71 protein-coding genes and 1 riboswitch (1 of these 72 running past the window's edge) are annotated in these 57,671 nt (G+C 29.6%); of the genes, 8 read left to right on the top strand and 63 right to left on the bottom strand.

From position 1 onward, the window contains the following. Positions 1-418, bottom strand: the 5' portion of a protein-coding gene (locus HLB29_RS07795) for a MarR family winged helix-turn-helix transcriptional regulator (protein WP_185624614.1). 23 nt of this gene lie to the left of the window's left edge; the window shows 418 of its 441 coding nt (coding positions 1-418); its start codon is at positions 416-418; its stop codon lies beyond the left edge, outside the window. Between the two features lie 812 nt (positions 419-1,230). On the opposite strand from HLB29_RS07795, the gene HLB29_RS07790 reads away from it, so the two are divergent. Continuing rightward, positions 1,231-2,136, top strand: a complete 906-nt coding sequence (locus tag HLB29_RS07790) for a DUF2971 domain-containing protein (RefSeq protein WP_185624613.1) — start codon at positions 1,231-1,233, stop codon at positions 2,134-2,136. Between the two features lie 78 nt (positions 2,137-2,214). Here HLB29_RS07790 and HLB29_RS07785 read toward each other — a convergent pair whose 3' ends face one another. The 41 genes from HLB29_RS07785 to HLB29_RS07585 all read right to left on the bottom strand — a co-directional run bounded on the left by HLB29_RS07785 (position 2,215) and on the right by HLB29_RS07585 (position 29,730). After that, positions 2,215-3,006, bottom strand: a complete 792-nt coding sequence (locus HLB29_RS07785) for an N-acetylmuramoyl-L-alanine amidase (RefSeq protein ID WP_185624612.1) — start codon at positions 3,004-3,006, stop codon at positions 2,215-2,217. A gap of 31 nt (positions 3,007-3,037) precedes the next feature. After that, complete coding sequence (locus tag HLB29_RS07780; protein ID WP_185624611.1) at positions 3,038-3,289, bottom strand: phage holin family protein; 252 nt, start codon at positions 3,287-3,289, stop codon at positions 3,038-3,040. A gap of 6 nt (positions 3,290-3,295) precedes the next feature. Further along, on the bottom strand, positions 3,296-3,520 hold the full coding sequence (locus HLB29_RS07775) for a hypothetical protein (protein WP_185624610.1): 225 nt from the start codon (positions 3,518-3,520) through the stop codon (positions 3,296-3,298). Positions 3,521-3,536: 16 nt separating this feature from the next. Beyond that, the gene (locus HLB29_RS07770) at positions 3,537-4,988 is read right to left on the bottom strand and encodes a hypothetical protein (protein WP_185624609.1); all 1,452 of its coding nucleotides are present in this window, start codon (positions 4,986-4,988) and stop codon (positions 3,537-3,539) included. Then, complete coding sequence (locus tag HLB29_RS07765; RefSeq protein ID WP_185624608.1) at positions 4,988-5,542, bottom strand: putative phage tail protein; 555 nt, start codon at positions 5,540-5,542, stop codon at positions 4,988-4,990. Before HLB29_RS07765 ends, HLB29_RS07770 begins: the two co-directional genes overlap by 1 nt. Position 5,543: 1 nt before the next feature. Further along, positions 5,544-6,563 (bottom strand): baseplate J/gp47 family protein, encoded by a 1,020-nt coding sequence (locus HLB29_RS07760; protein ID WP_185624607.1) that lies wholly within the window; start codon positions 6,561-6,563, stop codon positions 5,544-5,546. Then, a complete protein-coding gene (locus HLB29_RS07755) occupies positions 6,553-6,987 on the bottom strand; it encodes a DUF2634 domain-containing protein (RefSeq protein WP_185624606.1) in 435 nt (144 codons plus the stop codon). The genes HLB29_RS07760 and HLB29_RS07755 overlap by 11 nt, the downstream gene beginning before the upstream one ends. After that, complete coding sequence (locus HLB29_RS07750; RefSeq protein WP_185624605.1) at positions 6,984-7,307, bottom strand: DUF2577 family protein; 324 nt, start codon at positions 7,305-7,307, stop codon at positions 6,984-6,986. The genes HLB29_RS07755 and HLB29_RS07750 overlap by 4 nt, the downstream gene beginning before the upstream one ends. Continuing rightward, entirely contained in the window at positions 7,307-8,203 is an 897-nt protein-coding gene (locus tag HLB29_RS07745) for a C40 family peptidase (RefSeq protein ID WP_185624604.1), read from the bottom strand. Before HLB29_RS07745 ends, HLB29_RS07750 begins: the two co-directional genes overlap by 1 nt. Next, positions 8,185-9,261, bottom strand: a complete 1,077-nt coding sequence (locus HLB29_RS07740) for an XkdQ/YqbQ family protein (RefSeq protein WP_185624603.1) — start codon at positions 9,259-9,261, stop codon at positions 8,185-8,187. Before HLB29_RS07740 ends, HLB29_RS07745 begins: the two co-directional genes overlap by 19 nt. Beyond that, complete coding sequence (locus HLB29_RS07735) at positions 9,262-9,951, bottom strand: LysM peptidoglycan-binding domain-containing protein (protein WP_185624602.1); 690 nt, start codon at positions 9,949-9,951, stop codon at positions 9,262-9,264. It abuts the gene before it with no gap. A gap of 13 nt (positions 9,952-9,964) precedes the next feature. After that, on the bottom strand, positions 9,965-12,277 hold the full coding sequence (locus HLB29_RS07730) for a phage tail tape measure protein (protein WP_185624601.1): 2,313 nt from the start codon (positions 12,275-12,277) through the stop codon (positions 9,965-9,967). A 49-nt stretch (positions 12,278-12,326) separates the two neighbouring features. Continuing rightward, the gene (locus tag HLB29_RS07725; RefSeq protein ID WP_185624618.1) at positions 12,327-12,485 is read right to left on the bottom strand and encodes a hypothetical protein; all 159 of its coding nucleotides are present in this window, start codon (positions 12,483-12,485) and stop codon (positions 12,327-12,329) included. Between the two features lie 17 nt (positions 12,486-12,502). Further along, complete coding sequence (locus HLB29_RS07720; protein ID WP_185624600.1) at positions 12,503-12,904, bottom strand: phage tail assembly chaperone; 402 nt, start codon at positions 12,902-12,904, stop codon at positions 12,503-12,505. Positions 12,905-12,992: 88 nt separating this feature from the next. After that, positions 12,993-13,415 carry a phage tail tube protein gene (locus HLB29_RS07715; RefSeq protein ID WP_185624599.1) on the bottom strand — a complete coding sequence of 141 codons (423 nt, stop codon included), beginning with the start codon at positions 13,413-13,415 and terminating at the stop codon, positions 12,993-12,995. An 11-nt stretch (positions 13,416-13,426) separates the two neighbouring features. After that, positions 13,427-14,527, bottom strand: a complete 1,101-nt coding sequence (locus HLB29_RS07710; protein WP_185624598.1) for a phage tail sheath subtilisin-like domain-containing protein — start codon at positions 14,525-14,527, stop codon at positions 13,427-13,429. Positions 14,528-14,549: 22 nt separating this feature from the next. Then, positions 14,550-14,975, bottom strand: coding sequence for a phage tail terminator family protein (locus HLB29_RS07705; RefSeq protein WP_185624597.1), 426 nt, complete (start codon positions 14,973-14,975; stop codon positions 14,550-14,552). 11 nt (positions 14,976-14,986) lie between these two features. Continuing rightward, complete coding sequence (locus HLB29_RS07700) at positions 14,987-15,415, bottom strand: HK97 gp10 family phage protein (RefSeq protein WP_330604444.1); 429 nt, start codon at positions 15,413-15,415, stop codon at positions 14,987-14,989. A 19-nt stretch (positions 15,416-15,434) separates the two neighbouring features. Beyond that, positions 15,435-15,809 (bottom strand): phage head closure protein, encoded by a 375-nt coding sequence (locus HLB29_RS07695; RefSeq protein WP_185624595.1) that lies wholly within the window; start codon positions 15,807-15,809, stop codon positions 15,435-15,437. Positions 15,810-15,821: 12 nt separating this feature from the next. Beyond that, positions 15,822-16,112 (bottom strand): head-tail connector protein, encoded by a 291-nt coding sequence (locus HLB29_RS07690; RefSeq protein WP_185624594.1) that lies wholly within the window; start codon positions 16,110-16,112, stop codon positions 15,822-15,824. Positions 16,113-16,128: 16 nt separating this feature from the next. Further along, a complete protein-coding gene (locus HLB29_RS07685; RefSeq protein WP_185624593.1) occupies positions 16,129-17,280 on the bottom strand; it encodes a phage major capsid protein in 1,152 nt (383 codons plus the stop codon). A 42-nt stretch (positions 17,281-17,322) separates the two neighbouring features. Further along, positions 17,323-18,018, bottom strand: coding sequence for a head maturation protease, ClpP-related (locus tag HLB29_RS07680; protein ID WP_185624592.1), 696 nt, complete (start codon positions 18,016-18,018; stop codon positions 17,323-17,325). Further along, positions 17,999-19,234 carry a phage portal protein gene (locus HLB29_RS07675; RefSeq protein WP_185624591.1) on the bottom strand — a complete coding sequence of 412 codons (1,236 nt, stop codon included), beginning with the start codon at positions 19,232-19,234 and terminating at the stop codon, positions 17,999-18,001. The genes HLB29_RS07680 and HLB29_RS07675 overlap by 20 nt, the downstream gene beginning before the upstream one ends. Before the next feature lie 18 nt (positions 19,235-19,252). Further along, complete coding sequence (locus HLB29_RS07670; RefSeq protein WP_185624590.1) at positions 19,253-21,016, bottom strand: terminase large subunit; 1,764 nt, start codon at positions 21,014-21,016, stop codon at positions 19,253-19,255. 1 nt (position 21,017) lies between these two features. Continuing rightward, complete coding sequence (locus HLB29_RS07665) at positions 21,018-21,497, bottom strand: phage terminase small subunit P27 family (RefSeq protein ID WP_185624589.1); 480 nt, start codon at positions 21,495-21,497, stop codon at positions 21,018-21,020. A 121-nt stretch (positions 21,498-21,618) separates the two neighbouring features. Beyond that, positions 21,619-22,518, bottom strand: coding sequence for a hypothetical protein (locus HLB29_RS07660; protein ID WP_185624588.1), 900 nt, complete (start codon positions 22,516-22,518; stop codon positions 21,619-21,621). Between the two features lie 102 nt (positions 22,519-22,620). Continuing rightward, positions 22,621-23,046 (bottom strand): HNH endonuclease, encoded by a 426-nt coding sequence (locus tag HLB29_RS07655; RefSeq protein WP_185624587.1) that lies wholly within the window; start codon positions 23,044-23,046, stop codon positions 22,621-22,623. Between the two features lie 190 nt (positions 23,047-23,236). Beyond that, positions 23,237-23,785 (bottom strand): site-specific integrase, encoded by a 549-nt coding sequence (locus HLB29_RS07650; protein WP_185624586.1) that lies wholly within the window; start codon positions 23,783-23,785, stop codon positions 23,237-23,239. A 69-nt stretch (positions 23,786-23,854) separates the two neighbouring features. Then, the gene (locus HLB29_RS07645; protein ID WP_185624585.1) at positions 23,855-24,385 is read right to left on the bottom strand and encodes a hypothetical protein; all 531 of its coding nucleotides are present in this window, start codon (positions 24,383-24,385) and stop codon (positions 23,855-23,857) included. Between the two features lie 209 nt (positions 24,386-24,594). Beyond that, entirely contained in the window at positions 24,595-25,020 is a 426-nt protein-coding gene (locus HLB29_RS07640; protein WP_185624584.1) for a hypothetical protein, read from the bottom strand. Then, a complete protein-coding gene (locus HLB29_RS07635; protein WP_185624583.1) occupies positions 25,020-25,274 on the bottom strand; it encodes a hypothetical protein in 255 nt (84 codons plus the stop codon). The genes HLB29_RS07640 and HLB29_RS07635 overlap by 1 nt, the downstream gene beginning before the upstream one ends. A 17-nt stretch (positions 25,275-25,291) precedes the next feature. Further along, positions 25,292-25,600: a DNA cytosine methyltransferase gene (locus tag HLB29_RS09815; RefSeq protein WP_334298243.1), complete on the bottom strand. Its 309-nt coding sequence runs from the start codon at positions 25,598-25,600 to the stop codon at positions 25,292-25,294. 149 nt (positions 25,601-25,749) lie between these two features. Next, positions 25,750-26,415 (bottom strand): DNA cytosine methyltransferase, encoded by a 666-nt coding sequence (locus HLB29_RS09725; protein WP_185624582.1) that lies wholly within the window; start codon positions 26,413-26,415, stop codon positions 25,750-25,752. 11 nt (positions 26,416-26,426) lie between these two features. Continuing rightward, positions 26,427-26,681 (bottom strand): hypothetical protein, encoded by a 255-nt coding sequence (locus tag HLB29_RS07620; RefSeq protein ID WP_185624581.1) that lies wholly within the window; start codon positions 26,679-26,681, stop codon positions 26,427-26,429. Positions 26,682-26,685: 4 nt separating this feature from the next. Continuing rightward, positions 26,686-26,913 carry a hypothetical protein gene (locus HLB29_RS07615; RefSeq protein ID WP_185624580.1) on the bottom strand — a complete coding sequence of 76 codons (228 nt, stop codon included), beginning with the start codon at positions 26,911-26,913 and terminating at the stop codon, positions 26,686-26,688. Positions 26,914-27,036: 123 nt separating this feature from the next. Then, complete coding sequence (locus HLB29_RS07610) at positions 27,037-27,228, bottom strand: hypothetical protein (protein ID WP_185624579.1); 192 nt, start codon at positions 27,226-27,228, stop codon at positions 27,037-27,039. Then, positions 27,221-27,433, bottom strand: a complete 213-nt coding sequence (locus HLB29_RS07605) for a hypothetical protein (RefSeq protein WP_185624578.1) — start codon at positions 27,431-27,433, stop codon at positions 27,221-27,223. The genes HLB29_RS07610 and HLB29_RS07605 overlap by 8 nt, the downstream gene beginning before the upstream one ends. 3 nt (positions 27,434-27,436) lie before the next feature. After that, positions 27,437-27,844 carry a hypothetical protein gene (locus HLB29_RS07600; RefSeq protein ID WP_185624577.1) on the bottom strand — a complete coding sequence of 136 codons (408 nt, stop codon included), beginning with the start codon at positions 27,842-27,844 and terminating at the stop codon, positions 27,437-27,439. A gap of 20 nt (positions 27,845-27,864) precedes the next feature. Next, positions 27,865-28,647 carry a phage replisome organizer N-terminal domain-containing protein gene (locus tag HLB29_RS07595; RefSeq protein WP_185624576.1) on the bottom strand — a complete coding sequence of 261 codons (783 nt, stop codon included), beginning with the start codon at positions 28,645-28,647 and terminating at the stop codon, positions 27,865-27,867. Positions 28,648-28,847: 200 nt separating this feature from the next. After that, entirely contained in the window at positions 28,848-29,546 is a 699-nt protein-coding gene (locus HLB29_RS07590; protein ID WP_185624575.1) for an ORF6C domain-containing protein, read from the bottom strand. Then, on the bottom strand, positions 29,539-29,730 hold the full coding sequence (locus HLB29_RS07585) for a DNA-binding protein (RefSeq protein ID WP_185624574.1): 192 nt from the start codon (positions 29,728-29,730) through the stop codon (positions 29,539-29,541). The genes HLB29_RS07590 and HLB29_RS07585 overlap by 8 nt, the downstream gene beginning before the upstream one ends. A 135-nt stretch (positions 29,731-29,865) precedes the next feature. On the opposite strand from HLB29_RS07585, the gene HLB29_RS07580 reads away from it, so the two are divergent. Then, on the top strand, positions 29,866-30,129 hold the full coding sequence (locus HLB29_RS07580; RefSeq protein ID WP_185624573.1) for a hypothetical protein: 264 nt from the start codon (positions 29,866-29,868) through the stop codon (positions 30,127-30,129). Here HLB29_RS07580 and HLB29_RS07575 read toward each other — a convergent pair. Then, complete coding sequence (locus tag HLB29_RS07575; RefSeq protein ID WP_185624572.1) at positions 30,126-30,272, bottom strand: hypothetical protein; 147 nt, start codon at positions 30,270-30,272, stop codon at positions 30,126-30,128. The two genes, HLB29_RS07580 and HLB29_RS07575, sit on opposite strands and share 4 nt — an antisense overlap. A gap of 39 nt (positions 30,273-30,311) precedes the next feature. Then, positions 30,312-30,527: a helix-turn-helix domain-containing protein gene (locus HLB29_RS07570; RefSeq protein WP_185624571.1), complete on the bottom strand. Its 216-nt coding sequence runs from the start codon at positions 30,525-30,527 to the stop codon at positions 30,312-30,314. Positions 30,528-30,696: 169 nt separating this feature from the next. On the opposite strand from HLB29_RS07570, the gene HLB29_RS07565 reads away from it, so the two are divergent. The 4 genes from HLB29_RS07565 to HLB29_RS07550 all read left to right on the top strand — a co-directional run bounded on the left by HLB29_RS07565 (position 30,697) and on the right by HLB29_RS07550 (position 33,883). Next, positions 30,697-31,122 carry a helix-turn-helix domain-containing protein gene (locus HLB29_RS07565; protein WP_185624570.1) on the top strand — a complete coding sequence of 142 codons (426 nt, stop codon included), beginning with the start codon at positions 30,697-30,699 and terminating at the stop codon, positions 31,120-31,122. Between the two features lie 3 nt (positions 31,123-31,125). Next, positions 31,126-31,608 (top strand): ImmA/IrrE family metallo-endopeptidase, encoded by a 483-nt coding sequence (locus tag HLB29_RS07560; RefSeq protein ID WP_185624569.1) that lies wholly within the window; start codon positions 31,126-31,128, stop codon positions 31,606-31,608. A 36-nt stretch (positions 31,609-31,644) separates the two neighbouring features. After that, positions 31,645-32,724 carry a cell wall-binding repeat-containing protein gene (locus tag HLB29_RS07555; RefSeq protein WP_185624568.1) on the top strand — a complete coding sequence of 360 codons (1,080 nt, stop codon included), beginning with the start codon at positions 31,645-31,647 and terminating at the stop codon, positions 32,722-32,724. A gap of 133 nt (positions 32,725-32,857) precedes the next feature. Next, entirely contained in the window at positions 32,858-33,883 is a 1,026-nt protein-coding gene (locus HLB29_RS07550; RefSeq protein ID WP_185624567.1) for a site-specific integrase, read from the top strand. Between the two features lie 65 nt (positions 33,884-33,948). Here the strand turns inward: HLB29_RS07550 and nox are convergent, their stop codons facing one another. The 13 genes from nox to lepA form a co-directional block, all read right to left on the bottom strand. Next, positions 33,949-35,286, bottom strand: coding sequence for a H2O-forming NADH oxidase (nox, locus tag HLB29_RS07545; RefSeq protein WP_185624566.1), 1,338 nt, complete (start codon positions 35,284-35,286; stop codon positions 33,949-33,951). Between the two features lie 291 nt (positions 35,287-35,577). Then, positions 35,578-36,720, bottom strand: a complete 1,143-nt coding sequence (grdD, locus tag HLB29_RS07540; protein ID WP_185624565.1) for a glycine/sarcosine/betaine reductase complex component C subunit alpha — start codon at positions 36,718-36,720, stop codon at positions 35,578-35,580. Positions 36,721-36,732: 12 nt separating this feature from the next. Then, positions 36,733-38,265, bottom strand: coding sequence for a glycine/sarcosine/betaine reductase complex component C subunit beta (grdC, locus tag HLB29_RS07535; RefSeq protein ID WP_185624564.1), 1,533 nt, complete (start codon positions 38,263-38,265; stop codon positions 36,733-36,735). A 94-nt stretch (positions 38,266-38,359) separates the two neighbouring features. Then, entirely contained in the window at positions 38,360-39,670 is a 1,311-nt protein-coding gene (gene grdB, locus HLB29_RS07530) for a glycine reductase complex selenoprotein B (RefSeq protein WP_185624563.1), read from the bottom strand. Positions 39,671-39,691: 21 nt separating this feature from the next. After that, on the bottom strand, positions 39,692-40,168 hold the full coding sequence (gene grdA, locus HLB29_RS07525) for a glycine/sarcosine/betaine reductase complex selenoprotein A (protein WP_185624562.1): 477 nt from the start codon (positions 40,166-40,168) through the stop codon (positions 39,692-39,694). A gap of 162 nt (positions 40,169-40,330) precedes the next feature. Further along, complete coding sequence (locus HLB29_RS07520) at positions 40,331-41,617, bottom strand: glycine/sarcosine/betaine reductase component B subunit (RefSeq protein WP_185624561.1); 1,287 nt, start codon at positions 41,615-41,617, stop codon at positions 40,331-40,333. Between the two features lie 170 nt (positions 41,618-41,787). After that, a complete protein-coding gene (gene trxA, locus HLB29_RS07515; protein ID WP_185624560.1) occupies positions 41,788-42,105 on the bottom strand; it encodes a thioredoxin TrxA in 318 nt (105 codons plus the stop codon). 36 nt (positions 42,106-42,141) lie between these two features. Further along, positions 42,142-43,086 (bottom strand): thioredoxin-disulfide reductase, encoded by a 945-nt coding sequence (gene trxB, locus HLB29_RS07510; RefSeq protein ID WP_185624559.1) that lies wholly within the window; start codon positions 43,084-43,086, stop codon positions 42,142-42,144. 321 nt (positions 43,087-43,407) lie between these two features. After that, positions 43,408-43,791 carry a GrdX family protein gene (locus HLB29_RS07505; RefSeq protein WP_185624558.1) on the bottom strand — a complete coding sequence of 128 codons (384 nt, stop codon included), beginning with the start codon at positions 43,789-43,791 and terminating at the stop codon, positions 43,408-43,410. Between the two features lie 102 nt (positions 43,792-43,893). Continuing rightward, positions 43,894-43,995, bottom strand: a riboswitch (glycine riboswitch). Between the two features lie 151 nt (positions 43,996-44,146). Beyond that, positions 44,147-45,292, bottom strand: coding sequence for a radical SAM family heme chaperone HemW (gene hemW, locus HLB29_RS07500; RefSeq protein ID WP_185624557.1), 1,146 nt, complete (start codon positions 45,290-45,292; stop codon positions 44,147-44,149). 127 nt (positions 45,293-45,419) lie between these two features. Then, positions 45,420-46,280, bottom strand: coding sequence for a nitroreductase family protein (locus HLB29_RS07495; RefSeq protein WP_185624556.1), 861 nt, complete (start codon positions 46,278-46,280; stop codon positions 45,420-45,422). 26 nt (positions 46,281-46,306) lie between these two features. Further along, positions 46,307-47,614 carry a CCA tRNA nucleotidyltransferase gene (locus HLB29_RS07490; RefSeq protein WP_185624555.1) on the bottom strand — a complete coding sequence of 436 codons (1,308 nt, stop codon included), beginning with the start codon at positions 47,612-47,614 and terminating at the stop codon, positions 46,307-46,309. Between the two features lie 27 nt (positions 47,615-47,641). After that, positions 47,642-49,447: a translation elongation factor 4 gene (gene lepA / locus HLB29_RS07485; protein WP_185624554.1), complete on the bottom strand. Its 1,806-nt coding sequence runs from the start codon at positions 49,445-49,447 to the stop codon at positions 47,642-47,644. A 200-nt stretch (positions 49,448-49,647) separates the two neighbouring features. On the opposite strand from lepA, the gene rpsT reads away from it, so the two are divergent. Next, a complete protein-coding gene (gene rpsT / locus HLB29_RS07480) occupies positions 49,648-49,914 on the top strand; it encodes a 30S ribosomal protein S20 (RefSeq protein WP_185624553.1) in 267 nt (88 codons plus the stop codon). Between the two features lie 212 nt (positions 49,915-50,126). Here rpsT and holA read toward each other — a convergent pair whose 3' ends face one another. The 4 genes from holA to HLB29_RS07460 form a co-directional block, all read right to left on the bottom strand. Next, the gene (holA, locus tag HLB29_RS07475) at positions 50,127-51,158 is read right to left on the bottom strand and encodes a DNA polymerase III subunit delta (protein WP_185624552.1); all 1,032 of its coding nucleotides are present in this window, start codon (positions 51,156-51,158) and stop codon (positions 50,127-50,129) included. Positions 51,159-51,220: 62 nt separating this feature from the next. After that, positions 51,221-52,501: a ComEC/Rec2 family competence protein gene (locus tag HLB29_RS07470; protein ID WP_185624551.1), complete on the bottom strand. Its 1,281-nt coding sequence runs from the start codon at positions 52,499-52,501 to the stop codon at positions 51,221-51,223. Between the two features lie 177 nt (positions 52,502-52,678). Further along, positions 52,679-53,842: a GNAT family N-acetyltransferase gene (locus HLB29_RS07465; RefSeq protein ID WP_185624550.1), complete on the bottom strand. Its 1,164-nt coding sequence runs from the start codon at positions 53,840-53,842 to the stop codon at positions 52,679-52,681. A gap of 16 nt (positions 53,843-53,858) precedes the next feature. Then, positions 53,859-54,764, bottom strand: coding sequence for a DUF2156 domain-containing protein (locus HLB29_RS07460; protein WP_185624549.1), 906 nt, complete (start codon positions 54,762-54,764; stop codon positions 53,859-53,861). 331 nt (positions 54,765-55,095) lie between these two features. On the opposite strand from HLB29_RS07460, the gene HLB29_RS07455 reads away from it, so the two are divergent. Continuing rightward, positions 55,096-56,034, top strand: coding sequence for a ComEC/Rec2 family competence protein (locus tag HLB29_RS07455; RefSeq protein WP_185624548.1), 939 nt, complete (start codon positions 55,096-55,098; stop codon positions 56,032-56,034). An 83-nt stretch (positions 56,035-56,117) separates the two neighbouring features. Here HLB29_RS07455 and HLB29_RS07450 read toward each other — a convergent pair whose 3' ends face one another. After that, positions 56,118-56,825 (bottom strand): tRNA threonylcarbamoyladenosine dehydratase, encoded by a 708-nt coding sequence (locus HLB29_RS07450; protein WP_185624547.1) that lies wholly within the window; start codon positions 56,823-56,825, stop codon positions 56,118-56,120. A 374-nt stretch (positions 56,826-57,199) separates the two neighbouring features. Continuing rightward, positions 57,200-57,671, bottom strand: a 472-nt coding sequence (locus HLB29_RS07445) for an AP2/ERF family transcription factor (RefSeq protein WP_185624546.1), incomplete at its 5' end; no start/stop codon positions are given.

Below are 57,671 nucleotides of genomic sequence, written 5' to 3'. Positions count from 1 at the left end.
TTAATTTTCCTCCCACTTTCTTCAAAAGATATACTAGCTTTTCTTTTTCTTCTTGATCTAAAACTTCCATACTTTCTATTACCATCGCTTCATTTTTAGGTGCAATTTTACTAATTACATCATAACCTTCTTTCGTCAGATGTAGTATACATACACGCCTGTCTTTCTCATCAGATAGTCTCTCTACATAGTTCATTTTTACTAAGTTATTCACTATAAGAGGTATTGTTCCTACGCTACTGAGTATTCTTTCTCTTACCTCTCCTACACTCATATCTCCCTTACTGTAAAGAGCTTCTAAAACCATAAATTGACTAAAGGTTAAATTATATTCTGCTGCTATTTTAGATGTTTTTTTATCCAAAGCATTTACATTTCTGTGAAGTCCGATTAAAATTTTTATCTCTGTACTTCGCAAAAGTAATTCACCTCCTTCAATAGCTTTTATATCTAATTAGATATAATCTATATAGATATATATTACACCAAACTTTTCTTTTTGTAAATAGTAACTTTCATTTAGATAGTATCAAATTTTATATTTTTTTATTTACGTCAACTCGAAAATATATTTTTTACTGTACCAATTCCATTTATAAGAATTTAAACTGCACTAATTACATCAAATATCTAGTTATTTCGTTCTTTTTCAATCTAAACTCTAATTTATTTGAATTTTACTTAATATTTATTATATCATTCCCCCTAAACCTTTATATTTCAAAATATATCAAAATAATATATTTTTTTCATTAAATTTGCTACTTTATATGAATATACTCACTATAAAAAAGAAGTATTAAATAATAGAAAAATTAAAGCGTTATATGGATAAACTTCATTTGTACTAATTTATTGTGAAGATACTATGAAATCCAAAAAAAATAGAAGTCTCTGACGTTTTATTGGAAAAAAATCTTGGTACCAATATGCTACAAGCCGAGAGAATCTCTCGGCTGAACACATTGATATATCTATTACTTAGCTGATATTGCCGCCATTGTAATATGGTTAGAACATACGTTCTGCTTATTTTTATTATTTTAAAAGCATTGCAATTACAAGATTTTATTTTTTCTGTTTTATTTAATTTGTATGTTTTTTGCGCTTTTTATTGCCAAAACATTGCCAAAATTTATTTGTAGTAAAAAACAATGTCAATAGTGTTAATAATTTTTAAGATAATATATAATATATAATATTTAAGTAAAAAAGTTAGGAGAAATTAGTATGACCACTGAAGAAAAAATACCTGATTATTTATATCATTATACAACTATAGATAATTTGGCTCTGATATTAAAAAACAAAACTATACGATTTAATTCATTAGATAAAATGGATGATTTACAAGAACAAGAAAGTCAAGATTTTAAAACCGCATGTAAATTGGTTTTTGTAAGTTCTTGGACTGATGATGAAACTGAAAGTATTCCTATGTGGAATATGTATGCTTCTTTATATAATGGTGTTAGAATAAAATTAAAGTCTAATCCTTTTCAGGTGTATGCTAACAAAATTATAAATACGAGTGATAACTTTATTATAAAAAGCGAAAAAATAAATAGTTTTAACAATGAAGATATAGTTCAAGTAAACGGTAAATTAAAAAGAAATCTATCTAACAAATCTGTTTATCCTCATTCTATTTTTAGCTATGTTTGCATTGAAGAATTTTTCAATAACAATTATCTTATCCCTAACTTCCTTTGTTGTAAAAATCTTTTATACAAGATAAATTATACCGATGATCAAAGTAAATTAAGACCAACATTAAAAAAAGTAAACGGTAATTCATTAGAATTTAATATTAATGAACTTGGCTTCTCTAAAAATAATCATTGGGGCTTTCAAAAAGAATGGAGATATATTTTCAATGTAATAAGTACTGATGTTAAAGCCTTTTTTGAAAAAAACGAATTAAGCAGTAACTATTATGATAATATTGAAAATGACAATTTTATTTCTCCATTTGAATATTATGATTTGAAAATTAGTGATAAGGAATTTGAAAATATGGAAATAACCTTAAGTCCATGTTTAACCGAAAGCAAAAGAGAATTGTTGAACGCTTTATTGGAAAAATACAAGGTAAGTAATATACATGAAAGTGTGCTTAAAAATAAGATAAGATGATTTCTTCAAAATCAGAAAAGTAATGGGGGTAACTTAATCGCTACCCCTGCTTCACATTACTTGATATATATTATCTGTTTATATATTCCATCCTAGGAATCTCTTACAAGCTTCCTTTGCAGTATCCTGCCTAGTCTTTCCTAGATCGCCTATATATTTAATATCATACTTGGAGTGTTCATTATTAGGTAAATCTTTGCCATTATCTTTATAGCACTTACAATTTAACTGCTGGGCTATAAATTCAGCAGTAGTTTTGTTGCCATCCCTAAAATACATTACACAAACTGGTTTATTCACTTTAGTTTCACTCCCTTTATTTAAATTTGGATACTGACCGACTAGACCATAGCATATGGCACCAGCTATCTTGTCAAATCCTAATTTCTTAGCTAAGTCTGTATCATGCTTATTATCACAGAAAAAAGATTCAAATAGAACTGCTGTAGGTTTTGTAGCAGATATAATATATAAATCTCCTCTAGCTTTAGCACCTCTATTTTTAAAACCTAAATCTTGAAATGCCTTACAAGCTCTATTTGCTATTGCTAAACCTCTTTGGTCTCCTGGGTAATATAAACATTCCATTCCATGTCCAACCCCGTTTGAAGCATTAAGATGCAATTCACCAACTATATCATATCTGCCACTATTGGCAATTGGTAGTTTATACCCTCTTTCCTGTTTCCAGTTAGTAAATTTCCCCTCTGGGCAAACCACTACATCACAAGTGTGTCCTAGTGATTCTAAAGCTCTTTTTACATATGGAGCAAGTTCCTTATTGTATTTATACTCGTTAACGTAACCACTTGCAGATGTGCATCCACCACCTCTAAGTATTGAATGTCCTACTGATAAAAATATTCTCATTTCTTTACCTCACTTTCTTTACTTTTTATATCTATCTCTTAAATGTCTGAATATATAATTGATTTCCTAAAACTGTTGTACCTGCAATTAATACTCCTTGTATCACTGACTGTACACTTATTCCTGATAGTGCTAAACAAAAGATTATACTTGTGAACATCAATACCCATGGTATCAACTCATCTTTAAACCTTGACCCTTTCAACATCATTCCAATTACATAAAGAACTGGTACAAGAACTATCATACTTTCATTAATATAATGTAATAAATTAAATTCCATATATTTTTACCTCTCTTTCTCTTCTAAAACTGATATTCTTACTTCATGATTATCTAATTGCTCCCCATGAGCATTTAGTCGTGTATCTTGAACACCGTTATGTTCTCTCAGATTTTCAAGATTTACATTAAGTTTAACTATATTAGCATTTAATCTCAGAATCGGCGTTGCTATTGCTGTTATGGGAATTGCAACTTTAATTAAATACCATAAAAATTCTTGTTCTGTCATTTTTTCCCCTTTCCTTTTAGCTTAGATTATCAAAGCAATCCCTGTAGTCAATATTATCATCTGTGAATTTATATACTTCGATAGCTACTTGTCCATTAGTTAATGAAAAAACTGAATTAGTAAAACCAACTTGATATATTGTGCCACTTTCAACTTTTTGGGGATTAGATAGATCGTAGCTGCTTAAAAGTGTACGTTTATTACCATTATTCCAAGTTGCATACATCGAACTTGAACCGCTAGTTCCATTTTTTTTACCCAAACATGCAAATACCACAATATCTTTATCTTTACAGCAATTATTTAACTCTGATTCAACTGTTGAGTATTTTTGATGTATTAATTTGAACCTAGAATCATTTTTTACCATATGATGTATGCCCGCAGAAAATGAAGTTAATGCATATAAACTCCATGGTTGCTTTACTACTTTTGGCAAAAAACCAGTTAAATAAAATTTTAAATCATTATTTCTCATTAAAGCACTTAAAAAACGCTTATCAAATTTGGGAATAAATTCTCTATATTCGTCGATTAATTTATAAATATCAATCCACGATAAATCATTGATTTGACCTGTATTTTTTTTAGGTACTGTTGATAGCATATCTATTATCATTGAAGTCATCACCGGATCATCATGTACCTTCCAATTTCCAGTATATTTATTCAACTTTTGATCCAATGTTACAATATCATTAGCGGAATAGCACCAAGCAGTTGCAGTCTCACCTTTTTCAATCTTTAACTCTTTCACTTTGAATGTTCCAATTAATACGTTATCTATTCTCATACTGAAATTAAATACGTTATTAGTTAATTGTTTTGAATTTAATTTAAATTTATTAGTATGTATAAATTCTCCTGTTCCGGTTTTTTCGACAGATGAAGATATCATATGTTCATTATTAGTAACATCCCCTTTTGCTTGAATACTTATTTTTGCTTTTTTACCATAAACAGGTTCTTGAATTTGATACTCTATCTTTGCAGATAAAGTAAAGGTATCATCTGTTGAATAGTCTTGTTTAATGAGAAAATCACCTATATTTTTCTTTATTCCAGACTCACTTGTAACACCCGCATAAATATTCAATGATTTCCATTCAGCGGATGAATTATCAACTAAATTAGGCTTTGTGATTTCATCAAGTTTTTTAATATCTTCTTTATTATCTTTGATTTTAATAAATAATTCATTTATTGAATCTACTAAATTTGTTTTACTTAGAGTTTTTAAATTTGAAAGCATACCAATTTTTTTCCAAATAAATTTTATTAAATTAGTTATTGATTTTTTTGAATTAAATTCATTATCTTCTTTAAATCCATCTAACTCAATTGAATCGATACTACCTAAATTTTCCTCATGCATTATAAAATTTTCATTTATAACGTCTATATCGGCTACATTTTCCCCGGTTATTATATTCAATCTATTCTCTTGTGTCTTTTTGTAACCTTCCATTAAAGTATTCCTCCTTTCAAATCATTCCATGTCTTGCCTGATTTTTTCCAATCTTCCCATGTTTTGCCAGTATTTTTGATATCATCCCATGTATGAAATTTAAATTCAAAATTATATGCTAGATGTGCAGGTTTTACTTTATCAATAATCTTTTTTATTTCATCAATTCTCTTAGGCACTCCTATAATATCTATAAATTTAATAGTAAAACTATAATCAGAATAGTTTTCTATAACTTCACAAGTACCATTTGAATAGGATTCTACAATCTTTTTTATAACATCTACAGTAGTTATTCCATTACTTTTCATTCTTGCTAAAATATTACTTCTTGTTATCTCAATATCTAAGCTATTATCATAATCAATACCAACAAAATCACACCACCATGCAAGCGAATAAGTGGCAGTTGATACTTGATATTCTTTTTCGGAATTAATCAGATCATCAAAAAATTTTTCGATTTCGATTTGGCAACATTTTAGTATCTCATCAATATACTTATTTCTGTATATAAAAGGCAAATAAGAATATAAATCTCTAATTCTATACATCTTAATCCACCACCTCTATTTTTAGAATTCCTACTTTAGCCTTCTGTTCGGTAGTAATTTTAATATTATTTTTACTGTCATTTACTAAAAAATCCAATACATCTATTACATTACTCATATTAGCTAAAATAGAATAAAGCTTACTATATACTATATTTTCTTTACAAGTATTTAAATAATTATTTGCTAAATATGTAAACTCTGATTTAATATCTGAATTGGTTTTGATTCTAGCAGTTATATTAATGCTATAATCACTCATTGACTTGATAGTTGTTTTACAACCGATTGGTCTTGTAATATCTATGTGCTCTTTTACTTTATTAATAATTAACTCATCTACAACATTATTTTTGCCTGCTATTACAATTTCTACAGTTCCATTTCCATTTTTAAGACCTGTCGCTTTTGCATCAGTTACTCCATCTACTTCTTTTGCCCACTCTTCGTAATGCTCTTCATTTCCTGATGTTCCTTTATGCCTTTGAGTATGAAAAAATCTAGTATTAAAATCTTCATCACTTTCAATGTCGATTCCACCTACTAGATCATTAGCATTATATATTTTATTGAAATCCATATCATCACATATAAATTCAGTACCTGCTTTTATATTTCCCTTATTTCCTAATTGTGTACATATTACATATGCATTTCCTTCACCTTCATCATTAATTTGACCTGATTCAGATACTTCAAAGTCTATACCATTACATTTTAATTTTAAACCTATTGGTATTACAATTCCTTGTGTTCCCTCAAAAGTCAACTCTCCTGATGCAAATTCACCATTTTTTCTATCATAACCAAATTCCCATGCTCTTTTATCTAAAAATTCATTTCTACTATCAATTAAAAATATTTGTTTTTCTTCTTCATCCTTAATAGAATATTCTCTTGCGATTGCATTAGCAACTGTACTAAAAATAGCATGAGTTATTGTTCCTTCATATACTGGATAAGGAAGTGAAAAATTATCAATCATTGAATTTAAAATTTCATCTTTGCTTCTAACTTTCAATATTCATCACCTCATTTCCAAAGCTCGTAAAAATTTCAATATTAATTTCTAGTTTATTACCTTTTTTAAATACCCCTAAATTTTTGACTTTTTCTATATATGGATTGGCTAATAAACATTCTTCTATATATCTATAAGCTTCCGATTCTGTCAATTCTTTTGTATATTCAGATCCTATAAGATTTGTATGTTCGCAACCATAATCAGAACTAAAAATTTGATGTTTGTATCGTTGCGTTAGGATTGCCAGATACACCCATACTTTAATAGCTTCAAGGTTTTTTACTATTTTTATATCATCATTTTCTCTTAAAATTTCACCATTTTCAAAATTTATTGCTATTTCATAAGGTACAGGTAAATCTTTATCTTGATTAATAATGTAGTCTCTTTCCTCTCCAACAAATGGAAAATTATTTGTCATACATTCACCACCTTGTCTATGATAATAAACTTTTGTTCAACCTCTTGTTGATATAAAAGTAATAAAACTATATCACCAACTTTTAGTTTTTTTGCTTGTATACTGTGATTGTGCTTGTCAGTTATCTCAGTTTTATAGCCATCAATATTTGTTTTTGTATTTTCTAGAATTGATAATTGTTCTTCTCCAACCTTGCCTATAAAATCAGAATTCAAAATTAGAGGATTTACTTTTTCAACTTTAGCAAGAAATATATATTTATGCGATTCATCAATTATCAGTTTTTGTATTGCCTTTTTAAAATCTTTATATCCATTCATTATTCCCAGCACCTCCTTACATAATACTTTCCGTAAGTGTATAGCTTTTGTTTTTTAATTGGTGCTCCTTTTCCTCCCGAATTATGTACTATTTGACCATTTCCAACATACAAAACCACATGCCTTCCAGAAGGTGAATATTTACTATCCATTACAATGAAATCTCCGGGAAGTATTGATTTTAATGATACTCCCTTCCCGTTGTATTTTTGACTTTTTGTAGTAGTTCCAATACGTATTCCCGCTTTTTTATGTAAAATATATATAAATCCACTACAATCAGTTCCATAAATATTGTTACGATTACCACCGTACACATAATGCCCTTTACCGACTACTTTTAAAGCTTCTTCAACTATTATCTTTTGTTTTTGATTTACAAAATTAATACCGTTAATTCCTTGTATATTACCTCTTGTTATCTTTCCATGCACTATATTCCTTTCAGCTTCTGAATCTGAAGATACTCCTGAACCTAACTTCGAATTATTCCATTCAGTTCCGGTATATTTTTTATATAATTTTTTTACACCGGCTATATATTCAGCTACATTATTTCCATCTGATTTCGGAGCCCATTTGGCTATTATTTGTTCGAATGTTCTTTTTTTAGTATAAACATGTGATATCCCTATAAAATGAAATCCCCTTTTTATTCCTTCTTCTACAGATGAATATTTTCCATATCCTCCTTTTGTTTTTGGTATGCTAGGATCTGGATCTTTTATACCAAAGAAATTATTATTATTTTTTGCCAAGTTGGAATCCATATCTGCACCGGTCTCCGTTCTAGCAATAAGAACGAGAAGCATTGGATTAACTTTATACATATTACCGTACTTATAAAATAACTCTCCTTTGCCTGCTAGAGTTCCTTTCAATACTTTATTAAGCATTTCAATAGTAATCCCATGCCCCCGCTTGTACCTACTGTTGATGTTTCATTATTATCATCATTCTGTTCAAGAGTTTCACTGCCACTTTCTTTTTCGTCCATTATATTTTTAAAGTTTAAGCTTAAATTACATATATAACCTCCTGAATTCCATTCATGAGAATCTTCATCTATATAAAATTCGCCTATTAAACCGGTTTGCGGTTCCTTAATATGAACTTTATATCCAGATCTACAATTGTAATTACCATACCCTGTCAAACTACAAGTCTTATCTGCACCATAAAATTCATTATTAATTATGTCTTTATTAACTTTTGATTTATCATCTACTTCCAAGATTTTATTTTTCAATAAATGAAAAACTTTTGTCAGTTCTTTATTTACATGTTGAGATATTTTATTGCCATTTTTATCTACTACTGATACCGTATTTACTAGCTCTTCTATATTAATACCATATTCAGCATTAGTTATATTGCTATCGCTATCAAAACCAATTGTAAGCGCCTTACCTCTTTCTATAATATTGATACTTCTTAAATTTATATCCATCATATATTTTTTCTTATTTTGACGAGATGCTAACGTATAAAAAGTCATTATAATATCATAAGCACTTGTATCTCTAAAATATCTAGTAAGTTTTATATTTGTTTTTGCAATAGAATTTATATTTAATCTGCATTCTTTAATAATTTCTTTCGCCACTTGTTCAGGTGTTTTATTCACAAAATTTTTATTAAATTTTGCAGTTCCTAATATAAAGCCTACATCTTTAGCAATGATTTTAAATACTCCATTCTCCTCCTTGCTAATGTCGACTATATTACCTCTATATATTTCTTTTCCACCATCAACGTAAAAACATACACTAGATCCTTCTTTTATTCCTATTTGTTCTATCTGACTATCTACAACGCTTTGAAATAATTCTGTTTCAAGTGTCCTTGAAACAGAATCTACATTTCCTGTTATTCTAACATAAGGCACTAGATTAGTTATATCCCAATACTTGCCACCTTGTATATAAACTCTTAATATAACATTATTTTGCACTTACGGAATCACCAACTTCCAATTTGTATAAATAACATTAGATTTCTTTAAACTAGGATAATTTTTCTGATTTTCAACATTATTTTTGATTATCTTATATTTCGCCCCATTTTTATAATATTTATGTGCTATATCCCAAAGACAATCATTTTTTTTAACAATATGTATTTTTCTATTATTTTCCAGTGGAAAATCAGGCCTTTTCTTGAGATTATAAGGTTTATTTCTATGATGAACTTTATCACCCGCTCCGTGATTAACCTTTGGATCAGGAGGTGTCCAGCTTACCGGCTTAGGTGGATTATATTCAATAATTCCCAGTGTAAAATATATATCTCCTGTTGCATCTTCTGTTCCACGCTTAAATTCAGTTATTTTAATACTCATATTGATTTCTGATTCAGTTACTATATATCTAATTTCTGATTGTGATTTTGCTATTTCTTCGATAATTCTTACACATTCAATAGGTTCTGGAAAATCATAGAAATCAAGATATGTTCGTTCCTTATCAGCCGGAAAATGAGAAGATAAAGATGTTCTTTTTAAGTCAGAACCTGCATACATAGATATCTCTTCTCCATTAACCAATCTTTCTGTTATAATATTATAGCTTTTATTAACTTCAATATCTTCAGGTACAAGAGGAAATCTAAAAGTTATATTTTTAGTTTTCAACCATGCTTCCATTTTTATCTCCTTTTTAAACTGCAAATATTATTTTTTTTGCTATTTCTTTTGCCACTTCTTCTGAATCTGCTTTTTCTTTAATTTTTAATACATCCGCTATTTTTGCTATTTTAACATTCACAATTTTATTAGTTTTGGAATAGTTTCCTTTTCGATATTCATCTGCCTGTCTTTTTGTTAAAACCATCTCATCTTTATGAAGCACTGCCTTATAATTATCAAAAGGTATTCTATTTCTTCCGGTTCTATGCTCACCATCTACATTTCCATGTCTCACTAAATTAACAGTTCCTTTTATCGGATTTCTTAAGAATCGTTTAAGTCTACTCCATGATTTTTTTACTCCTTCTACTACTTTATTGAATTTACTTGCTGTCGCAGTAATTTTACCTTGTATAGCCCTGCCTACAGAAGCTTTTAAGCTATTCCAACTCTTCTTAGCACGATTAACCGCATTGTGAAATGGTTTAGATAGTAATTTAATTGTTACTTTAACTGGAATCTTCATAAAAGCTGTAAAAGCTCTCCAGATACCTTTTATAACTTTTATTCCTCCGGATACAATTTTCTTAAGTCCATCAAATGCTTTTTTCCAATCTCCTGTAAACACACCCACAATAAATTGTATAACACCTGATAAAAATTCAATAAGCCCACTAAAAATATTAATTATACCTAGTATCTTTTCTCCTGCGACTGCAAAAAGATATTTAAAAGCAAATAATAAAACTTCACCAAGTAGCTTTGCAATTGGAACTACTATAGCTTTTATAACCCCAAATAGCTCCATAAATAGCTCACCTAAAAAAATTAAAACGGGTTGTGCTTGTTTTAATAAATCTATTATTTTCTCTTTAAGTTCATTAATGGTCTTTTTTATATTATTAATACCTATAGTCGAATCGATAAACTCTAAAAATTTATCTTTAACTTTTCCAATAATTTCTTTAACCTTATCCCAGTTTTTATAGAGTAGATATCCAGCCGCTACAATTGCTATAATACCTGCTATTACTCCTACACTAACTAAAGATAATCCCATAAAAAACCTTATTAGTCTTGCACCTGTAAGCAACATATCGCCTATGGTTTTTAAAAACATTCCAATACCAATATTTAATAAACCAAATACACTCATGAATATTACTATTCTAGCAACTATTCTTATTATCGTAGGATTTATTTTTTGTAAAGATTTTACTAGATCTGTAATGTTTTTTATACCATTTCTTGCCATTGGTTTTAATGCATCTGAAATATGAATTAATGATGCTTCCCAAGTACTTTTAAGAGCATCTATATCTCCCGATAAATTGTTTGCCATAGTCTTTGCCATTTTGTCTAATGCACCATTTGATTTATTAATTTTGCCGGTTAGCGAATCAAATGTACCTCCCATTCCATCAAGTAATATTTTCAGATCATTGGAATATTGTTTTCCACCAATCATTTGTATATAGCGATTCTTTTCTGCTTCACTCAATTTATCTGTTTTTAATTTCAATTCTTTCAATACATCAATTTTTGATCGCATTTTTCCATTTGAATCAGCCACGTTTATTCCTAAAGCTTTCATAGCTTTACCGGCTTCCGCTCCTGTCGAATTTAGATTCATAAATATTCTTGATAAAGATGTTCCAGCTTCACTACCTTTAATACCTGCATTTGCTAGTATAGCAAGTAAACCATTTGTTTGTTCCATTGACATATTTGCGGTTCTTAAAGAACCCCCTGCATTAGTCCATGCCTCCATCAATTGACCGATATCTGTATTTGCTAAATTCGCAGTTTTAGCCACCTGATTTAAATATTTATTAGAATGTGATATATGGATATTTGCAGAATGCATAGAATCTGCAAGCAAACTCGAAGTTCTGGCCATATCCATATTGCCTGCTATTGCAGTCTTAACAAGTGGTTTCGCTAATTTTAATATTTCCGTATTTTTGTAACCTGCTTGTGCCAAATAAATCATACCATTAGCGGCATCCGATGCACTTTTAGATGTTGTAGCTCCGATACTTTTTGCTTTATCTCTTAAAGAAATAAATTCTTTTCCAGTTGCACCACTTACAGCCTTTATTTGAGACATGCTCTTGTCAAATTGCATACCTGTTTTAAGTGCCATACCTCCAACTGCTAAAAGAGGAGCATTTAGAGCTAATACGTTTCTTCCTAGTGATTCCATATTAGCGCCCGTTCTCTTTAACGTTCTGCCAGCTGTCATCATCTTTCCAGTATAACTATTTACTGCCCTTTCTGCTCCTTTTAGTTTCTTAGTTACATCATCTCGGAGCTTTAATACTGTTTCAATTACTCTTGCCATATAGCTCCTTTCTACATAATAAAAGAGCTATCGAATGATAGCCCTTTCATCAATTATATGCTTTTTCAATTTCTTCAGCTGCTTTTTTTCTTTCTTCTATTTCTTCTCTTAGAAAAGCAGTTGCTATTATTCTTTCACCTTTTTTCATCTGAAATGTAGAAGATGGCATAATTCCCTTTTCTCTAAACATTAGATACATAAAGTTCACTCTGCCATCTTCCCATATTAGTTTTTTACTTCTTCAACCATTTCATCAATATCTTCTGCTAATCCTCCTAAATCTGCTATAAAGTCTGATAACTTTTCTATCTCATCTTTAGTCAATAATTTTTTAATTAAATCCTTTGAAGTAGTACAACCAAAATGTTCTTGTAATTCTTTACTTCTAAAGTCTTCACAACCCAACAGTATCAATTTGATTTTTGTATCGAATGTTGATATATCAATTCCTCCATTAAAAGACATATTTAAAGTTGCTTCATCTAGTTCTGTAGCTTTTTCTGAATCAACTTCAATACAATTAAACTCTAGTTCAATTCCAACCCTTTTTAATTTCATTTTTAAAGTACCTTGATTTTTCTTGACTACACCTGCATCTATTTTCATTAATTTATCTACTATACTCATTATTTTTCTCCTTCTCTTTATGTCACTAATTGCACTCTTTCTATACTCTTTTCTCTTCCGATTTAAATAACTACCTCCATGCATAATACTATATTGATTCTAATATTTCCCACTCTGTAGCAGTAAATGGAATTTTCTCTTCTTGAATTTGTTTGCTTTGCCAATCCGCTAAAGTTGCTTTTTCTAGTATTGCATCATATAAAACAATTCTTTCATTTCCCAGTGCATCCGGATCATCTATATTCGAAATAATCTTTACTCTTGTAGCTTTGCCTTTTTTTAAATTTTTTGCGACTTTCATCATCAAAAAAGATAAAACTTTATTTAAAGTTACCTCTCCCTTTAATTCATATCCAATGAGTTTTTTATGTTTTGCCATTGATTTAGCTTTATTAACATCTCCAAATTCTGGTGTTAATTCAGCTTTAAAGGCAGTAACTTCTTGGTATTCTATATCATCTATCCATAATTCACCATGTGTACCACATAAAACATTATCTGTATTAAACATTTTTTATCTCCTTAACAACTTACTGTAACTTGAATATCTTCCATTGCATCAGTGAATTCAAGATTTGCTTTAATAAAAACATAACTTCCCGTTTTCGCATCCCTAATTTCTTTTTCAGTCCAATTTGAAGTATCTATATTTTTATCAACTTTCAAATACTTTTCTTGGGCTGTAATATCTATATCTACATCATTTTCATTTGTAGAACCTAGTATTACTCCTTTTTTAACAAGTTCAGCATTATACTGCTTTATACTTGTTATCAACAGCATTTTCTCATTTATTCCATTTTGAACTGCTCCCAAATATTTATTATTTATTAATTCTTTTACTTCTCTTTTCCACATATGCATTTTTGATATTATTAATATTTTTTTTCTTTCCTCTGACTTACCATTCATTGTAGTAATAGATGTTACACCACGCCCAAATCTGACCTTATCCCAATCATTATAGAGAACTAATTCACCTGCATTGATTTTTGTATCATATTCATTATTAGTTAATCTTTCAACACTTGCGACATCATCTAACTGTAAATTAGTTATTGCTCTTGTAAGTGGAGTACCGGCAAGTGCACTTGCTACTCTTGAAGTAAATAATGCCGGTGTAACTTCTACATTATTTTTACCACCCAAATTATTTAATATAATCTTTTTAGATGTAAAATTAACTACAAATTCTGAATCAGCTTTAGTATTTGATATTACTGCCTTAACCTCCATATTTCTTTCTTCATTAAGTATCTTAATCCAATTTACTATTTCAGTATTTTTCGCTTCAAATTCTGGAGCACAAAACCAATCAAATTTTATTCCTTCAAAGATTTGTAATGATGAATTAATAGTTTCTATATCATTACAAAATGCAATATTAATTTTATATGGTCTATTTATAGCTCCTCTAAAAACCATCTCTAATGCCTTATCACCTTCAGCAGATAACTTTATGGAATCTTCTTTTAGTTTTGCTTTTGCTTCTGATAAATTCTTAAAACTATATACATTTTGAGAATTTGCTTTTAGAAGTATTGCTACTGTACCTCTTTGAAGTAACCTTACTGTTTCCTCAGCTCTAGCTACAAAATCAATCTTAGTAGATTGTAGTCCCATCTTATACCTCTCTTTCTAATCTTTATAAATTTAATTTTAAATCTTCCATGAGATCATATTCTTCATTTCTTTCATACTTTGTAATGTATTGAGTTTTGAAAGTAAAATATAAAAAACCTTTTTCTTCATCTATATCAAATGAAATATCTTGTACATTCAAAACTCTATCTAAAACTTTAAAGTTCAATCTAAAACTTTTTTCAAGTTCATTTAGTGTTTTGAAAATATCTATCTTATCAAATTTTTTTTCCGGGTAATACAAAATTCTTAATCTCAAACTATTTTCATGTAGAAATTTATTGATAGCACTTGATTTTATTATTTGTATTTCAGTAAAAAAAATAGGCCCTCTAAAATTTTCATCAATTTTTTTAGAACCTACATTGACACCGGTCGCTTCCTTTAATTTTTTATTTAGTGCTTTTTTTACATCCATAATAGTAATCATTAAATCACCTCCTACCAATTTATCTCTCTATCAAGAAGATTATATACCCATTCTTCTATATCATCTAAATAATCCTCATTTAGCTTATCTATTGCGTTTTCTATAGGAAAGTATCCTTTAACTCTTCCAAGATGATGAGCTTTCCCACCATCTTTCTTTTTAGGACTATATAATACTAATTCATGCCCTTCTTCAATCAAATGTGCATACGGAACCTTTGAATCGACTTTTGTTTCATATCCATTTGCTTTTTTTTCTGGAATATTATGATTAAAAGAATCTTTAAGTTTCCCAGTTTTAACTATACCTTGATTTTCAAAATCCTCTGCGATATTTTTTTCTAATTCTGTAGCTTTTTGATCCAGCTTTTTTATAACTTCCTCCGGAAATTTCATTTGAATTTTCTTTAAAGCTTTTTCAAACTCATCTGCTCCCCGAATTTCAATTTTTACATCAATTTTAATTCACCTCTAAATTTTCTTCACGCTCACACATTAGCTCTAAATATTTTCTTTTGCCTAGTTCACATACAGAAGTTATTTCATATTCAAAACCATTAAAAATAATAATACATTTCCTATTTACATCTTTTCTAAATCTTATTACAATTTTTAAATATTCAGTAGAATTGATAATTCCTGTACTTTCCAATTTTTCATTAGCTCTAAGCTGTTTGACTTCTGCCCACACTTTGATTGATTTCAAATGACCTTGTTCTAATTCACCTAATTCATTAAGTTCATCAAGTTCATTTACTCCATTACCTTTTTTATTTACAGTTTTTTTATGAATTATCTCAATTCTTTTATCTAATTTACCTATTTGAACTATCATTTTTTCCCTTTATTAATCTGATGCATACTGCAATTGATAAATTAATGATTTAATCATTGTGCTTACTTTGTCATACCTGTCATTTTTGACATATCCCCTACTGTCATACCATTCAGATACCATAGTAAGCACAACTAAATCAGCCATGGATTTGAATTGTTCCTTTTTCATCTTTTCCTCGTAGTTATCAATTGCTTCAGAAAGATAAGAGTTTGCTGAATTAATTAAATTTAAAATCAGCAAATCATCTTCAACTATATCAGCATCTACTCTTAAATAGTTTTTTACATATTCTAAATCCACAATATCATCTCTTCCCCTAAGCTGTAGGTTTCTTCATTTCACAAAGCACTAGTGCTTTATCATCATATATGCCTAAGTCAAATCTCTCAATCACTCTTAACCAAGTTGTATTTTGCTTAAATCCGGCTTCTTCTGATTTTGCAACTTCAATTCCTTCTTTTTCATAAAAAGTCAAATATTCTTCTAAATCTCCTACATAGAAAGTTAAATTTCCAGTAGTCTTTGGTTCTAATTCTTCATCTGAGAATACTTCTATAATCTTACCTTTTAAATTTTTCTTTGTAGGCTCACTCAAAGATGGTTGTAATAATGGCAATCCTTGTGAGTCCTTTTGTCTGTCTAACCAGTCGAAAGACGTCTGATTTGTGATTATTCTTGCATTTTCTGCAATGGCAGGATCTATCGCTGTGTTTAATGCAGATACTAAATCATCTATTCCCTTTATTGTTATAGCAGACAGTTTTTTCATTTCAGTGATTATCTTCTTATTTTCAGTTCTTACAGCTGCTTTGACAAATTCTTTTCCTATATAATCAATAATATTTATATCAGTGTCCTGTAAAAATTGATTTGCTACCGGTATTAACAGTCCATAATCTTTTACATCCCATGATTTTTGTCCGAATTTTAGATCTTTTTCTGTTAGATCATTTAATTCTTCAAAATTAACGAGTTCTAATTTCGAATTATCACCTTCTGTGCTGTATTTCCCTGTTCTTGTAGTTACGTTTTTTACATTTACTAAATCCTTTAATGCTCTTCTTTTTCTTCTCAATTCTTTGATTTGAGTTTCATGTGTTTCCGGTAGTAAATATCCGCCTCTTACATCTTCTGCACCTACTATACCCGTAGCTCCTACAGAATTTTCAATCAAATTATTTTTAACATATTCGATTTCTTTTTCAGATAATTTCTTTCCATTTAAAGCCTTGTTAAATGCCTTATTTTTGTTTAATACCTCACCTTGTGGCTCATGTGCCTTGCCAGAATTAATAACATGATTCTTGTCATCTTCTTCAAGCTTTAACTGTATTTCTAATTTTTTATTTAAATTTTCAATTTCAGCAATTATATTATGTGCATTTTCAATATCGCCTTTATCTCTAAGCTCTTTCATTTCTGCTTTCTTACTTTCAATTTTCTTTTTTAATTCTACACTTAGTAACATATTTTTCTCCTTTTTTATAATATTTTTTTGATATTTAATTTTTTATAGATATAGTGCAATATCAATTTCTTTATTTTTTAGTTCTATATCTTCAATGTCATTATTATTTTCTATAGATTTTTTTATACTATCAGGAATTTTTGTATAATTTAAAATGTAGTTACCAACTTTATTGTCAATAACTACATCTTTTTTCACTGTATCTACTTTAAAATATTCTTTTGCTTTTTTCCCTGTCAACCATGTTTCAGCATTAATCATTTCATTTACTATATTAGCTTCTATTCCTTCATTAGCCTTTGTCATATACGTATTTAATATTCCTTCTTGCAAGGTATCTAATGCATCAGCCATTTTTTTGAAATCTTCCGCATCACCGACACAAAAGCATGATGGTTTATGTATCATAAGATAGGCATTTTCTGGTATTTCAATACTATCGCAACCAAATGCAATGATAGAAGCAGAAGAACCCGCCAATCCATCAACTATAGCTTTAGTGGATGCATTATGTCTTTTTAACATATTACTTATAGCAATACCCGCAAATAAATCACCACCTCCAGAATTAATGTATACATTTACATTTTTCCCATTAGCACTATCAAGTAAGGATCTTATATCAGATGGATATGTATCCAAATCTTCTCCCCATGTCCAACCTTTCCATCTATCATCAACTATATCACCTACTACATATATATCAGTAGATTCAGTATTATTCACTACTCTTATCATTTTTTTTACCTCCTTTACTTCTATTTTCATATGCCTTACCTATATTATGTAAATCAACATAGGATCCATTAACCATTATTACATCACCATTTTCAATTTTAGGCATTCCTAGATAATTTCTAGCTTCATTAATAGTGTAAATTGAACCTGATGTTAATCTATTTAGTGATTCAGCCTGTGTCTTTAGATCACCTCTTAATATAGTTGCAATATTAAATTCAAAATGATATCCCTTACTTCTTTCTTCATCAGTTAGAAGTTTATAATTAAATTCTTCTTCATAGTGAGTAAGAATATATAAAAGAGTATCAACATAATAAGTTAAATTTTGCATTTCAGAATTAGCGTAACTTGACTTTTCATAATCATTTAAATGATTTGGTTTTGCTCCAAATGCTGCTGCAATTTGAAGTGAGTTATATTTTTTTAATTCATAAAATTGGCTATCTGTAAGTTTCAAATCAAGTGGAACTAAATCCATTCCAAGCGGTATAGGAATTATCCTCTCATGGCTATCATTACTAGCAAATTCAGCAATTTCTTTAACCAATTTCTCTTTCTTATCCTTGTTAAAATCACCCACATATTTAATAATTGCATTCGCTGTCAATCCATTTTTATATAAATTGTCTAAATATCTTTGAGATTCTTTTGCACTTCCAATTGTACTCGCTAAAGTTTCTCTTACCGATTTACCTACTAAACCATCTCTACCTATTCCACCTTTGAAATGGAGTATCTCCTCTGGTTTAAAATAATATATCTTACCACTTTGAAAATATTGGTAAATATAACTAGAATTAATTCTAATATCTCTAGTATCATCAATTAATATCTTCATATTTTCAGGTCTAAGTGGTAAAATATCAACTAATTTAGCTCCTTTATAATTCAAGTATGCATATGCATTTCCAAAATGATTTCTATTAAACTCTAGTAATGTCTTAAACGTACTTGGACACATAAAACAATTTGGTCTTATTGCCAGTAATTTTAATGCTTCATGATCAGTAATTTTTTTTCCATCACCATCTTTTAAGTGTATTGATAATTTCCCAAGAGATTCGCTCAATACTTTCATGCAAATAAAATAGGTGACCTCTGATAAATCATTAGTCACACTTAAATTTTTTCTTTTAAAAAAATTATTTATTTCAGATAATTTTATATTAGAGTTCTCATTTTCTTTATTGAAAAATTTATTAATTATTCCCATTAGTTTCCTTTCTTAAATTTACTTTTTTTTAAAACTTTTCATTAAATCTTCCCAGTCGTCAAAATCATCATCTGCATTATATTTCAAATTATCTTTATTAATAAAATATAGTTTCCATGCATCTATAACTGCATCTATTGGATCTATTCTCCCTGTAGTTATTTTCTTTTCTATTTTAGTTTCACCAAAACTATTTTTAGTTGTAATCGCATTAGAACATGACCAGCTAAATAGTTCATCTTTCTCATCATATTCAATCCCTAATGCATCTACAGTTAATTTAAAATCTATTGTTGCATCTGACAAACTCCTTGCAGATTGCGTTATTTCAGTTAAATCACACCCTAGAAACTCCAAGTCACTTATAAAAGCACCCGCATTATGCGGATCATAACCACAATCAATGAATTTCAACTTGTACTCTTCTTTAATTTTTCTTAGATAAGCAGTTATAAAACTATAATCTGTCTTATATCCACCACCACCGGTAGTTAAATCTAACAATCCCATATCCGCCCATAATTGATATGGAACATCATCAGTTTTAATATGTTCTTCCAATCTCATGATAGGCATAAATGAATGATGATGTAAAAAAACTTTTTCATTTTCATTCTTTGGTGGAAATAATAAAACAATACTGGTTAAGTCACCTCCTGATGAAAGGTCAATTCCTAATATACAGTCTCTACCCTTCATATCTTTTAAAGATTTCCTAGACTTACATTGCATTAATTTCTTATTATCTAGCAATTGCTTGCCTGCATTTGTAACCCAACAATCTAGTTCTTTTGTAAGAAAGTTTACTAACTCACTTCCGCCTTCTTCTTTAGCATTTACAGCTTTTTCTTGAACGCGTTGTATCATTTCTTCATTTAAAGTATCATCATCATTCCACATTCTGAGAGGACTTGCTTTAGCCCAATTTCTTGGTTCCCATATATCATCATCTTCATCCATTTCACAAATATAAATAAATTGGGAATCCTTTGTTATTATTCCATCCAGTATTTTTTTGCACATTTGATATTTTTTATGACAAGCACCTCCTATATTAAATCCTGCGGTTGTAATAACCAATGTAAGAGCCGATTTAACATTTACTTGACCATCTAAAAGCAACTGATACATTTTAGAATTAGGATGTGCATGATACTCATCTACAATAGCAAGAATAGATCTAAAACCGTCAGCCGACTTTGTATCTCTACCAATTGCCTTTATTTCAGTACCGGTAACATAACTCTTAATTACTCTATCATGTTCCCTGACTTTATACATTTTATCTAACCATTTATCTGACCTTATAAACTTGGCTAGCTCGTCCCAAACAATATTCGCTTGATCTTGTTTTGTTGCGGCACAATACACTTTACCTAATTTATATCCTCTAAATGTAGAAAAATTATTAGCTTCCACTCCTGCTAAAAATGACTTAGAATTTTGCCTTGCTAACTGTATATAACCCTCTCTATATCTTAGTGCATTATTAGATTTTTTCTTCCATCCATGGATTGAACCAATAATAAAATTTTGAAATCCTCTTGTTTTTAATTTTACTTCTTCTTCACCTTCTGCGATTTTAAGTTCATTAGATATATCTATATACTTTTCTGCTTCTTCAACATCAAAATAGTAATCCCAATCACCTTCTGATTTTTCTAAATCATCAAGATGCCTTTTACAGCAAGCTGTTTCTGTATCACCTTTTTCTATTTTTTTATTTACAACTTTCAAAGCATATTCAGTTGTTCTATCTATAATTTTTTCAACATCAACCATATCATAAATACTTTAGAAAAGGATTTGTAGCTGATTCTTCTGACTTTGGGATAACAAGGCGAAGTCTATCAGAAGTGGCAAGCCCTAATTTAGAAGAACACTGCATAATAGTGTCGACCTGCATTTTTTTGATTTTAACTAGATCTTTTGTTTCGTCTTTTATAAATATTTCTCCCTCATCATTTACATCAGAAAAACCATACTCATTTATCTTTTTTGTGACTTCAATATAAGTGGCATATGCATCACAATAAATAGAAAGTATTGATAAGTCCATATTATCTATCAACTTTAAAGGTTCTGATTCTTCAACAACTCTTTTAAATTCTTTCTTTGCTTCTTTAGAAAGCCAGTTAGGTGCTTTAAGATTTCTCTTAACTTTTAATTTAGATTCTGCAATTTCTCTTTGCAGTTTTTTTTCTTTCCCTATTTTCCCTGTAGACACAACCGATAATTTTGGTGGTCTTCCAGTCTTGGCCATGTTCAACCCCTCCTTTCAAAAATTACTACACAAAAATAAGTGCAAATGTCAGAGTTAATTACTCTCTAACAACTACACTTTTATGGTACTAAAAAGAGCCTTTCAGCTCCTATTTTGTAAATTATTTTATATAATTACTTTTTATTTTTTTTTCTTCTTCTATATTTTCCACACACTTTTTAAAATTCTTAATAATCATATTTTTGCTATATTCATTTCTTGCGTCTAAATTTAAATACCTTTTTAAAAATCTATTATATTCAAGTAATTTCTTCAGTAAATATACAATTTCCACCTTTAGTTCTGAATAAATTTCCTCATATTTTTTTGCAGAGCATGGATCACAATAAGTATGACATAAAATACAAGCCTTACCATATATCTCTGATATTCTATGTTGCAATGAATCTATACAATCATAAATATTCAGTGACTTTTTCAATTCATATACAAATTTTTCTTCTTCTGAATCAAACGCATTATATATGTATGTCGAATTTTCAATATAAATTCCCAAAATACGCAATTTATCTATTTTTTCAAATGATTCATCGAACAATTTTTCAGTATACATTTTTTGCTCTTCTGAACTCTTGCCATACATTTCTTTATTATAATCTTCTTCTTTGAATTCTGGCATATAATTATTAACTACATCTGCTTCCTGTTTTTTATTATAATACCATAAAAATGCTAAATCTTTAATCAGCATACGTACTAAGCTTTCAATAGTATCTATTTCTTTATTCATGATGTTTAGTTCCCTAGACCTTACGATGCTATTTTCTTTTTTGCCATGTATTTTCTCTCGCCAACTAAATGTATATATAGCAACAATTACCCCAAAATATGGTGAGTAAATGCCCATCCATTTATCATAACTACTCGCATCTAACACTCCCCCATATTCTCTCCAATTTAGAAATACAGATATAAAAATAGGAATTGGTAGTAACATCAACATAACTAAAACCATTATACCTACAACGGATATTTTTTTTAATCTTTTTTTTATCAACACAAATCCTCCTTAATTATGTTATTTAATTCAGTATAACATAGATCGGTACTTTCTGGCATTTTTCCGCAGAAAAAGTCCCCCGCGGTCCTAGAAAAATTTGTTTCAAACTTTTTTTATATCCCCCTCCCTAAATCTTCTTAAAAATTCTATAAGTTCCCTAGCCTTAGCTATCTTGTACTCATATCCTTTATCATATTCTCTTTCAACTTCTGCATGAGATTTATTGCTAAGAGGTATTAAATAATCAGGATCAAGTCTCTTATTCCAATCTTCCTTGACCGGTATGATATGATGGACCATATCAGACGGTACTAATCTTCTGTACTTGTATAACTGATAGATATCTATATTATAATATCTTTGCTTAGTCTGCTTAGCTAGGTTCGTCCATTGAGATGATTTATAAAACTTCTTTGTCTTCTCATCTCTAAGCTTATCATATGCTTTATGTCTATCATATCCACACACCTTGCATACTTCACCGACCTTAACCTTAGCCCCGCATTTACATAACTTAGTCAATGCCAATATCATTACCCCCTTTAGATAGTACCCTCCCCCCTTTTGAAATGTGACATATCTATTATTCTGTAATATTTTATTTATCTATTTCTATATACCTTACACATATTGATTTATTAAATATTACATCAACATTTATATTCTTATTTTTAAACTAAATGTTACACACACTCATTATGTAACATTTTATATATAATTAAAAATAACTCATAGATTCATAAGCATCAGATATAGTATCTTGATTAATGCCGATGTATCTAAGAGTTATAGATGGTTCGCTATGATTAAATATATTTTGTAATACAGCAATATTTTTCGTTTTCTTATAATAATTATATCCAAATGTTTTTCTTAATGAGTGTGTTCCTACATTCTCAATTCCAAATTTTTTACATACTTCTTTAACTATTCTATACGCATGTTGCCTTGTAATTGGAGCATGTCCTGTTTTGCTATTTGCAATTAGATATTCATAATCGTCTTTATCTTGAATATAAATTTCCAACTCTTTCTTCAAAAATTTATTCATTTTAATTACTTTAAATTTTCCTGTCTTTTTTTCTTTTATCCTAATTTCTTTTTTATTTCTAACATGTTTCACTTGAATTTTGAGTATATCTGATATACGTAATCCTGTAAAAAGTCCAAGGATAAATAGTATGTAGTTTCTTGTATTTGTATTTTTTAAATACTTAATTATATCTTCTAACTTGTTATTATCCCTAATTGGTTCTACATAATTCATAGCATATCATCACCTCACTTTCATTGCGTTAAAAAAGGACTCTGATTAATAATCCCTTTACCTTACCTTTTATTTTAAATTCAATCTATTTTTTTGCATCAAGTAATCTACATATGCAATACCTTGAGTTTTATCTTTCTGACGTATTTTCATTAAAATAAGAATTAAAATAATAGTTGAAATTATAAGTATAATTAGAAATATAAAGTATGACTTCCAAAAATTTTCCTGAAACACATTTTTTAAACATACGTATAATTTTGTTGATATTTCAATTCCATTGTTGCTGAATGCAAATGATACAAGCGTTGAGATAATAAAGCTTGAAAATATACTATTTATAATCACTGAAAAATCAAAATAGTATAAATTTAATTTCTTTTTTTCCCATAAGTCATGTATCTCTTCCGAATAAATATTATTCACATGTTTATTAATTTCATTCAATTTCACTTTACTATTTTTTCTAGTACTTTTAATAACAGCTTCAATTAAAATATAAAAATAATACGATTCATTAATATAGTCTTGTGAATTAATATCCATTATTTTTTTCTTAATTCCTTTTTTTCTATGTTTCCCTTTAATAAATATTTTCATTTCATCCAGCCTCCTTTATTTTAATCATTATTCACTTAAACTATATCAAAGGAAAACAATTATATCAATATATTATAGTCAAATTTCTAAAAAATTAAACATAAAAAAGACATCCACCGCTGAATGTCCTTTTCTAAGAATAATAATTTATTAAGGAGGTTATTTTTGAACCTTGATTTCTTTTTCTACAATATCATAATATCATATATTTAACTGCATTTTACTGCACTCTTATCTAAAATATCTTGAAACTTCAAAAGAGCTTTTCCATGAAGTTTATAAATAGCTCTTATACTGTAATTTAAGTCAACGGATATTTTTTCCCAACTCTCACAGCTTATATACCTTTTTATTAAAAGTGTTTCAAGCAGATTGTCATCAATATCGCATAGCTTTAAATTGACATCTAATATAAGTTCAAGCTTTTTTCTTATTAAGTCATTTATTAAAGACTTTGTGTCCGCAATTTTGCAAACAATACTTTCTGTAGCATTTGTACAACTTGTTTGAACTTTTTCATTATAGCTTATTGAACAACCCTTTGCTAATGTATCTAATTCTAAAAGTTCATCTTCTAAAGTCTTTATATTTTCATCTATTTTATAAATCTTTTGTAAATACTCTTTAGCTACCATTAATACTCATCACCTACACTTAATTTATCATAAGTTTCTTTATTTACAATAATTCTACTCTTATTGCCTGCTTTATCCACTAGAATTGTATATTCTTCATTATACATTTCAGTAGTATGCTTTATTTCTCCATTTTCAATATATTCTAGCTTTTTTATCTGTGATGGATAATACTTCTTTTCTGCTACCCTACCTTTATTGTTACAAGCTACAAGAAGTATGCATGTCAGTAATAATAATATTAGTTTTTTCATTATTCCACCTCAATTTTTTATAAAAGTCTACCTATTTCATACACAACATTTACTGTTACAGAATTACCTGCTTGCTTATATAACTGACTATCACTCATTCCAGTTTCTTTTGCTTTTTCAAATGCCCAGTCAGGAAATCCTTGTAATCTCCAACACTCTCTAGGAGTCAGTCTTCTTACAACAAATCTATCGTATAATAAATTATTATGCTGAAAACTATTTGTTGTTACCGTTGGAGATATTCGATGAATGCCACCATGATTATTTCCTCTAGATCTTTGAATGATAACACCTTGATTACAAGATGTCGTTAGAGTTTGAGCTATTCCTTTACCTACCCTCCCTCTTCTAGTTTTACTGTTCGGGTGTTCAAAATTAATTGAATCCCCCTCATATGCTTCTGAATATCTTTTTTTTGTTGCTTCTTTTACTGGTATATATAAACTAGTTTTAATGCCTTTGCCTCCAATTAATTTTATTTTTTTTCCTTCTGTTTACTTTTAATAATGTAAGCCCCTGTTCCTTGTGCTTCTCCATATCTTGCTGTAATGGTATTTGTACATTCTCGCTCTCCAAGAGTATTTTTTTTACTACTTGATCTGATAGGAAATACTTTTCGTCCACCTGCTCCTCTAAGATGTCCAACAACGAACACTCGTTCTCTACTTTGTGGCACTCCGAAATTTTTTGAGTTAAGCAATTGCCATTCGACATCATACCCCAGTTCATCCAACGTTTTGAGGATTGTCTCAAACGTCTGTCCCTCGTTGTGTGATAATAAATTTTTGACATTCTCAAACAGCAAAACCTGTGGTTGGATTTGTTTGGCTGCTCTAGCAAGGTCAAAGAATAAAGTTCCTCTTGTATCCTCAAACCCTCGTTGATATCCAGCGATGCTAAATGCTTGACAAGGGAATCCTCCAACCAACATATTAACTTCTCCTCTAAGTTTTCTGAATTCTTCGTCTGTAATTTTTGTGATATCATTTCTTATAAACTCCCCCTCTTTTTTGCCGAATATAGCTTCATAGCTTTTCCTGGTAAATTTATCTAACTCTATATGTCCAATGCACTCATGACCTGCCATTTCAAGTCCGAGGCGAAATCCACCTATCCCCGAAAAACAATCTAAAAACTTCATATCTTGTTTCCTTATCTTTCTTCAATTAGACAGTCTAAAGCCATTCTATATCTCATTAATTCTTCCATTCCTGCCTTTTTGTAATATTTAAAAAAGAATTCAATTGTATTGCTTACAATATTTTGTATGTTATCTATATCTAATTGTTTTTTACTTTCATCACAAAGCTTTTTTATAGCAAAACTTATTTCGTTTCGTTTAGCATTTATTAAATCTATAAGTTCATCTATCATATCTTCAACTTCTGAAACTATACTATTTGTCATAAAATTACCTCCGTACATAAACAAACCAACGTTCTCTGTAATGTCTTTCATGAGCAATCCCGTATTTTTTGAATAGCGGTATCACTAAGTAAGCATCCTCATCTGATATTTTTGTATATAGTATTTTTCTTTTCTTATTTAGAAAATTTTCTTTATCATTTTCAAGTTCAATGTTTACCTGATTTTTCACAAAATCAACTAATTCTTGCTTATTTTTAAACGTCTTTTTCATATTCACACCTCCCCTTTCGATATTTTTCTATGTCTAACATACGACTTCCATCTATCATCACCCATAAACTCTATAAGCTCACCATAAAGCTTATAAAATGCCCAGTAATTACTCATTTTTCTATTATCTCCCAAAATCATTCTCTTCATTTATCACATCTATAATTTCGCACATAGCATTAACAACATCATCTATTATTTCATCATCATATTGTATAGCTTCACCCCCAAATACTTTTAAAATTTCATTATCTTCGTAAAACTCTCTAATTATCGACATCACCTTATCTATTGGATATTTAATAACTTCACTCATTTTCTATCACCTTCCAACCAGTTATATGCAGAGAATCAACCTTTAAATCTTGATCATAAAAATTGACTATAGAACTTTTAAGATCGACTAGTCCGCTTTTGCTAAAACAAGCAATGCCTGCACCTTTTTTAGTAATAAAATTTATTTCAATATTTAAATTTCTATCATATGCTTTTTTAATATCTTTTAATAATTTTTCTTTCATTTTTTATAACCTCACTATGTATGTTGGAGCTTCATCACTCCACAATATTGACGGAAATAAATTTATATATCCTTTTGATACCGGTGCCCATACATTCTTAGAATCTATCCATCTCCCTATCTCTTTCTCAGGTTTTGACTGAAACACATATACAAGCCCATCTTTATCTTTAGCAATCCATTTATATTTATGTTCTATTTTTTGCATTAGTTTAAGTTCAAAATCACTACACTTATTCAATGTGTCGCTTATTTCTATATCAATATCATCATCAGTTGCTACTTTTACGCTATTTTTGTATATTTCGCAATTCACTATATAAAAATCTTCTCCTATAGCATTAATTTCAACAAAATGTTTCCCTAGAAATCCGTTTTTTATGTAAACTGTATCCCCTGCTTTATATCTCATATATTATCCTTTCTATTTCACTAAATTTTATTGGCTATTAGCTTTTCCAATTCCTCATTTGAATAATTATTAGAAATAACCTGAGCAAAATTATGAAACTTTGATTTTTTAGTGTTATTGTTTACAACTTTCCAGTCATTTTTTATAACATTTATCAATAAACCAATATTACTTTTAATATCAGTATTTTCTTTATTTGATAGTTTAGACTTAACTACCAATATTTTTTCTTGTAAGTAATCAATATTTTTATTAACTGACTGTAATGTTTTTATAATATTAATAATACTTGAATCATCTATATTATATTTTTTCAGTAGTTGTTGAATTTCTTTATAACAACTTATCTCTAACTCTGTCTCTAACTCTAACTCTGGTGGACGAACGTCGGACATTTGTCCTGCTATTAATTTTTGTTTCTCTTTTTCCTGTTTAATCTCATTTCTATACTTCCTTTTTCTATCAGCTTCTGTACTTGATTTACCAATAAAATCTTGAATTTGTAACATGAACATAGTTCCATTATCCATTTTTTCAATTAGTCCTAAATTTGCAAAATGAACAAGTGCCTGTTTTATATCTCCTACACTGTGTCTCGTCACCGTTGATAGCATTTCAGGACTATATGGAATCCATTCATTCATTAAAAGTTTTCCGTTATTCTTCAAACTTCTTAAATATAGTTTTAAAAGGATATTCGAATATTTATAACCTTCCGGCAAACTTTCAAGATAAAGTATTTCATCAGAATCAAAGAAATTTTCTTTTAGTTTTAGATAGTAATATTTTTTATTATCACTCACATCTAATTCCTTCTTTCTAAATTTATTTATTTTTTGAAATTTATATGATATAATAAACTTGATTTTTTAAATTGTCGGCTTCGGCCGGCTTTTTTTCAGCTATTCGCCCATCTGAGATATTGAGCTACATACTCAATTAAAATTAATAAAGCAAACTTAAATGCTTCAACATAGTTCCTTACTTTTCTATCATCCATACATTATCCCTCCAAGCTATTTAATTGTCTTACTGAATCCTCTAGCGCCATTGGCAATGTATAATCTTCAACTATACTTAATGCAATATCATAATCTTTTCTCTTAATAGCCTTGTAGCTATCTACATCAAATTCTCTTTTAATCTGTCTTTGTAAGTCACTAAATACTTTCCCTCTTAAAGACTTACTATTGTACGCAGGAGTTTTTATTCCAATAAGTTTTATAACCTTTTTCCTTACTGCTTTGGTTAATCTTTCGCATTCTATATTAAAAAGCGGAGCATTATCTCTGAAATTATTAAAATCTTCTCTTAGTTCTTCTGTTTTATTGTCAACCATCAAAATAGCTTGCAATTCTTTACTCATATGTGGCAGTGTATATATTCCTGTTTTTCTTAGTGTTGGTAAAACTTCTCTTGTTACCCATTTTTTGAATCTTTTTGCACTTTCTAATTTACTGCCTAAAATCAAAGAATAAAGTCCAGATTCATTTATTATTGTCAATCCTCTGTTTGATTCAAAAGTACCGTTTTGGTAGTTTTGCCTATCATCTTCATCTACATGTCTGTTAATATCTCTACTTCCGTTTTGATAACCTAATATATTGGCTATATCTTTTCCTATAAACCAATATTCTCCATCAATTTCTAATGTTCTAATACATCCAAATTCATTGTTGTTAAATATTTGTAAATTATTCATGTCTATCATCTCCTATTCCATATCTTTCGTTAAAATACTGTCTAGGTGTACGCCCTCCAACAATTCTATATCCTTTTTCTTCAAGCTCTTTATTCAGTTCTCTTATAACTTTATAACCATAGCCTTCTTTGCGACCAGTTATAGATGCTATTTCTTGAGCTGTGATGTAATAATTCTCATTCATATTTATACCTCCTCTTTTTAATCATTAATATTTTTTTATAACGTTGTTTTTTAATATTCAAAATAGTTTTAATATGTTATAATTAAACTATCAGTATAGGAGTACTGAAATATTAAGAAAGGAGACCAAACAATTATGATTTTTACTGGTTCTGTAATTAAAGAACAAGGAGTAACTTTTGCGATAGTTCTTGTTAAAAACTCATTTTTAAATAATTCTTCAAGAGAAATAGAAGAATTTAGAAATAGTTTTCTCCCTGTTTTCGGTCAAATGCCAATAATATTAGCCTCACAAGACAGTAGAGGCACTTTTCAGTACCACGGTCGAAAAGATATTGTAAAATTTTTAGCCAATATTGACCCTTCAAGAATACCTTGGAAGGAATATACAACTCGCTAAAATTTTAATGTATCTGTATACTGAGATATTTCTAGTATTTTGTCCTCAGTAAGTTTTAATGACTCCATATTACTCGCAATAATATGGAGTTCTTTTCTGATGTTTTTTAACTCTTTTAAAATTTTTCTTAGTAACTTGTACATTCTTCTCACCTCTTTTCAACTTGATTTATTTATTCGCATTTATGCGATTTCTTTGCTAAAAAAAATTTCTATTATCTCTGAATTAGTGAGATAAAGCACTCTTGTTATTTTTTCAACATCAGATACAGTAAAAGACATTTGCCCTGTCATTCGCCTATAAAATGTTGAATAATCCATTCCTAACTCTTCGGCGAAACTCGTTAAGTTAAACCCCATTTCAACAATCTTTGCCTTCAGCTTATTTGTTTTTATCATCTTTCATCACCTCTTTTCTTTTTCGCATATACGCGATTTATTAATTAATATATTACAACTTTATAAGTCAAATGTCAATCTTTTTTTTGCATAAATGCGTATTATTTTTATTTTTTTACTTTTTATATTGCAAATATGCAAATTAAATAGTATAATTGCAATAAGGGGGGTGGTAAAGTTGTGTATATCTACTAGAATAAAAAATAGAAGAATAGAATTAGATATGACAGTTGAAGAGCTTGCAGCTAAAATCAATAAAAATAAAGCCACTATATACAGATATGAAAATGGCGATATAGGTAAAATGCCTTACGATGTATTGGAACCTTTGTCTAAAGCGCTAAATGTTAGTGTAGGATATTTACTTGGGAGTACTGATATAAAACCACTTTCAAAAAATGAAGAAAAACTTTTAAATAATTATAATAGGTTAAATAATTTAGGACAAAAAGAAGCGATTAAACGTGTTTCTGAACTAACTGAAATAGATAAATATACAACAACATACATTACTATGGCGGCTCATAATGATGATGCTAGTGAAGAACAAATTGAATTAATGAAAAAAGACTTTGAGGAAATGGATAAGTGGTAGCTTATGACTTTATATGAACAACTTCTGGAAGAAGCATATAACGAAGGAATAATAGTAAAAGAAGTATCATTAAATAGTAATGCAGATGGCTTGTATACAAATAATAAAATAGCAATTAATAAAAGTTTAGATACAACTATAGACAAGGCCTGTGTTCTCGCAGAAGAACTTGGACATCATTATACTACTATCGGTAATATACTAGATTTAAAAAACATAAATAACGCTAAACAGGAATTACAAGCTCGAAAGGTTGCTTATAACAAACTAATTCCACTTGATAGATTAGCAGAAATATTTTTTAAAAATAACGTTCAAAACATTTATGAATTGTCAGAACTTCTAGATTTAAGTGTTCTTTTTTTAGAAGAAGCGTTAGAGTATTATGCTTCAAAGTATGGTACTCATGTATTTGTAAACGATTTCTTGATAATATTTGAACCTAGCTTGTATGTCTATCGGATTGATGAATTTAATACAAAATAGTATTAATATAAATAATAAATTATTGGAGGAATTATCATGGTTAAAAATTTCAAAAAATTACTTGTTTTATCGTCGATATTAGTTTTAATATCTTCTACTTCATCTTATGCTGATATGAATGTATCTAGAATTTCAGGTAGAGATAGATACGAAACAGCTTTAAAAGTACAACAGAAATACTTTGTTCATGCTGACGGGAATTTGGCGATAATAGCTAGTGGAAAAGATTTTAGAACTGCCTTATATGGTAGCTATATGGCTAATGCTCTAAAAGTTCCTTTCTTTGTTAATCCTACAAGTGGATTAAATAAGAGTATCATTAATGAATTAAATCGCCTAAACGTGAAAAAAGTATATTTAATGGGGGATGTTAAGACTTTAAATAGAAACATAGAGAACTTCCTATTATATAAAAAATTTAAAACTACTAGATTTCAAGACAAGTATGAGGATGGATATTTGAATCCTATACAAAGTTATGTTGATACACCTATATTTAATACGTTTCATTATGGAGAACCTAGAGGAGATATGTCAAATGGAATAATAATTAATGATAAAAAGTTTCCAGATCTATTGGCCTCAATTCCATTAGTTTCAGAATTAGCAAGAGTACAAGCAACTTATCTTGGTAGTTTTGATGGTTTTTACATAAATTCATCCGATGATCCAAGGGCAGAAGGTTGGAGATTTATTATAGGTGGCTATGCAACTGTCCCTTCCTATATGGGAACTTTTCCAGGAGATAAAATGGGATTGAATATTCATAGTTGGGATGAAGAAAATTTTGACTCTGAAAGTATATTTCATACTGGCAGAATTGTAGGACAAAACAGATACAATACTGCAATTGAGATAGCTAAGGCATACGAACCGGTTCTAAATAAAGATATAAATACCATAGTCCTAGTGGATGGTACCAACTACCCTGATGCACTAGCTTCTGGTACAGTTGCAACATTTGAAAATGGGGCAATACTTTTAACTCAACCTAATAAGCTAAATGAGGATACAAGAGATTTTATTGAAGAAAATAATATAGAAAAAGTAATTATTGTTGGTGGTGAAAAATCGGTATCCAAGAATGTTGAAAATGAATTAAGAAATCTAAAATAAAAAAATAATATATAAAAAAATAAGAAGTATATCAACCGACCAAAGCGACTACTTCTTATCCTGTACACAAATAACTCACTTAGTGGGTCTATTTGCTGTACCTACATTATAACATGAAAGTAGGTGAATGTGAATGCCACAATATAAAGAAAGAACAGGCACATGGAGAACGCTTGTATACTATCATGATTATATGGGCAATCTTAAACAAAAACAAAAAAGAGGTTTTAAAACTAAAAGAGAAGCAAAGGAATATGAATTAGAATTTTTATCAAGTCATAAAAATAATATAACCTTGAAACAAGGAATGGAAGAATATTTCACATACGTATCAAGTAGACTTAGAGAATCAACTGTAAGAAATAAAAAATGGTATTCTAAAAACTTAGAATATATGAATAACTTGATACTTCTTGAAATATCTCCTAAAAATATAATGGATTGGCAGGCTCATATGATTGCCCTTGGTAAATCAAATAAAACTATCAATCAAAGCACAGAAATACTATATTCAATATACTCACATAATGGAAAAATTTACAACCATACATATAATCCAGTGAAAGCATTAGATAAACTCCCAACTGAAAATAAAAAAATGGACTTCTGGACAATTGAAGAATTTAAAACTTTTTTAAGCTATTTAGAAGATCCTGAAAAAATTATTGCCTTTAAAATTCTATTTTTTACAGGAATTAGATATGGTGAATTGCTAGGATTAACATTTGGAGATATACATGAAAATTATATTGACATAAATAAATCATATGATTATAGAAGTAAAAAATTCTGTGCAACTAAAAATAAACAATCGATAAGAAAGGTTTACATTCATAGACAGTTGAAAATAGATGTAGATGAGTATATTAAATCAATATACAAACCTAGAAAAAATGATAGATTATTTAATAGAACTACAAACACATGGTTACAATCACAATTAAAAAGAACATGTAAAAAATACAATTTACATCACATAAGAGTTCATGATTTAAGGCATTCGCATGCAAGTATGCTTATAAATAATGGAGTTGATGTATTAATCATTAGTGAACGATTAGGACATATTAAACCTACTACAACCTTAAATACGTATTCACATCTATATAAAAATAGATCAACAGAAGCAGTCGACTTCTTGGATAAACTAGATGAATAAATTAAAACATTGCCAAAACATTGCCACGGAGTATTTCACCCCGTGGCTGTGTTAGTATTTCCAATCTATTTAGCGCTTATAGCAGCCATTGTAATATAGTTGTATGGCTGATTAAAATGAGGTAAGAAGAATATATCCAATAGAGCTAATCTATCTATTGTCACTTTTTCCTGAATTGCTAATGAGAACATATGTATACCCATTGACATATCATATTCAGAAGCCATCTGAGCTCCTAATACAACTCTTGTATTTTTATCATATACTATTCTAAGTTTTACATTAGGATTAGATGTTTCTATAAACGCAGGCTTTTGTGTATCTTCAAAATCTGTATATTCTACTTCTATTCCCAATTTTTCCGCTTTTGCAACGGTGATTCCTGTTGAAACCATCTTTAAATCATATATACAAATACCATTTGATCCTTGTACTCCGATTGATTCTATTTCTGTTCCGGCAGCATTATGTGCAGCAACTATACCACTTCTTACTGCATTTGTAGCAAGAGCAATATAGCTTGTATTATCAATAGAATTATCAAATACAGTAGCACAATCTCCTATTGCATACACGTCTTTTACACTAGTTTCCTGTTTCTTATTCACAAGATAAGCTCCATTTTTAAATAATTCTAAGTTATCTTTTCCTAAATTATTGTTAGGTCTAAATCCTATAGATAATATTACCATATCAGCCGGAATTTCTTTCTTATCCGTTACAACAGTAGTTACTTTACCATTTTCACCCTTTAGTTCCTTGACAGCCTGACCAAATTCAAGATTTATATTATGATCTGCCAGATTCTTTTTCATTAAATCTGTAAATTCTTTATCATAATAAGCTGGAAGACAAGTTTCTGCGATATCAACCATTGTAACATTCTTTCCATGTCTTTCAAAAGCTTCTGCTAATTCAACACCTATATATCCTGCCCCAACAACTGTAATATTCTTTATGTTAGGATCTTGTAATTTATCTATTACTTCCTGTGCATTCTGATATAATTTAACCTGCTGTACATTTTCTAAATCCTTACCAGGAATTGGCGGAATTATTGGAAGAGAACCGGTCGCTAATATAAGCTTATCATAGTTATCTTCAACTTCAGTTCCATCTGCTAACTTTATAAAAACTTTCTTATTGTCAAAATCTATGTTGTGAACATCTGCCTCCATATGTACCTTTGCTCCCATTGATTCTAAAGAAGCTTTGTCAGCATAAAATAAACCATCTGGCTTAGAAATCTGATTTCCTATCCAAAGTGCCATACCACAACCTAAGAACGAAATATTACTATTTCTATCATATACTATAACTTCATTGTTTGGATAATTTCCTAAAATCGTCTTGATTGCCGCTGTACCAGCATGGTTTGCTCCTACTACAATAATCTTACTCATAATTAATAACCTCCGTTTGTTTGTTAAATAACATTTTTATATACACAAATAAAAATACATTTAATAATGAATTTTATTTTTACATTTGTATTCTACCCATGAAATTGTTTTCTTAAACCAAAAAAATTATTATTTTATAGAATATTTATATATAACTTTTCTGATTGTAAAAATATTTTATATCTATAATTATCATAAAACCAACTAGTATATCTTTGATAAAATAAAAAAGTGTCAACAATGACAAATATATCGATGAAAATATAATCATTATTAACACTTTTTAATTATCTATTTTATAAAATCATTTTTCTTCAAGCATTCAATTGCTATTTCAAGTTTTTCCGGTGCCACCATTACTATAGGACCTGTACAACCCATTCCGCTTTCTGCATATATACTTTCTTTCCAAAGAGCCTTTACTGCATCTTCCAAATCAAGTATGTCCACACCGGCTATCCCTTCAGTTACTACTTCCTTTGGTGGGGCTACTATTTCTTCCACTTTGTCTTTTGGAGCTTTCTTATTTTTTAGTTCCGCAAATTCCTTATCTAGTCCAAAAGAAATGGCTTTTTTATATTCTTCTCTTGCAATTTTGTTTACTTCTCCTTTGGCTATTTCAAATGCATATTTTAACGCATTTGCAACTACAGGAGTACCACTTGCTCTTGATAATATCAATACTCTTCTGTCGTAATCTTCACCAACTCCAGGACCGTATCCAAACCCCTGTGCTTCAAAATCTCCACCTGTATTGAAAGAAGAAAATACTTTCATCAATAAGTTACCAGTCAGAGAATCTGTTACCATTACATCAGGTACGCCTATTAAAAGATCATTTCCTCTCATTACTGATCCACCGTCTGCTCTCATTGATTCAGCAAAATCAAATTCATATCCATTTTCTTTTATATTTAAAAGAATTTTTTCAACTTGTCTTGCACCATCAAGATTCAATATACCTACTGTTGGATTTTTTATACCACAAGATTTTGCAGTTGCTATACCGTATATAGCATTTCTTGCCATAGCCTCTACTCTGTCTGTTGAAGATGTGCCGGTAGTAGTTGCAATAAACATTTCACGCCCTCTACCTGGAGTTAATACTCTACCTACAGTTGACACGCCGATTGGAAAATTATAGTGCATAGTTACACAAGCATCAATTTCCTTTGAGTCCAATAACTCTTCCATAACTTTGTACATTTCATCTTCTGTTTCGACTTCATATGAAGTGAATTCTTCATCACCCTTACCAATCAAAACTATCTCGAACATACCATTATTCGCAAGTTTGGCTCCATTAATTAGATTTTCAGAACCATGTTCACTTCCAAGAGTAGTTAGACCAACTTTGATTTTCTTTCCAAAATTACCACTTTCTATTGCACCTGCAACTTCAAGCAGCACATCAGATATTAGTTTATTAGACATATCCTCTCCCCCCTATTCTTCTATCATATCAAGGGCGATATTTCTCATTGATTCTGCAATTATTTTTCTTATTTCATCCTTGGAAATTGAAGTTACTTCCTCAGCAATTCCCTGATTTCTCTCGGCTATAAAAGACACGCCATCAAACAAATTAGTCATTCTACCAAGGAATAAACTACCCTTACCAACTATCATGGCTCTATTCTTATTACCAGTTGTTAAATCATCAATTAAAAATCCTACATACGGTACACCTGATGGAATGTGCCCCTGAGTTGGCGCCCATCCAGGAAGACCGTGATTTGCTATAAAGTTCTTTAATTCTTTCTTCTCAATTTCTCCTCTTGTTACTGCAAGTGCACCTATCATTTTGTAATTGGCTTCCGGAACATTACCTGCTCCGGCTGGCTTAGTTATATCAGGATTTTGCATTTCCACTGAAAATACATCCACGTCCGGTATCTTCAATCCCGCTTTATCTAATCCCTGAGTAATCAAAGCAGTCATTACAGCTTGCGGTGCAGAACCTGTACCTACTGTATGCTTTCCAACTAAATCTGTTCTTATTACTGGATTTACACCATCATTTTCAGATATCAAAACAGCGAATCCGCCTACAACATCCTCTAACACCGGAAGCCCTTTCTTAATATGGTCTTTTGCATTCATACCTAATTTTGCTGAAGCACCACCTGCTACTACCATTACATTTTTATATACACCGGCTTTCACCAAGGCAGCAGCGTTTATTAACGCATGAGATGGGCCAGCACAAAATCCTCTTGTGTCAGAACCGGTAGCATTTGTCATACCGGCCATTTCGGCTATAGATTTTGCAAAGTTTCCTCCACCTCTCTGGTTCATATCACCACAAGCCTCTTCAGAACATTCTATTACATAATCTATTTCATCTTTATTTATTTCTGAACTTCTAAGTAACTCTAATGCAGAAACTACACCTGAAGCCTTAACTACCAGATTTTCAAACATAGTATGTGCATTTAAATTCACATCTACATCGTGAGCTCTTTTTACATATCCTACTAATTTGTCCTCATGATATAATCCTTGCGCTACATGAGAAGTCAGCAATTCCTCCGCATCCGAGATATCCGTTCCTTTTAGTAAACCAAAGAAAGGTTCTAACTCAGGGTAATTTGACTCTATTGCAGGTCTTACTGATTCTACAAATTCTTCGGATAATTTAACCAACTCGAAAGCATCTGAAATTTGCATCAAAGCAAGAAATTCATTTTGAGGAACTATTTGTCCAAACTTTCCTCTTCTTTCACCTTTATTTTCTATTTCACACCAAGGTAGCTTTTTATCAGCAAGAATTTCCGGTCTTTCATTACCTATATATACTTGATTTGGCAAATAGTTTACAACTTCCTCATAACTTCTGATTCTACTTCCAACTTCTTTTAAGAAATCGGAGTCTGGATTAACTTCCTGTTCGACAGTACAAGTAGTACCATTTTTGATAATCATGTCAGGAGTGTGAATTAACACATATCCTGCACCTTTGAATACTGGGAATGACATAATTATTACCTCCATTTATATTAATTTATATACCAATATTGGTACACATAGAAATAGTTCTACGTGTACCAATATGAATAGCTATATTATTTGATTAGTCTTCAAAAACAGTTTGACCATCCACTTCAGTAGTCAAAGCTTTAAGAGCCTTTTCTACCAACTTTCTTCTTAGAGATTTTTCCTCAGCGGAATCTAGTGCCGGATTTCCAAGAGGATGAGGTATAGCTATCGTTGGAACTATTCTGTTTGCACCAACTGTCAATGAAATAGGAACAACCGTACACATGTGAACTACAGGTAAACCAGCTCTCTCTATTTCTTTTACCATCGTTGCACCGCAACGAGTACAAGTACCTCATGTAGAAGTCATAATAACAGCATCAACACCATCAGCTTTTAATTTTTGAGCATACTCAGCAGCAAATGCCTTAGCAGAGGCAACAGCTGTACCATTACCTACAGTCGTATAAAATTTATTGTGAAGTTTACCTATTACACCTTCTTTTTCAAGGTCTCTTAGTACATCAACCGGTAAAACTCTATCTGAATCGACATTTGCATATGATGGATCATATCCACCATGAGCAGTCTCCCAACCTTCTTCAGTAAGATCTAAAACTCCCTCAATGCAATATTCACCATATTTAGTAGCATTAGAAGATTCAATTCTATCCGGATTGCTTTTTGGAACTATACCACCAGAAGTACAAAGTGCTACTGTGCACTTGGAAATATCTTTGATAGCCGGATTTGGATCTACTCTATCAAAATTAGGCATTGGATATTCAGTTACGAATTCTTCACCATTTATTTTTTTGATCAGCATATCAACAGCTCTTTTAGATCCTCTTTCTTTCGCAAAGAAATTTACCCTTATACCTTTTTGTATATATCCTTCTTCTTCAGGAGATCCAACTACTTCTCCTTTAGCCAGTTTGGCAGCTAGACTCGCCATTTTTGGAAGGGCTTTTCTCATACCTGCAGCCGAATTTGAAGTTTCAACTATGTAAAGTTCTTTCTTATACATATCAACTCCAGGATTTTCAACATACATACCCGTTAAACATGGTATATTTAATTTATTTTTAACGACACTTGTTATTGTTCCACAAGCAACACCATATCTACCTGCATTAAATGCCGGTCCAGCAATAAATAACTGAGGATCAAATCCCTTAACCATAGACAATATTTCTTCACTTGCTTCATCTATATTTTCGTTGAAATATCCGTCACCACAAACTACTGTAGCAACTACCTCAAATTCATCACCTAATTTTCCTTGTAACTGTACACTAACCGGAGGAAGTGCTTCCATTATTTTTGGCTCAACGTCAGCTTTTTCTTCTCCACCTATTCCCGCAAAGAATTGGTTAACATAATGAACTACTCTAATTTTTGACATTATTTTACCTCCCATGGAATCTTATAAATATTTACAGAATTCGCTTCTTATACTTGACATTTCTTCAGCTATTTCATCACAGTCAAGGACCATTTCCATCATTCCTATCTGCTCTTCATAAACTGATTCATCAAACTGTTCCTTTATTTCTTCTTCTACAACATGGAATACGCTTAATCCCAATTCTACACCTGCAAGAGGTCCGGCAAATGTCGGATCACCTGCTGTTACTGTTTCAGCTGCAAGACCTGCAGCTTCGGCTTCAGCGGCACCTAATAAAACCACAACATTTTCTGCTCCGAATTTTTCGGCAGCATCTTTTACCCTGTTCTGATTTTCCAGGTCCATAGCCCCAGCAGCTGTTCAGACGAAGCATTCAGTAGATGCGAAAACTACCTCTACACCGTCAACTGTTTTTACACATTCTTCGATAGCAGGACCAGGTATACCGTCTCTGTCACCGATTATAATAACTTTTTTATTATTTAAAGTTGTCATAACAATCTTCTCCTTAATTATTTATTTGGGCATTTTGAAATCGATGTAGCCCTGATTGATTTTCCTAATTTAATAGGATTAATAAGTAATATCTTCAAATGTATGTATTATATTTAGCTTTAACATACCTTCAGCTTTATACAAGAAAAATGTCTTTTTAAATTAGAATGTCTTTGCTGATAAATACCCGAATCCAGTTTCATTTGTAGCTCCAGTTATTGTCTGAATTTCTACTTCTATTGACCCGTCTTCTCTTAGAGAATTTTCATTACCACCAGCAATTATATTAACGAACTCTATATGTCCTATCACCTTATCGAGTTTTGGTAATACTACATATTCATTTGCGTTACCTCCAGTTACAACCGCGTCAGCCTTTGCATCAGCATCTGCTAGCGACTGAGAAGCCCCATCCCTACCAGCATATTCATCTGTAACTATTACAGTTTTAACGCCTTCTGTTTCAATTTTTTTGCAATTCATTATTAAGTCAGTGTCTGGATTTCCAAAACCTTCCTGAGAAACAATTACTGCGTCTAGGCCTAAATACTTACAAAGCTTAGAAGTCCAATTTGAAGATCTTTCTTTATCTGCAAGATATACGTTTTCATTTGTAATAATTACTCCCAAGAAATTAATTGATTTACCGTGCTGGGCATATAATTCCTCAATTACTCCATTGTTTAAATGAACGTAGGTAGGATTTTTGTCACAAGCTGACACACAATTACCCGAAACAATTGCACCATCCATTATTTCAGTCGGGTATAGTAACGTAGGAACTATTTGCTTTGCATCTACACCATATACATAAGTATCATGTAATAATCCTTGTGTCTGAAGCATATATACATATCCAACTTTTGGAAGCTCAGGATATTCAGCTATCTGTTCTAATAATGGCTTAGTTTCATAGTTTACTACTTCATCCACTTCAATTTCTTTAGCTAATTCTCCAAGGTATTTAGCAGCTTTAAAACCTAAAAATCTCACTGATTTTTCATGGTCATGCTGCTTAACTCCTTCTTTAGGTTCAGCTATCAATACAAGATTCACAGTTTTTGAAAAAGGAGTATATTCTGCTCCTAAACCAGTCATATCAATTATACCTTCCTGGAAACCAACAATTTTACCTGTAGTCACTACTGCCATTCCTTTAAGTACGTGAGTTCTTCCCTCACCAACAGTATCGACTTTTGAAAGAACACCTGGAAAAATTCCTCCTTTTCCTTCAACCTTTACTCTTGGCTCAATTACATCTTTAACTGGAGTGATTCTTACACTTTCACCTGGTCTAGCAATATCCAGGTTAACTGAAGCAATGTGCTCATCTTCCCATATAGCACTTATCATTTCTTCTTTGTTTACAAATAAAACACCATTTTCTATCTTCGTAACATCAGCAAACTGAATGTCATTTATGAAGATTTTGCCTATTTCAAGACGCATAGGTTACCTCCTATAAAAAATAATTTAATATAATAATATTATTAATAAATATTTTGTCAAAACTTTGATATGTTGACCGAGACCAAAAGGGGATCTTTTGGTCCCAGTCTTTGAAAAATTAATATTAAATAAGCAGATGCAATACTTATTTAATTAAGTGGATAAACATTTTAATAATACTTCTTTATCATAGCTTCAATATTTGCTATATTTGCGTCATCTTTAGTTATTTCTTCAACCTTTTCTCCATCTTTATACATAGTCATAGTTGGAAGTCCTAATACTTTTTGCTTAATAGCAAGTCTTCTGGCTTTAGTTATATCCATAGAACAAAACTTAATCTTATCACCATATTGTTCTGCTAGTTTATGCACATCTGGCATTAATGCTTTACAAGGTTCACATCCCTGACTCCAAAAGTCAACAAATATATACCCTTCACTTTCCAATACTTCTGCTTCGAAATTATCTTTTGTAAGTTCTAACATTTTCGTTACCTCCTAAATTAAAATACTTTTTTAAAGTTACTCAAATTTACTTGCTATATATCTTTCAGCCATTACTGCTGCAACTGCTCCGTCGCTTGTGGCTGTGACAACCTGTCTTACTTCTTTTTGTCTACAGTCGCCGGCTACAAATACCCCCGGTATTTTAGTTGTAGTATCATCGCCCGCTATAAAATATCCTATTTCATCACATTCTAGAACATCTCTAAACATTTCTGTTTCAGGAACATATCCGATAAATACAAAACAGCCAAAAGTTCCATCTTCTTCATCTGCAAAATATTCAGTAATTTCACCTGTAATTTTATTCTTGAATACTATTGATTCTAAAATTCCGTCACCTTTTACCTCTTCTACTACTGTATCCAATAAGAAATCAATCTTCGGGTTAGCTCTTGCCCTTTCGATAGCCGATGGTGCACATCTAAATCCCTGTCTTCTATGAACAACTGTTACCTTTCTAGCGAATTTAGTAAGGTACATAGCTTCTTCGATAGCACTATCTCCTCCACCGATTACAAATACTTCAAAATCTTCAAAGAAATCTGCATCACAAGTTGCACAGTACGACACCCCTTTTCCAGTAAGTTCTGCTTCACCCGGGCATCCCATTTTTCTCGGATTTGCACCTGTAGCAATTATGACAGCTTTAGCTTGATATTCTTTATCTGCAGTTTTAACTATTTTGATATCACCTTCAAAATCAAATTCAACTACATCTCCTCTTTCTATCTCACATCCAAAAGCTTTTGCCTGTTCAACCATTCTAGCTGTCAAAGATGGTCCAGTCGCATTTTCTATTGAACCAGGGTAATTATCAACTTGGTGAGTTATTACAATCTGTCCACCATTTTTTTGTTTTTCGAGAATAAGAGTTTTCAATTTACCTCTTGCCCCGTATAATCCCGCAGACAGACCTGCTGGTCCACCGCCTATGATAAGTAAATCATAAATATTTTCCATTGTTTACCTCCACATAAAACATTAGTTTTAATCATTGCTAAAATATATTATCAGATATCCATTTCTGGTTATCCGTATTGTCAAAATACAGTCAAATAGTTGAGATTAATCTTTTCAGATTATTAAAAAGCTTTTTATTAGATTAAATATTCTGTATATTCAACTTATTATTTTTTATCTATTTTTTCTTCGCTTATTTATTTTTAATATCTTAATTTATATACTTTAATTTATATACTTTTATACATTTTTAATATCTTATCTATATATTTTAATATTGTTCCATATTCTTTATAATTTCTTGCTTAATAATTATACTATTTAATTTATTATTCTGTTAATCGTTTTACTTATTAAGTCAAAATCAATAACTCTAAAATCTTCTTTTACGCTCTCAATCCAAAGAGGTGTATTTTTATTTTTATTAAATTTTTTTGCAGTTTCAATTGCCTCTTCTATAAGCCCTAAAGATATATAGTCAAGCGATTTCCCTTTACTCAAAACAATACTTCTATAAATAGTTTCATTTGGTTTAACACTCCCATATAATGGATGAGTCAACATTTCATATCCCTGATGAATTAAATTTCTACATTTTTCCAAGATACCTATATAATCTATATCATCGTACAAAAGTTCTATATTGTTACTTTCAAGATACTCTTGTATTTCGAAAAACTTTTTATTATTTGTAATTAAAAGCATTTGTTTACCTTTCCGAATAATTTAAATTTTACCACATCTTTCGTAATAAAAAAGGGGAATAAAGTAGTCACTTTATTCCCCTGTCATATTTTTTCAGAGATACGTCCAATCCTACTCCTTTTACCTGAGAAATTCATAATATTTTTTGACTGTAAACATTACTTGTCCCTTCGGTGGCATAAAGCTCTCTCATAGAATTATCGCCCGTAACATATTTACTTTTCTTATAATCTACATCCTCATTATACATTATATCTATTTATAAAATCAAGATTATTTTCGATAAAGAATATCTATTTACACTATATAAAATTTCTATGATAAAATCCTTTTTAATAGTTTTATCTATATATACTCATATCATTAAATCAATTATTATAGAATTTGATATTTCTCTTCCTTTTTGTGTCAAATAATATTTTTTTTCTTGTGAAAATCCAATCAACCCTCGTCTTTTATATTTATTTATACTTTCGTTAAAAAAGTTTTTTTCTTCATTCGTAAGTATATCTACGATTTTTTCATCTATTCCAGAGTTCATTCTTAGACCTAACATTAATTTTTCATTAAATTTATCCATTCTTGATATTTTTTCCTCAAAATTAATCGGTTTTATGCCATTAAAACATTTCTTATTATATATCTCTATATCTTTAAAATTAGTATATCTTTTTCCATTTATATAGCCCGAAGCACCCACACCTATACCATAATATTCTCCACATTCCCAGTAATTAATATTATGTATACAGTTTCTATTTTCTTTTGAATAATTGGAGATTTCATACTGTATATATCCATTTTCTTTTAATTTCTCAACTGTGTACCTATACATTTTAATATATAAATCATCTTCCGGTATTTCTAATTTCCCCTCTTCAAATAATCTATAGAATTTCGTATTTTCTTCTATAATCAAAGAATATGCTGAAATATGTTCTACTCCTAATTTTATAACATAGTCAACAGTTGCTTTCCAATCTTCAAAACTCTGACCATCAAATGCAAAAATTAAATCGACATTAATATTATCAAACCCCATTTTTCTCGCATTGATATAACTTTCTTCAAAATCACTTAAATTGTGTACTCTCCCCATAAAACTTAAATGTTTTTCCTGAATTGCTTGCAATCCTATACTTAATCTATTTACACCGCCTTTTTTCATAACTTTCATTTTTTCAATAGTCAGTGTTCCTGGATTACATTCTATTGTATATTCTCTAATTTTTTCAAGATTCACATTTTTATTTATAATTTTAAAAAGTTTTTCCAATTGTTCTTCATTAAGAATTGAAGGTGTTCCACCACCTATAAAAATTGTCTCTATATTATCATCATCCAAATTTTTATAGAACTCTATCTCTTTTTCAACACTATCTAAATAGCTATTTATTCTTTCACCTAATTCATTTCCATTATATACATAAGATGTAAAATCACAATAATTACATTTTTTTGCACAAAATGGAATATGAACATATAAACCCCTTGTTTTCATAATGTACCTTTCAAACTTTTCATTTTACTTAATTTCAAAATAAAAAAGAAACTATATCCTAACACTAAAATATTATAACACAGTTTCTCTTTTTATATTTAACTATCTATTAAATTTTGCAATTAATTTATATATTACAGTATCCTACTACTGTATAGTTTGATGGTATTCCATAATCCTTGTCAAGTTTATCGAATCCCCATTTAGAATCAAACATTGTTACATCAAGTATCACACCAAAATATAACATTACTATTCCAGCATCAATTTTATTGACATAGCTACCACTATAGTTTTCATTATTTATAGCAAGAATAACTTTTCCACCATCTACAATGAATCTCCATGGCTGTTTGTTTAATGCTGACGGAGCCATTCTAGCATATGAAAAAGCATCAAGTAGGGCTCTCTCTTCCAATAATTCTGAACTGGCTGCATTTCCCCACTTATCTATATATACCATCTCTTCAATAGAAATTCTATCTGATCCTACATTTCCTACTGATAGTTTCGATTTTGAATAATTACTTCCGGCTTTTCCTGCACCTTCCACATGCTTGATATTTGAATCATATCCAAGTGCTATTAAAGCTACCACTTCCTTATCTGATTCAATTCCCAAAGTTGTTTTTATCATAGCTTGGTTAGTGTAAGATACCCAACAACTATCTATTCCTAAATCTCTGGCTTTTAATATTGTTCTTTCACCAATATACCCGGCATTTTCAATATGTTGTGGTTTGTCTTCTGAAAGCAATACCATATAGTTTGGAGCTTCTATCATAACTCCCTGGTAACCTGCTATACCATATAGTCTTTTGTATGAATCATCTCCTGCAAAAAATCTAACTTCAACATCAATTGATGAAACTAATTTTTTGCAATTAGCAACAAAATTTTCTAGCTCACCTAAAAGTTTAGCATCAACTGGTGTTTCTTTAAAATTTCTTACCGACTTTCCTTTAACAATCAATGACTTATAATCCATAATATATACCTCCAAGTAATAGTAAATTAATTATATCTATTTCTCGCCAAATTTAATAGTTCTTCCTTTTTATTTGCCTTGGGATTTTTAATCACATAATCAAGCAGATAATTTAATAATTCCCCTATCTCCGGTCCCTTAGCGATATCGTTTTCAATAACATCTCTACCATTAATTTGTAAATGAGAAATAGAAAAACATTCTCCTGATTCTATTATATCATTAAATATAGCAAAACATAAACCAAGATTTTGATTTTTTTTAATAAACTTTGAATAAATCGCATATTTTGACAGTAATATATCTTCTAAATCTCTCATAATTTCTTTCATCATTACCCGCATTGTATTTTTATTAATATTTTCATCTGATAAAGCATCATATTTTTCATTTAAATATATGCTATGAATCTTTTTAGTATTTACAATATCTTTATTAGAATATCTCAACTTTCTTAATATATTGATGAGAATATAATTGTCAATATGACCAAAGCATACAGCCCTAGTAAGCACATTAATATATTTCGCATTTTCAATAGAAAATATATCACCAAACTCATAATTTTCATTTATATATGTATCATCTGTATTCGTTTTCTTATATATATTTATTATATTTTGTGCGTTCGTAATACTTTCTTCAGAAAAATCAAATCCATCAAACAACCATTTACAAACCCCTAACTCATTTAATATTGTCAAAGCACAAGGGGAGTATTTTATAATCCCCTCAAACTCTGATGTTATTCTTTCAATTGATACTTTTTTTATATTATCGGCATTTTTTAACATAGATTTATAGGTATTATCGTCAATAGAAAATCCTAGTTTTGCAGAGAATCTTATAGCTCTAATTATCCTCAATGCGTCTTCATTAAACCTCAACTCCGGATTTCCAACACATCTTATTTTCTTTTTATTAATATCGTCCAAACCACCAAATATATCTATTAGCCCCTTTTTATCATTATATGCCATAGCATTAACTGTGAAGTCACGTCTAGATAAATCATCTATTATATTATCACTAAACTTTACAGATTCAGGTCTTCTCATATCACTATATTCGCCATCAATCCTATAAGTAGTAACTTCATAGCCAACTTTATCAATCATTACAGTTACTGTTCCATGAGCGATTCCTGTCGGTATTGTTTTTTTAAAAATAGACATTATATCCTGTGGCTTTGCACTTGTTGTAATATCCCAATCATTTGGTTTTCTTCCCATTATTGAATCTCTCACACAACCACCTACTATAAATGCTTCAAAACCGCTTTCTATTATTTTTTCTATTATATACTTTGCACCTTTTTCTATTTTAATTAGCAAAATATCACCTTTTCTTTATTTAATATACTAGTCATCCAGCTTTAAGACAGACATAAACGCCTTTTGTGGAACCTCTACATTACCAATCTGACGCATTCTCTTTTTACCTTCTTTCTGCTTTTCAAGAAGTTTTCTCTTTCTAGATATATCTCCACCATAACATTTAGCCAGTACGTCTTTTCTATATGCTGCCACTGTTTCTCTTGCTATTATTTTATTTCCTACCGCAGCCTGTATTGGTACCGGGAACTGATGTCTTGGAATTTCTTCCTTGAGTTTTTCACACATCGCCTTTCCTCTTACAAAGGCTCTCGACTCATGTATTATAAAACTTAATGCATCTACTTGTTCTTTGTTTATTAAAATATCCATCTTTACAAGGTTGGATACCACATAACCTTTTATTTCATAGTCTATAGAACCGTATCCTCTTGTTCTGGATTTAAGTGCATCAAAGAAATCATAGATAACCTCATTCAAAGGAAGTTCATAATGCAGCATTACTCTTATGTCATCAATGTACTCCATATCTTTCATAATTCCTCGTCTCTCTTGACATAATTCCATTACAACTCCAACATAATCTTTAGGGACGATAATATCACTATTTACTATAGGTTCTTCAATAGTTTTAATTTCTACAACAGGCGGTAAATTAGCAGGATTTTGTATCATCAATACTTCTCCATCAAGTTTCGTTACCCTATATATTACAGAAGGTGCAGTAGTAATAATATTCAAATCAAATTCTCTTTCTAACCTCTCCTGTATTATTTCCATATGTAGTAATCCTAAAAAACCACATCTGAAACCAAATCCCAACGCAGCAGATGATTCGGACTCAAATTCAAGTGCCGCATCATTTATTTGTAGTTTTTCTAAAGCATCTCTAACATTTTCGTACTTCTCTCCTTCTCCCGGATAAACCCCACAATACACCATAGGAGTTGCTTTTTTATAGCCCGGCAAAGATTCTGCTGTTCTGTTATCAGCATCTGTAATAGTATCACCGACTCTACAACTTCTAATATCTTTTATACTAGCAGCAATATATCCCACATCACCTGCAGTAAGATCTGAAAGTTCAGTAGGATTAGGAGCCATCACTCCCACTTCAGTTACCTCAAACTTCTTTTTGGTATTCATCATTTCTATAGTCATACCTTTTTTAACTGTGCCTTCAAATACTCTGACATATGCCACAACACCTTTATACGCATCATAATAAGAATCAAAGATCAATGCCTTTAAAGGCGCTGAAGAATCGCCCTGTGGTGGCGGAATATGCCTTACAATAGCCTCAAGTACATCTTCAGTATTGATATTGTTTTTAGCAGAAATCAATGGTGCTTCACTACAATCAAGTCCTATAAGATCCTCTATCTCATGTTTTACATAGTCCGGTCTTGCACTCGGTAAATCAATTTTATTTATTACCGGTAATATTTCAAGATCCTGCTCCAATGCTAAATATACATTAGCCAGAGTTTGAGCTTCCACACCTTGAGCAGCATCCACAACTAATAAAGCTCCCTCACAGGCTGCTAAGCTCCTAGATACTTCATAATTGAAATCAACATGCCCCGGAGTATCTATCAAATTAAGATAATATGTCTCACCATCATCTGCAGTATATTTCAATCTCACATTTTGTAATTTAATTGTGATTCCTCTTTCACGTTCTAATTCCATATTATCCAACAATTGTGATTTCATATCTCTTTCAGAAACCAAACCTGTATTTTGAATTAATCTATCTGCAAGAGTTGACTTTCCATGATCTATATGTGCAATTATACTAAAATTTCTTGTTTTACTTTGTCTACTTGTCAATAAAAGATCCTCCTTTTAAAAAATTTACATAATCTATCACTCTATATTTTACTTTAATTTTAAGTCAACGTAAATAAAAGAAATAAAAAATCGTATTTTTTTTCTTAAAAATCAACTTTTATCTTGATTTTTACTTATAGTTCTGTTAAAATGATGTATGTTGATTATGAATTTACAATATATCTAAGGAGGTGAATTGAATGGCAAATATTAAGTCTGCTAAGAAAAGAATCGGTGTTATTGAAAAGAAAACTGCTTTAAATAGAGTAAGAAAATCTCAGATAAAAACTGCTATAAGAAGATTTGATGAAGCTGTAGAAGCTGGAAATAAAGAAGAAGCTACAGCAAAATTCCAGTTAGCTCAGAAAAAAATATACCAGGTTGCTTCTAAAGGAACTATTCACAAAAATGCTGCTGATAGAAAGGTATCTAAGCTAGCTAACAGATTAAACTCTATGAACGCTTAAATGTGCGTGAGAATATAATATCGACGGGTATTATATATTAGACAACGCTACGGATAGATTGTTATCTCGTGTGTCAAACGTTTGAAAATACTAGATAAAAAAAGAAATGGGTTCTCCCATTTCTTTTTTTATCTAGTATTATAATAAATAATATCAGACTTTATTATATGAAAAGCAACTTTATTTTAATATTAATTTTATTAATATACTAATTATCTACAATATTTAGCTATAAAAATTTCCGCTGCTATTCTATCATCCATTTTTCCTTGCTTAATTTTAAAATCTGATTCCATTATATAATTAATTATGTCAATTAATATCTCATCACTAAAATTTCTGGATTGTCTCATTAATTTATTCATTGCATATGGATGTAGCTGTAATGTATCTTTAATGATATTTTGAGGCATTTTTTTCTCCTGCAATGTCTTAACTTGAATTATTTGACTAAATTGTTTTGACAACATCGCAAATACTCCTAGTACAGATTCTCCATTATCAAGCATATCATTCAATACTTTTACAGATCTTGCTGAATTCTTATTTCCAATTAAATCAATAAGTTGAAAAATATCATTTTCTGACTTGGATTTAAGTAGTTCATCTACAACATTTTTATCTAAAATACCATTACTCCCTATATATGATGATAATTTTCTAATCTCATTTTTCATATCAGACAAAGTCATATCAGAATTTCTATCTCTATACCCTGTCATCTCAATAAAATATGTAACAACTGAGTTAGTAATTTGTATATTTTGGCTTATGAATTCTTCTTTACACCAATTTAATAGCGAAATATCTTCCATTTTTTTCATTTCACATATTATGCCATTTTTCTCTACGACTTTATAGATTTTTCTTTTTTTATCAACTTCACCATAAGAAATAAATACCAAAATGGTAGTTTCCGGTATATTTTCTATCAATGAAACAAGAATTTTTTCATCTTCTTCAGAAAAGTTTTTTCTTTTTCCTTTAAATAGCTCAAAATCTTTTATAATTAATACTCTCTTCTCAGCCATAAAAGGTAAAGTCTCAACTGAAGATATAAGTTGTTCAATATTAGTTTCTTTTCCATCAAGCACAGACAAATTGAAATCTGCCATATCGGTGTTTACTATTTTTTTAAATAATTCTTGAACTTCCTCAATAAGGTATGCCTCTCTACCAAAAATAAAATATAAATTTTGATATTTTTCCTCTTCAAGTTGTTCTATCAATTTATTTCTTTCCATAACTACCTCCAGGCTAAGTCACCTAATTACTCAAAAGCAATTTCAGTGCAAGATATATTATATCACATCTTTGATAGCTTTTCTAAAGAATTAACCTTTTTCCCAAGAAATTTATTTTTATTGATATATTTTATCTCTAAATACTTAACTAAAGAGAATATAAACAGGTAATATATTAATAAAACTTTTAAATCTATATTTTTAAACTCAATTGTATTAGCACCATCATTCCCTATTTTCGATAGTAAATATAAACTTGTATTTATAATCTCTGAATTTATCTTCGCGATTATTATTCCAATTTCTTCCCACAAATAAAACAATAATAAAGAAAATACATCTAAAATAATAATCAAACCAATAATAGGAATCATAACTAAATTCCCCATTATAGACACTAATGAATAGGAATTGAAGTAATATAGAATAATCGGTCCCGTTAAAATGCTCGATGCAATGGTTCCTGATATTATTTTTGAATACATATATTTATCTATATATTTCATAAAAATAACAATGGAAATCATTGATAAATAGCTGAGCTGAAAAGAAATATTATATATAACATAGGGATTTCCTAACAGTATTATACTAGCCATTATTGATAAAATGTTTATTATATCTACTCTCTTATCTAATAAAGAACAAAAACAAACTATTACATATAAAATAATAGCCCTGGTGATTGAGCATCCTCCTCCAACTAATAAATTGTACATATATAAAACAGAAGAAATTAAAGCAAGTTTTTTAAAGGTATTAATTCTTCCAAAAACAAGTGTTAAAATACCTATTATGATGCCTATATGAAGTCCGGAAATCGCCATTATATGGCTTGTGCCGGAATCCAAAAACAAATATCTATATTCATTATCGATACCAGTTTTATCACCCACTAAAATGGCATTTAGTAAATCAGAATTTTCTTTATATATCATTCTATTCGACTTTATAATATATTTTTTTAGACTACCTAAGTTATAGTAGAAATTATCACTTCCATTCACTTTATAGTTTGAAATTACTATGCTTCTATCTATCCCTTTACTTCTTAAATAAGTACCATAATCAAAACCATGTAAAAATAAATGATTGAGATTCTGACTTTTTCCATATATCTCGACCTTATCCCCTATTTCAATTTTTTTATTTTTTTTACCTAAATCTACCACAAGAGTATTGCCAATATAGTATTCAATACTCTTCTTTTTCTCAATCTTATTGCTCACTATTCCTTCTACGGTACTATTCTCTAAACTATATTCATCATATTCATTATTTTTTGTTTTGTATATTGAAAAAACAATTGTTATTGCCAATAAAAAAATTCCAAATCGTCTCATAAATATACCTCTATATATCATTCTAAAATAATATAGTCAAAAAATAAAAAATCACCCTTTAAAATCAGGGCGACTAATTGGAATTTTAATTAGTTTATGTGTTTATACACACTTATTGAAATCGATTATATTTAATTATATATGCACATTGATACTAATTATGCAATAATTTCTAGTTTACACATATTCGTTTATATGATTAGTTTTGCTGTTTATTTTAACTAATTCACTTAATTTTTCATAGCCGGACATGATATTTTTCATCATCATTATACTATCAATAGAAGAATATCCCATAAATATGGAAGTAAGTTCATCTATAGAAAATTCAAACTCATAATCTTCACTATCATCCAATTTACTGATTTTTAATAAATTATTATCAGCAAATAACCTGAATTTTCCATTATTATCATCTATATAATTATCATGCACTTTTATTTTCACCTCTTTACAACTATCAGAAAACAGTTCGAGACTATTTATAAAGGATTTAAAATCCAATATTCTAGCCATCATAAACGGCTTGATAGAAAAAGTTGAATCTTTTGGATTATCCAGCATGTCAATAAGTGGATCTTCCAAATCAGAATAAATCTCTACATATTTACATTGTGTATTATGATTGAAAATATATTTCAGAATAGACTTATATGAAATCACATCTTTGTAATAACACTCTCTTACAATAAATTTTTCTCCGTCAATAGAATACGAAATATATCCAACAGGCTCGTCACCTCTATAATTGATATACAAATATCCGGAATCAACAGACATCTCTTTTATAAAATCTTTATAGTATTTTGTATCTCTTACAGAATATCCATTTAATCTAGATGTATGACATCTATATATTTCTTCTAAATTCTCTAAAGAATTCTCTGTAGCCGGCTTAAATGTACCATTGATTTTAAATTTTTTTAAATCAAATATATTTATCGACTGAACTAAAATATTATAGCAATTTGTATATCCGTATTTTCTATATAATCTGAAATCTATCGGCATTAAAATTGATATCATCTGTCCCCTATTTTTCATTTCAAGGATAGATTTTTTCATTAAATCATCCATCATCCCCATTCCTCTTGCTTCTGGCAGGGTTGATACTCCAACGACATACGATACATCAAATTTTTTTGAATTTATTCTAAGTGTATGCTGATTCAAATGAATTGATGATATGATGTTGCCATCTAAATCTAAAACCATAGTATTATTATAATCGAATTTATTCTCAAAATAAAAATCAACATACCCAGGACTATCGTTGAAACAATATTCCCAAATCTTTCTTATCTGATTTTTTTCATTCAATTTACAAATTCTTATATCCATAATACACCTCAAGTCTTTAAACTTCTCTAACTGTGAACTTCTCAACAAATCTCTCAGGATAATACGATAGCTTGGCCTTTCTAAGTCCTTCAACTCCCATATCTTCCTCTCTGTTTACCCATTCAACATCCGGAAACTCATCTACAAGAAAAGATTTAGTAATAAAAGGATACAAACCTCTTATCTGTGGATTCGCCTTTTCAATATGAACCAATGCCATATTATCATTTATCTTTTCCCCCATACTAAATGCTTCCAGTTTTCCATCTAAAAATACACCATATACTTTTAATTTATCACTTAATATATCGTAATTATCAAAAAGTTTTTTAATTCCAATATATTCATCATCTTTACTGCTTTCAAATTCATCGTTTCCATTTTTGGAATCATTCCAAGTATCCATCAATTCAAAACATTGTGGAAAATCTTCTTTTGTAAGCAATCTTTTTTCAATTCTTCCTTCATAATCCCTAAGAAAAGAATTAATATGATTTCTCTTTGAACTCAATTTTCGACCTTTTAAAGTCCTCATTTTTTCAGCATCATAGACATAGTCAAATATATCTCTTTCTTCAATATAGCTGAATTTATCAGGATATATTTCTTTTAACATTCCAACGACATTTGAATCGATTCCTCTAAAATATACCTTGCTTTTATCAGCATCAAACCAGTCTATAGCTGCTTGAATGGCTTCCGGTATTTTTTCCTTTGGTGCAAGTGGAAGAATAGAGAATAATTCCCCATCATGTTCACCAACCAAAACTGCAAATCCATCCCCTATATGATAACATGTTTTATAGGCATGCTGCCACATAAATAATGTATTAAAACAGTATTCGCAGGCTTCATATTCAACCATTTCAAAATATTTATCGAGTATCTCCTTTGCATCTATATTTATTTCTTTAAAATCCATAATAACAACTCCCTTTTTAGTGTATCTCATATATTCTATATATTAAACTCTCTGATTATCTTCTATTTACAATACTTAGAGTACACCTTTATACTTAATCTTTTCTAAACTATTTTCAAAATAATTATTTCAAACATATAGTTTTATTTTTTTTATAAAACTCCTATATGTTTATACACAGTTTACTATACTCTCTACACTCATTATACCCTTAACTTTAAATCGTAAACTAAAAAGTTACAAATTAAATTCTATTTGAAAACTTTATACAAACTAAAGATTAAATAAAAATAATCAATAAAATATTTAATAGATATGGTGGGTAATAAATATGATAATTAACAATAAAATTACAACAAAAAATAGATACATTTCATATGATAGAACTTCAAGATTGAATAAAGTTTCTACCTTTAGCAATAATCTTAAAAAATTTCTATATGTAATATTAATATTTTTTCTTAGTATAACTGTAATCACTGTCACATCTTGCGAAAAAAAAACTTTATTAGAAATACATATTATAGACGTGGAGCAAGGGGATTCTTCATTAATCATTTCTCCTGATGGCAAAAGCATGCTAATAGATGCCGGCGAGGAAGAGTATTCCAGAAATGTAATAAGAGAACTTAAAAAAAGCAATCTTAAAAAAATAGACTATATTATTGGTACACATTATGATTCGGATCATATTGGCGGAATAGATAAAGTAACAAAAAAATTTGATGTAGGCGAAGTACTTCTGCCTGACGATAAAAAAAATACAGATGAGTTAATGGAAATATTTCAAGTATGCAACGAAAAAAATATCGCCATTAAAAAAGTTTCTTCCGGAGACGTTATAAACCTTGGAAAAAAAACTAAAATATATATATTATCTCCTGGAAAAATATATGATGAAGCAAACCAAAATTCAATAGTATTTTTAATGGATAACGACTCAAAATATTATATGTTTACCGGAGACGCTGATTCAGAAATAGAAAATGAAATAATGATTCAATATAAACTTCCAAGATGTGAATTTCTAAAAGTCGGGCATCATGGTAGTAAAACTTCAAGTTGCGATAAATTCATTTCTGAAATTTCACCAAAAATCTCAACTATATCATGTGGATATAAAAATTCATATGGTCATCCACATAAAGAAGTTTTAAGTACTCTTAAAATTCATCAAAGTAAAATATATAGAACCGACATAAATGGCACTATGACATTCTACTTTGATAAATCAAAAATATATACATCAAAGCCATATACTTACGAATAAATAGTTTTCGATTTTTGAATCCAAGCTATTTAAGTTATACGCTTAATTTTATTTAAGTACAGCTATAAATACCTATTTATACGCTATTTGATTAATTCATTTACTATATACGATGCTATTAACAGTCCTGCACTTGAAGGTACGAATGATGTACTGCCATTCACTTTTTTAATACTTTTGTCCGTTTCCATTGTAGCTACAGTTGAAGGTTTTTCTTTGGAGTATACAACTTTCAACTTCTTTATTCCCATTTTTCTAACTTCCCGTCTCACTATTTTTGCCAATGGACACATTTCAGTTTTACTTATATCATCTATCTCAATCAGTGCGGGATTGAGTTTATTCCCCATTCCCATTGAACTTATTATCTTTAATCCCCTCTGATTACAGGCTTTTATTAAATGTAGTTTTGATTTTACCATATCGATTGCATCAACTACAAAATCATAATCTTCGTTTAAAAGAAAATCTGATGTTGTTTCATCATAAAGCATTTTATAAGCCGTTATTTTTAAATTTGGATTTATATCCAATGCTCTATTTTTTATCAATTCAACCTTATCCATTCCTATTGTAGAATGGAGGGCTATTATTTGCCTGTTTATATTAGTTTCATCTACTATATCAAAGTCAACAACAGTTATATTTCCTATTCCTGCCCTTACCAGTCCTTCAACTGCAAATCCACCTACTCCACCTACTCCAAAAACAATTACTTTTGCATTATTTAACTTATCTATTCCTTTCTTTCCTATAATAATTTCTGTTCTTTGTTTAAAATTTGATAACATCATTCCTCCAAAATTTTTGTATGTATATATGAATTGTAATACATGAATTTTTTTTACATTAATCCTTAAATTTATAATTTTCACAATATTGATTTTAAATTACATATTATTATAAACGTATTATAGCATATGTTACAAAAATAAATAGATACTTAACTTTTCTGCTTTCACGATAACCTTCAATTTGATACACATAATATTTTCATTCTCTATTTTTATTTTTGCTACATATACTATAACTATATCATACACAATAGTTTATAATAATACAAAATATAAAAGAGTCACTAAATTCTTTAAAAATCCTCACTTTTAAAATCATATATTTTCTATCATGAAAAGACAAAATTCAGCAAAAACATAATTAAATTATATTATGTTTTTTTTATTTCCAATGATTTTTTTATTATTGGTTCAAACTTCTCTTTCTCTGCTTTCTCTCTGGCAAATACCGCATCTTCCTTTTTATCAAAAATACCTAATGTATACCTCTTTCTTCTAAGGGTTATATACGAAATCCATTTATTATTTCTGGTTCTACTTACCCCTTTAATACCGCTTGTATTATTTTTAGATAATTTTGATGTTAAATTATAAGGTAATGTTCCGTCAACATATTCTAAAATCCTATCATTTTTTAAATGTCCGCAACTTTGAGTATGATTACTTAGTAAATTGCTTCTCGTAACATATGTTTCATTACCGCAAGAACACTTACATAAATATTTTTTTAACTCATAATTAAATGAAATTACTTTCAATTCTCCAACTTTTTTACCTATTAAATCTTCATATTTATGTTTTCCGCAATCTTTGATATATCCTCTATCCAATTGTTTTTTAGTG

It is taken from the genome of Peptostreptococcus canis, assembly GCF_014229965.1.
Classification (GTDB): Bacteria; Bacillota; Clostridia; order Peptostreptococcales; family Peptostreptococcaceae; genus Peptostreptococcus; species Peptostreptococcus canis.
The sequence above is the reverse complement of the archived record's forward strand: the minus strand, read 5'-3'. Positions and strand labels throughout refer to the sequence as shown.

Coding starts and splice junctions, on each gene's coding strand:
- HLB29_RS07680 (WP_185624592.1), bottom strand. CDS start 18,018: ATGATAAGAGTAGTGAATAATACTGAATCTACTGATATATATGTAGTA.
- HLB29_RS07730 (WP_185624601.1), bottom strand. CDS start 12,277: ATGGCAAGAGTAATTGAAACAGTATTAAAGCTCCGAGATGATGTAACT.
- HLB29_RS07650 (WP_185624586.1), bottom strand. CDS start 23,785: ATGAATTATGTAGAACCAATTAGGGATAATAACAAGTTAGAAGATATA.
- grdD (WP_185624565.1), bottom strand. CDS start 36,720: ATGTCTAATAAACTAATATCTGATGTGCTGCTTGAAGTTGCAGGTGCA.
- trxB (WP_185624559.1), bottom strand. CDS start 43,086: ATGGAAAATATTTATGATTTACTTATCATAGGCGGTGGACCAGCAGGT.
- HLB29_RS07645 (WP_185624585.1), bottom strand. CDS start 24,385: ATGAAAATATTTATTAAAGGGAAACATAGAAAAAAAGGAATTAAGAAA.
- HLB29_RS07495 (WP_185624556.1), bottom strand. CDS start 46,280: ATGGATTATAAGTCATTGATTGTTAAAGGAAAGTCGGTAAGAAATTTT.
- HLB29_RS07750 (WP_185624605.1), bottom strand. CDS start 7,307: ATGAATGGATATAAAGATTTTAAAAAGGCAATACAAAAACTGATAATT.
- HLB29_RS07770 (WP_185624609.1), bottom strand. CDS start 4,988: ATGGAAGGTTACAAAAAGACACAAGAGAATAGATTGAATATAATAACC.
- HLB29_RS07585 (WP_185624574.1), bottom strand. CDS start 29,730: ATGAATGAGAATTATTACATCACAGCTCAAGAAATAGCATCTATAACT.
- HLB29_RS07615 (WP_185624580.1), bottom strand. CDS start 26,913: ATGAAAAAGACGTTTAAAAATAAGCAAGAATTAGTTGATTTTGTGAAA.
- HLB29_RS07785 (WP_185624612.1), bottom strand. CDS start 3,006: ATGAGAATATTTTTATCAGTAGGACATTCAATACTTAGAGGTGGTGGA.
- HLB29_RS07685 (WP_185624593.1), bottom strand. CDS start 17,280: ATGTTACTAAGTGTAGAATTAAAAAAGAAAATTGAAAGTAAGAAAGCA.
- hemW (WP_185624557.1), bottom strand. CDS start 45,292: ATGAAAACAAGGGGTTTATATGTTCATATTCCATTTTGTGCAAAAAAA.
- HLB29_RS07765 (WP_185624608.1), bottom strand. CDS start 5,542: ATGTATAGAATTAGAGATTTATATTCTTATTTGCCTTTTATATACAGA.
- HLB29_RS07550 (WP_185624567.1), top strand. CDS start 32,858: ATGCCACAATATAAAGAAAGAACAGGCACATGGAGAACGCTTGTATAC.
- HLB29_RS07575 (WP_185624572.1), bottom strand. CDS start 30,272: ATGTACAAGTTACTAAGAAAAATTTTAAAAGAGTTAAAAAACATCAGA.
- HLB29_RS07620 (WP_185624581.1), bottom strand. CDS start 26,681: ATGACAAATAGTATAGTTTCAGAAGTTGAAGATATGATAGATGAACTT.
- HLB29_RS07665 (WP_185624589.1), bottom strand. CDS start 21,497: ATGGCCAAGACTGGAAGACCACCAAAATTATCGGTTGTGTCTACAGGG.
- HLB29_RS07710 (WP_185624598.1), bottom strand. CDS start 14,527: ATGGGACTACAATCTACTAAGATTGATTTTGTAGCTAGAGCTGAGGAA.
- grdC (WP_185624564.1), bottom strand. CDS start 38,265: ATGTCATTCCCAGTATTCAAAGGTGCAGGATATGTGTTAATTCACACT.
- HLB29_RS07775 (WP_185624610.1), bottom strand. CDS start 3,520: ATGACAGAACAAGAATTTTTATGGTATTTAATTAAAGTTGCAATTCCC.
- HLB29_RS07470 (WP_185624551.1), bottom strand. CDS start 52,501: ATGAGACGATTTGGAATTTTTTTATTGGCAATAACAATTGTTTTTTCA.
- HLB29_RS07635 (WP_185624583.1), bottom strand. CDS start 25,274: ATGAAAAAACTAATATTATTATTACTGACATGCATACTTCTTGTAGCT.
- HLB29_RS07600 (WP_185624577.1), bottom strand. CDS start 27,844: ATGAGATATAAAGCAGGGGATACAGTTTACATAAAAAACGGATTTCTA.
- HLB29_RS07755 (WP_185624606.1), bottom strand. CDS start 6,987: ATGACAAATAATTTTCCATTTGTTGGAGAGGAAAGAGACTACATTATT.
- HLB29_RS07695 (WP_185624595.1), bottom strand. CDS start 15,809: ATGATAGTTCAAATAGGTAAATTAGATAAAAGAATTGAGATAATTCAT.
- HLB29_RS07745 (WP_185624604.1), bottom strand. CDS start 8,203: ATGCTTAATAAAGTATTGAAAGGAACTCTAGCAGGCAAAGGAGAGTTA.
- HLB29_RS07555 (WP_185624568.1), top strand. CDS start 31,645: ATGGTTAAAAATTTCAAAAAATTACTTGTTTTATCGTCGATATTAGTT.
- HLB29_RS07590 (WP_185624575.1), bottom strand. CDS start 29,546: ATGAATAATTTACAAATATTTAACAACAATGAATTTGGATGTATTAGA.
- holA (WP_185624552.1), bottom strand. CDS start 51,158: ATGGAAAGAAATAAATTGATAGAACAACTTGAAGAGGAAAAATATCAA.
- HLB29_RS07580 (WP_185624573.1), top strand. CDS start 29,866: ATGATTTTTACTGGTTCTGTAATTAAAGAACAAGGAGTAACTTTTGCG.
- HLB29_RS07610 (WP_185624579.1), bottom strand. CDS start 27,228: ATGAGTGAAGTTATTAAATATCCAATAGATAAGGTGATGTCGATAATT.
- HLB29_RS07560 (WP_185624569.1), top strand. CDS start 31,126: ATGACTTTATATGAACAACTTCTGGAAGAAGCATATAACGAAGGAATA.
- HLB29_RS07715 (WP_185624599.1), bottom strand. CDS start 13,415: ATGTTTAATACAGATAATGTTTTATGTGGTACACATGGTGAATTATGG.
- HLB29_RS07640 (WP_185624584.1), bottom strand. CDS start 25,020: ATGGTAGCTAAAGAGTATTTACAAAAGATTTATAAAATAGATGAAAAT.
- HLB29_RS07705 (WP_185624597.1), bottom strand. CDS start 14,975: ATGATTACTATTATGGATGTAAAAAAAGCACTAAATAAAAAATTAAAG.
- HLB29_RS07670 (WP_185624590.1), bottom strand. CDS start 21,016: ATGGTTGATGTTGAAAAAATTATAGATAGAACAACTGAATATGCTTTG.
- HLB29_RS07450 (WP_185624547.1), bottom strand. CDS start 56,825: ATGTTATCAAATTTTAAACAAAGAACAGAAATTATTATAGGAAAGAAA.
- HLB29_RS07505 (WP_185624558.1), bottom strand. CDS start 43,791: ATGCTTTTAATTACAAATAATAAAAAGTTTTTCGAAATACAAGAGTAT.
- rpsT (WP_185624553.1), top strand. CDS start 49,648: ATGGCAAATATTAAGTCTGCTAAGAAAAGAATCGGTGTTATTGAAAAG.
- HLB29_RS09725 (WP_185624582.1), bottom strand. CDS start 26,415: ATGAAGTTTTTAGATTGTTTTTCGGGGATAGGTGGATTTCGCCTCGGA.
- HLB29_RS07460 (WP_185624549.1), bottom strand. CDS start 54,764: ATGGATTTTAAAGAAATAAATATAGATGCAAAGGAGATACTCGATAAA.
- HLB29_RS07735 (WP_185624602.1), bottom strand. CDS start 9,951: ATGGAAGCATGGTTGAAAACTAAAAATATAACTTTTAGATTTCCTCTT.
- HLB29_RS07520 (WP_185624561.1), bottom strand. CDS start 41,617: ATGCGTCTTGAAATAGGCAAAATCTTCATAAATGACATTCAGTTTGCT.
- HLB29_RS07675 (WP_185624591.1), bottom strand. CDS start 19,234: ATGGGAATAATTAATAAATTTTTCAATAAAGAAAATGAGAACTCTAAT.
- HLB29_RS07570 (WP_185624571.1), bottom strand. CDS start 30,527: ATGATAAAAACAAATAAGCTGAAGGCAAAGATTGTTGAAATGGGGTTT.
- HLB29_RS07780 (WP_185624611.1), bottom strand. CDS start 3,289: ATGGAATTTAATTTATTACATTATATTAATGAAAGTATGATAGTTCTT.
- nox (WP_185624566.1), bottom strand. CDS start 35,286: ATGAGTAAGATTATTGTAGTAGGAGCAAACCATGCTGGTACAGCGGCA.
- HLB29_RS07465 (WP_185624550.1), bottom strand. CDS start 53,842: ATGGATATAAGAATTTGTAAATTGAATGAAAAAAATCAGATAAGAAAG.
- trxA (WP_185624560.1), bottom strand. CDS start 42,105: ATGTTAGAACTTACAAAAGATAATTTCGAAGCAGAAGTATTGGAAAGT.
- HLB29_RS07605 (WP_185624578.1), bottom strand. CDS start 27,433: ATGAAAGAAAAATTATTAAAAGATATTAAAAAAGCATATGATAGAAAT.
- HLB29_RS07720 (WP_185624600.1), bottom strand. CDS start 12,904: ATGAGTATAGTAGATAAATTAATGAAAATAGATGCAGGTGTAGTCAAG.
- HLB29_RS07455 (WP_185624548.1), top strand. CDS start 55,096: ATGATAATTAACAATAAAATTACAACAAAAAATAGATACATTTCATAT.
- HLB29_RS07790 (WP_185624613.1), top strand. CDS start 1,231: ATGACCACTGAAGAAAAAATACCTGATTATTTATATCATTATACAACT.